Genomic DNA, 57671 nt, shown 5'->3' on the forward strand with positions numbered 1-57671 from the left:
TTGAGCGCAACGACCACTGTACTTAGTGACATCAAGACTGCTCCCACTGCTGGGCTTAAAATAAGTCCGATCGGTGCTAAGATTCCTGCTGCTAAAGGAATAGCAATAATATTATAACCAGCGCCCCACCAAAGATTTTGGATCATTTTTCTTCTCGTTTCTTTTGCTAATTCTAAGAAATGCAAGATATCTTTGGGGTCACTGTTCGTTAAGACAACATCTGCAGAATCAATCGCAATATCAGTTCCTGCTCCGATTGCCATACCTATCGTCGCCCGTGCTAAGCTTGGCGCATCATTGATGCCGTCACCAACCATGATCACTTTTTTTCCTTGATCAAGATATCTTTGAACGATCGCCTCTTTGTCATCTGGCAGTAGACCGCCGTAATATTCATTGATTCCAAGATATTCCGCTACTGCTTGGGCTGCTTTGGGGTTATCCCCAGTCAACATGACTGGGATAATATTTTTTTCTTTGATCGCTTGGATAAACTCTTTTGCTTCTGGTTTAATGACATCTCCTAGAGCAATCACAGCCACTAATTTATCTGAAACTACTAAAAAGCTGACAGTGTTTCCTTGAGCTTCATAGTTTTTTAATCGTTCAGGGTCGATTTTTAGTCCTAAACGTTTTGCTTCTTTTTCATTAATAATTTTAACATCTTTGTCTTCCACAGTTGCTTCTAAACCAACACCTGCTAAATTTTTTTGTTCCTGTGCTTGATAAGGAGTAATCTTTTTTTCTTTTAAATAATTCATTATCCCAATCGCTAAAGGATGATTTGCATGTGCTTCTAAAGCACCAATATATTTCAAGATTTCTTCTTCTTGATAAGCTTCATCTAAAATCTCAATACCAGTTACAGTAAATTTTCCTTGGGTCAACGTGCCTGTTTTATCTAACATGATCACATCTAGATCATTGGCTTGTTCCATCGCATTCCGATTTTTCAAAAGCAACCCATTTTTAGCTGCGATCGAAGTCGAACGAGCAACGACTAATGGAATCGCAAGTCCCAGTGCATGCGGACAAGCAATGATGAACACGGTGACCATTCGTTCTAGTGCATCTGGTAGATTTGCTAGGAAGAGCCAAGCAATAAAGGCGATGATCCCAACTACTAAAGCCACATAAAATAACCATTTTGCTACTTTATCTGATAGAAACTCTAATTTAGATTTTTCTCCTTGGGCTTTTCGTACCATCTCCATTACTTTTGCAAGGTAACCATTTTCGCCAGTACCTGTTACAGTAATTTCAATTGTTCCGTCGCCATTAATTGATCCACCAATGACCGAATCGCCCACTTGCTTTTTAACCCCTTTGGATTCACCCGTAACAGCAGATTCATCAACAATGGTATGTCCTTTGTCGATCGTCCCATCCGTTGGCATCTTGTCTCCAGCACGAACAATTAGACGATCACCTTCATGGACTTCTTTTAAAGAGACGGTTTCTTCAGTCCCGTCTTTTTTCAATCGTTTTACCGATTCAGGTAATAATTCTGCTAATTTTTGTAAAGCATCGCTGGCATTAGAGACTGCATTCATTTCGATCCAATGTCCCAATAACATGATTACGATTAACGTTGCTAATTCCCAGAAAAAATCCATGACATGTGTATGGGGGTTGATGAGGTTGGCTATAAAAGAATACACACTATAAACATATGCGACGGTAATCCCCATAGCAATCAGTGTCATCATTGCTGGACTTTTTTGTTTCAATTCCATTTTGGCTCCGCTTAAGAATGGTTGTCCGCCATAAATAAATAAAATCGTTGCCAGAACCAACACCACCCAATTAGAACTAGGAAACGTTACTTGAAAAGGAAAGGACATCCCCATCATCGGTGAAAAAAGAATAATCGGAATCGCTAAAATCAGAGAAAGCCAAAATTTTTGCTTAAAGTTCCCCATGTGCATAGAATGATCCATTCCACCCATATTTTCATGACCCATGTGGCTATGATTCATTCCACTCATATCTTCATGATCCATATGGCTATGATCCATTCCGCTCATGTGTCCATGGTCCATCTGTTGGTGCCGTTCCATGTGTCCATGCGTATGGTGTTGATCCATATTTTCCATTTTTCCATGTTCCTGTAAATTATTCTTGGTATTCGTTTGTTCTACAGTTATTTTTTCCTCAGGATTCTTTCCAATAGCGCCCTTTTTATTTGTTTCATTCTCAGGATCTATTCCATTATTCATCTTTTTCCTTCCTTTCCTCTGAAACGATTTATTTGATCGTTTTTCGATTTAAGCTTAAAGAATTCAATAATACACTGATTGAACTAAAGGCCATTGCGCCACCAGCAATGATTGGGTTTAAAAAACCAAAGGCAGCAAAAGGAATCCCGATCGTATTATAAATGAATGCCCAAAACAAATTTTGTTTGATTTTTTTTAATGTGGCAGCTGATAAAGAAATCATTTGATTGATAGAAGCTAAATGACTATTCATTAATGTCACATCGGCTGTTTCCATCGCAATATCGGTTCCACTTCCCATTGCAATTCCAACATCTGCTAAAGCTAGCGCTGGGGCATCATTGATTCCATCACCGACCATGCCAACTTTCTTTCCAGCTTTCTGTAGTTTTTCTACATAGTTGGCTTTTTCTTCAGGTAAAACTTCTGCAAAGATATGGTCAGAATCGATTCCTACTTGTTTGCCGATTGCTTGAGCGGCTCGTTGATTATCTCCCGTAACCATAAACACATCTACACCTTTTTGTTGTAGTTGCTCGATTGCTTGTTTTGCATCTTCTTTGATTTGATCAGCAACGGCAATCATTCCAAGAACCTGTTCTTCGTTGGCTAAAAACATCACTGTTTTCCCTGCCTGTTCTAATTCTAACGCCTGTTCTTGAAATTCATCAAATGAAAGGTTCATTTCAGCTAGTCTCTTTCTAGTCCCAGCAAAATAATGAACACCGTTGATCGTTCCACTGATTCCTGCACCAGGATGAGCAACAAAATCAGTGATTGGCTGAGTTTTTGCACCGACTTTTGCACCATAAGCAACAATAGCTTTTCCTAAAGGATGTTCAGAAGCATGTTCAAGGGAATAGAAAAGGGAAATGATCTCTTTGGGACCGATGACATCTGTTACTTCTGGTCGGCCTTGTGTAATCGTTCCAGTTTTATCCAAAATAATACTATTTAGATGAGCGGCTCCTTCTAACGCTTCGCCACCTTTGATCAATATCCCATTATGAGCACCGACTCCTGTTCCTACCATGATGGCAGTTGGTGTTGCTAAACCAAGCGCACAGGGGCAAGCAATGACCAAAACGGACACACTATGAAGTAATGCTAACTGCCAATCCTTTGTGAGCCATCCTGTAACTAATAGTGTCACCAATGCTAAAAACAAAACGATCGGTACGAAAATTCCTGAAATCTTGTCAGCAATTTGTTGGATCGGTGCTTTACTTCCTTGAGCATCTTCCACCATTTGGATGATTTGTGCCAACACCGTATCTTTTCCTATCTGAGAAACTTGTATTTGGATCAATCCATTGGTATTGATCGTTCCACCAAAAACCATATCTTTTTCTTTTTTCTCAACAGGTACACTTTCTCCTGTCAACATGCTTTCATCCAATGCACTAGCACCAGCAATGATCCGTCCATCTGTAGGTACTTGTTCACCAGGACGAATCACTAAGATGTCATCGATCATGACCTCATCAATTGCAATCGTCTCTTCTTTGCCATCTCTTAAAACTTGTGCTGTTTTTGTCTGAAGGGACATCAACTGTTTGATGGCATCGCCTGTTTTACTTTTTGCTGTATGTTCTAAATACTTTCCAAGTAAAATCAAGGTAATGATCATACTGCTACTTTCAAAATAAAGATCATGGGAATGGCTAGGGAAAAAACCATTATAAATGCTTAATGCGAAGGCTGCAGATGTTCCAATCGCAACTAAGACATCCATATTCGGCGCCTTAGTTTTTAATGCATGATAGGCTCCTTTATAAAAGCGCCAACCTACATAAAATTGCACAGGCAAAGCAAAGAGCAACTGCACAAGAGGCAGATGGAAGAACGACACAATTGGTCCATGACTTCCAAGCATCATGGCAATCATTGCTAACATCAAGGGTAAAGTCAAGATCGCACTAAAGATAAGATCAAACTTCATTTTTCTTAAATAGGTTTGTTTCTCCTCAGCAATTTTTTGTTTATGCGCTTCGTCATATAAAATTGCCCCATAGCCGATATTTTCGACACTTTTGATCAATCTTTCTGTAGTAGTGTCGGTATATTTCACACTTGCCTTTTCAGTGGCTAAATTGACAGTAGCAGACATGACACCAGGTTGTTCATTTAGTTCTTTTTCGATTCGAGCAGAACAATTCGCACATGTCATTCCAGTAATGACAAATGTGTCCATTTTGGTATTCGTTGCCATCAAATCACCTCTGCTTGATAGCCTAATTCATTGATTGCTTGACAAATCTCTGTCGCTTGAACATTTGCTTCATCAAATTTCACAACGGCTTTTTCTTTTTTCAGCTGAACTTTTACTTTTTTGACACCACTGATTCTTCCGACCGCTTCTTCAATCCGAGCCACACAATGGTTGCAACTCATCCCTTTAACTGAAAATTCTTGTTTCATTCTTGTTTCCTCCTTATTACTGTTTCTTACATTCACATTGGCCAGGTATACAATTACATTCAATCGTTTCGACTGGCTCTTTTTTATTGAGTTGTTTCATGATCTGCTGAATATCTTCTTGGGTCAATGTCGCTTCTTCAACCAAATCAGCAATCGTCGCACCGACTCTTTTTGCACAAATATGTGAAAAGAGATTTTCAGTAGCACTTCGAACGGTTTCCATCTCGGAAACAGCTGGATGATAAATAAATTTCTTTCCCTCTTGTTCAGTCCAAAGCGCTTCTTTTTTCACCAAACGCCCTAGAAGGGTTTTAACAGTTGCTACTTTCCAATCCATCGAATCAGCTAATATCTGAGTGATTTGTTGGGCATTTGCTTGACCTAAAGTCCAGATAACTCGCATGACTTCCCATTCAGAATCACTGATTTTAATTAATACTCTCTTTTCTTCCATTAGTTTTTCACCTCCATCGATTACATTTGTAAACTTAACTTCGATAATAGATTACAACTGTAATCGAAAATTGTCAAACAATGGGCTTATTTTTTTTCAACTGGTCAATATACTTTTGTCGATCACGTTTATTATCTAAAATGAGTAACTTATTTTTTACTTGCAATGTATCGATCAGTTGGAAGATTCGAGGTTCATTCTTTCGCTTAAAACGCCAAACAAAACACAAAAAATCCAAGTATTCTTTATCCAACTTTTCAGTAAAGTCATTAGGCATGTCAGGTCTGGTCGCACGATCTCGCTTTCTTTTTAAAGTTCGTTTGATGACACGAGCCATTGCAAGATACGTTGGCACTCGTAATAAGATGATTTGATCTGCTTCTTGCAGTCTCTTCCTAGCAGTAGCAAGATAGTTTCCTTCGATGATCCAGTTCTCATGTTTAGCCATAAAGTTTTCTTGCTCTAGTTGAAACCAAACTTGTGCCTTTTCACTATAATCTGTACCATGCCATAAAAAATCTAAGGGTAAAAGAGGAATCTTTGCCGTTTCTTGAATAGTTCTTGCCAGTGTCGATTTTCCAGAGCCACTTTGTCCTAAAATTACTATCTTCATCTTATTCCTACTCCACTCAAAACTTTTTCTTTTTTTATTTATGATAACATGAGGCACAAAAAAAGAGAGAAACGATCGTTTCTCTCTCAACTCATTATGTTTCAATCAATGTTTCTTTTACATTTTTATTTTTATCACGACGGGCAATCGCTGGTAAGATCATTCCCAACATGATCAAAATAATTGGTGTAACGACATTTGAGATCAACTGGAACCACCAAGCTTTAGGATCAGCCGCATACTCGACTTTGGGAACCATTCCCAGAATACAAGCAAAAGCGGTAAAGGCAAAACACCAAGCACCGAAAATAAAACCAACCTTTGGATTCTTCACGAATTTATACTCAGAAGTAAATTTCTTGTAAGCTTTATTCAACATCATATACGCTAAGAATACCCATAAATAACGCATAGGCATTACTACTGAATTTAGATTAGTCAACCATTTCACTAATTCGTTCATGTCTTTGATTCCAAAAATGGGTAGTAAAATGATGATGCTAACTAAAATCCCAGTCAATAAATAGCCATTGACGAGTGTTCCTTTATTGCTTCGTTTACGTAACCATGAAGGAACAAATTCTGGATCTGCATCTGCTAATAAAATTTTCAGTGGTGCATCGATTGAGAAGGCTAATGCGGAAATTTGACCAACCATATTTGTCAAAGCATAGATGATCATCAACGAATTACCAATGCCATAATAGTTGCCTAGGATTTGGAAAGCACTGTACGCACCATTTGCCATTAAGTCTTTCGGAATATTGTCACTCGCAAATAACATTCCCATTGCTACAGAACCTAAAACCGCACAAACACCAACCATCGCAGCCAAGAAAATCATTCCTTTTGGAAATTCTTTGGCTGGATTTCTTGTGGAATTAACATAAGGAGAGATTTTTTCTGCCCCACCTACTGCAAATACAAGCATCGAAACGGTCGTAAAATAGCTAAAGTCAAATGTCGGGATGTATGTTTTGACCTGATTCATTCCTGTAGTAGCAAATTCCATATCAGTAGTAATAAATGGAGCTGTTACTGCCATCAAAATAAATAAAAGTGACATGACAAACATCGCAGTTCCTGCTAATCCACCAATGACCTTCAATGTGGATAATCCTTTTGTAGAAAGATACAAGAAGGCTAAGAAAATTACTAAGGAAATCACTGCTACCATTTGAACAGTCATTGTGTTAACAATATTTCCATTTCCTTGAACTGCCCATCCAGCAGCAATCAAAATTGCCTGAGGTTTTTGTGCAAGATAAGGAATGTGGACGACCCAATAAGTCCATGCAGCATAGTATGCCAACCGTTTATTTGATGTCGTATTTTCGACCCAAGAGCTGACGCCACCTTTACTGTCTTTAAATGCGGAACCAAGTTGCCCTACGATCAAGGCATAAGGGATAAAATAAATAGCAAGAATCAATAGCCAAGAAGTAACAACTGAAATTCCTTGTTGCGCATAGTTGTTTACTACATTCCCCATGCCCCAAACCATGTTGAAAGCAATGAGTGCTACGGTAAACCAACGTAGTTGTTTATCGTTCATCTGTTTTCTCCTTTTAAATTTTTTTAAATAAAATATTTATCTATTCATAATCATAAACAAATTCTTATCTATTTACAATAGTTCGTTATTTTATGTGTGTATATTTTTAATTTTCCCACACTGTTTTTCCATCTTTTTATCATTTAACACAAGATAACACCTTGTATAAATTAGTTAATCCCTTTCAAACTGAAGGATGTAAAAGAATTTTCAAAAAATTAGATCAAACAGTTATTTTAATATGCTTACTTTCTAATCAAAAAACAACAATAGGTAGTACAATTCAAAAATCGTCGCTTTTACATAAAAAAAGAAATTCCCCTTTCATCCGAACAGTCATCAAGCTGACGAATAAAGGAAAATTTCTTTTCTATTGATCAATAACAAACAAAATACACCTATAGAACTTCATTTTAAACACGCATATAAATAGTTTGGTTAAAGATTTTCACTTATTTTCTGATAATCCTACTCCGTAGGCAAGAAAAGTTCACTTTAACGATGCTTGTGTTTAGATCAACAGTCGATCTTTAGAGTTTTAAACATCTCATTGCGTTTAAGACTGCTAGTACAGTGACACCTACATCAGCAAATACGGCATCTCCCATTGTGGCAATCCCGAATGCGCCTAAAATTAAGACAACACTTTTGATCCCGATCGCAAAGATAATATTTTGTTTAACGATTTTCAACGTTTTTCTTGATAAGCGAATAGCATCTGCGATTTTTCCAGGTTCATCATTCATGATCACTACATCAGCCGCTTCGATTGCTGCATCACTTCCAAGACCTCCCATCGCTATTCCGACATCAGCTCTAGCTAACACAGGTGCATCATTGATTCCGTCACCAACAAACGCAGTCTTTTGCGATGCGTTCGTGAGGATTTGCTCTAATTTAGCCACTTTGTCTTGCGGTAAGAGCTCGCTATAGACCGTGTCGATTCCTAATTCATTTCCAATATGTGTCGCAATTGCTTGTGCGTCCCCGGTAAGCATCACAGTTTGTTTAACTCCAAGTTTTTTTAGTTTTTGTAAAGCTGCTTTTGCATCTTCTTTGATGGAATCTGCAATCACTATGCTTCCAACATACTGTTGATCAATTGCCACATATACTAAGGTACCAACTGCTTGATTGACTGGAAAGGCTATATTGTATCGAGTGAAAAGTTTATGATTTCCTACTAAGACTACTTTCCCATCCACAACTGCCTTGATTCCTTCGCCTAAAACTTCTTCCATTTGATCCGTGGGTAATAATGCTCCTTCATAATCAGCTAAAATCGCTTGTGCAATCGGATGTGTCGAATATTGTTCTACACTTGCAACATATTGCATGAATAAAGGTTCAACCATAGTAGTTTCAATTGATTGAACAGAAAAATCACCTTTTGTCAGAGTTCCTGTTTTGTCAAAAACCATGGTGTCTGTATGAGCTAATAATTCAAGGTAATTACTACCCTTCACTAATACACCCATTTTACTAGCTCCACCAATCCCTCCAAAAAAGCTTAAAGGTACCGAAATTACTAAAGCACAAGGACACGAAATCACTAAGAACGTCAAAGCTCGGTAAATCCATTCATCAAATCCTGTATTTGGTAACACAAGTGGTGGTAAAATGGCTAATAAAACAGCTAATACTACTACCACTGGCGTGTAGTAACGAGCAAATTTAGTGATGAAATTTTCTGCTGGTGCCTTTTTACTACTTGCATTTTCTACTAATTCGAGCAATTTACTAATGGTTGAGTTTTGATAATTTTTTTCTACTTCAACAACTAATGGTTGATTGATATTGATAAAACCACTTAATACTGACTCTCCTTCAAAAACTTCTTTTGGAACCGATTCTCCCGTTAATGCAGAAGTGTCAACTAATGACTGCCCACTGATGACTTTCCCATCTAATGGTACTCGTTCTCCTGGTTTGACAAAAACATGCTCCCCAATCATTACTCTTTCTGGCTGGGTTGTCACCAATCCAGCTTCTGTTTCAACATGAGCCACTTCTGGTCGAATCTCCATCAATGCACGTATCGATTTTCTTGATTGGTTGACTGCAAAGCCTTGGAAATATTCACCTACTTGATAAAACAACATGACCGCTACTGCCTCTGGATATTCACCAATCAACATCGCACCGATCGTTGCGATTGCCATCAAAAAATTTTCATCAAACAATTGACCTCTCGTAATGTTTAATGCAGCTTGTTTAATAACATCAAAACCAATAAATAAATAGACAAGTAAAAATCCAATAAAACGAATCGGTTCAGCTGGAGCCCAAATAAACAAGCCTAATAAGCCAACAGCTGATAGGACAATACGAATCAGATCCTTTTTTTCTTCATTTAATATCGAAGTCACTTCTTCCATCTCTTTTACCTCAACTTCTGGTTCTAATTCCTTGATCACTTTTCTAGTTTCAGTTTCGATTTCACCTATCTTATCCTGATCTGCGTCAATCGTTAATTTACCTACAGCAAAGTTAACATTTGCTTGCTTTACCCCATTGATTTCGTTGATTCTTTTTTCGATTTTCATTGCACAGTTTGCGCAATCCAATCCTTCTAATCGATAGCTTTTCATGCTCTGACCTCCTCACTTTAAACATGAACGTTTATTCATGTATAATTATATATGAGTGGTCACTCATTTGTCAAACTAATACTTCTTCTATTTTTTATCAATCAAAAAAGCATTACGTTTACAATAAAAAAAGCGACTCATAAAGTGAAAACCATATCATCCATTGTAAGAGTACAGGAGTGTCACAAATAAAAAAGAACTGAACAACGGAATCTACACTTGTCCTTACCCGAACTAATCCATACCTAATAGCTATCTTATCAGCAATAAAAAAAATAAGCATTTCTCCTATTTGATTAAAACTCCCCCACTAGCCAAACGAGTGAGGGAGTTTTTTTATTGTTGTCGTATCTCTTCATCCTAAGCGATATCTATTTTACTGGGATTATTCCACTTCTATAGTCGCTAGTAGTTGTTGGAAACTATTCGTAGTACTTGTTCCTGGTCGATTACCTACTAATTTAACTGAAATGATATCGCCAGCAACCACGCCTTTACTGTAAGTCACCCGAACAGTCTCATTCATTTTTTTGACTGATGAATAGTAAACTTTTCCTTTATAAGTTTCCGCGATATATGCATCATTTTTATAAAGTACGATTCGATTGTCTTGCTCAAATATTTCTCGATCAATATCCATCACTACTTTATTTCCAACTACTTGAATATCTTTCACGATCTGATCATATTCAGTCGCTGCTGATTCCAATTTTTTCTCGACTACATAGGTTTCTAACAATACTTTACCTGCAGAGCTTTGACCAGGTGATCCAGGTGCTAAATAAACTTCAATTTTTTCACCTTTGTTGCCTTCAAACCCACGACGTATCTTTACTAGTTCGTCTGTTATATCTTTATAAGAATAGTATGCTTTACCATTATACGTTTCAAAATAATAGTTACCATCCAAATAAACCATCAGGCGTTGTTTGCTATTAAATTGTTCTGGCGTTAAGTTTAAGTAGATATATGGTTGGTGACTTTCTACTCCAACAGATAACAAAGTATTTTGGGATATGTCATCTTCTGATTGGATATCGATATTTTTAAAAGTTGCCCAACCATTTCCCGTAGAAGAAAAACGGATAATATATGTATTGTCTTTTTCTGGTGTCGTAAAAGTAAACGAATGTCTTTCCCATTGTTCATTATTATGTGCCGATTCTTGTAAAGAAACAAATTCTTCTCCGTGATTCAATGTACCAAACTCGACTTTACCCGGAAAATTTTTACTTCCCGCAGCGTCATAAGAAAATGTGTAGGTCGTGTTGGGTTGTAATTTCACATATTGATGGATATTTTCGCCCAACATTGCTTTCACATAAGAAACCCCATTTTCAGTTACCAGTGTTGGATTGTTCGATTCTGGGTTTGACACGATCCAATGATCCAAACCAGCGCTAAAATCCCCGTTACTGATAATCGAGTCCTCAACCACTTCTTTCAAGTTATCACTGATAGTAATAGCTTCCTTACCTATGGTTGTTGCATGTACGCCTATAGAAGTTCCTAAAGACAGACAGGCAATGCTTGCGACAAACAGCTTGTTCATGTTATTTTTCATTCTATTTTCCCCCACTAATTGATTTCTGCTGTTACGATTAGGTAACGAGACTCATTCTATATTATCTCTGGAGATACTCTTTTATTTGCCTTGAATTTTCATGAACATTTTATTTTAAAGATCCTTTTTTACACAAAAAAAGAAATAAATCGCCAAATCCCCATTTTTCATCTCTCTATTTAGCAATCCTGCTAATGTTTACTAATTTTTTGGAATTGTCCATAATTTTTTTTTCCAAAAAAAGAAATTATCATTGCCGATAGCAGCTATTTCATTAGTACAATCCTTATAACGAGTAAGGAGGTTCCAACCAAGATGAAAGCGATATTATCCAAAAAACATTATATCCAATTAATTATTTTAGAAACATATTTAGCAAATGGACAAGTGACCGTTCAACAACTAGAAGAAACAACCCAAGCAACCAAGCAAACGATTCTTAAACAATTGAATGAGCTGGAAAATCGTGGCTTTTTTCAAGTGGAAAAGAAAAAAGATCATTTATTGCTGAGAAAAAATAAACCAATCAGCTATAGTGAAGTATACAGTTATATTTATCAAGATTCTGTACAGATTCAATTTATTTCTCTGGTTTTTTCTTGTCCGTTTATAACAACTTCGGAAATTTTAAAAAAACTAAAAATCAGTAAATCTCAATTTCGCCGTATCAAAAAACAAGTAGCTGATTTTTTGAACTGCCATGATATTTGTCTGACTGACTCTCCTTTCTACTTTACAGGAGATTCATCTAAACTACATCAGTTTTTTTATGTCTTTTTTTCAGAAAAATATCACGCTAATACTCAATATATTCTTCCGAAAGAACAATTAATTCTTGATCAACTGTTGCAAGGATTTACCGAATTGCCCAACTTCTCTACTTCTCGAGAACAACAACGATTAAGTAGCTGGATCTGGGTGATTATTAAGCTTAGTGTCCATATCCAAAAATCAACGACTTATTATAAATCAGCGGATAAAAATGCAATATCCTCAGCAACTTTACCATTTGATGATTCACGAATCGTCATTGATTATGCACACTTCAAAGAAGTATTCAAGCTTTCATATACGGGTGATGTCCAATCAAATCTCTTAACATTTCAGTCAATGATGAAAGAACCAAAGCTTTCACTAGAAATGCAAGGGAAAAAGCAATCCTTGATTCAGTTGACAACTGAACTCTACCAGCTATTTGGAGAAAATAAAGAAATTGAGCTCCATTATTCGATCGATCAATCACTAACTTTGTCTGGAAAAATCAAATATTTGTTAAATGATCAAAAAAAAAGATTTGTGATTGAATTTTTTAAGCAAAATGGGCGCTTTTCTGCCCATACTGCTAACCGACTGTTACAAAAATTGATCACTTTCAGAAATGAAATAAATGATGATCCTTTATTTTATGAATGGCTCTATCTTACAATTATCTATGATAAACACTTAAAGGAACTTATTAGAAAAAATCAACAGAAGAAAAAAATTGGTCTTGCTTTTACCTACGACCAAGTACATAGTGAATTACTGATTACGCTTCTTAAAACGAAATTGAATGAGTACGCAGTTTTTGAAATCATTGATGTCCAAGATTCTGTAATGAACGATCAAAATGCAGATTCCATCGATTACTGGATTTCTAATATTCCAATAGCTCCTCAGAAAAACTGGCTACTTTTAGACAATTATCCTTCGCTAAAAGAGATTCGTACCTTAGAATTGCTTCTTCAGCAATCAACGATCCAACCATTAATCGAAGCTTTAAAAAAGCCATTACCAACTGACTAAGTTATAAAAAAACTGCAGAAAGTTAACCTCCTAAGAGGCCACTTTCTGCAGTTTTTTGTGGTTGAACCAGCTATTTCATTTTTATGGATAGATACGGTTCAACAAACGTGGGAATGGAATTGCTTCACGCACATGGTCGATACCTGCGATCCAAGTAACTGTTCGCTCTAAGCCCAATCCAAATCCAGAATGTGGCACTGAACCATATTTACGCAAATCAAGATACCAAGAATATTCATTTTCGTCTAAACCATGATTTTTGATCTGTTCTAATAAGAATTCATAATCCGTTGCCCGTTCACTACCACCAATGATCTCACCGTATCCTTCTGGTGCGATCATATCGGCACAGATCACTACATCTTCACGAGTTGGATGTGGTTTCATATAGAAAGGTTTGATTGCTTTTGGATAATTCAAGATAAATACGGGTTGTTCAAATGAATTGGCAATGAATGTCTCATGCGGAGAACCAAAATCATCGCCCCACTCAATATCATCAAACCCATTTTTCTTCAATAATTCAATCGCATCATCATAAGAGATACGTGGGAATGGTAACTTCGTATAAGTTTTCAATACTTCTTTGTCTCGTTCCAAGACATCTAATGCGTAATCACAGTGATCCAATACATTTTGTACTAAGAAAGCAACATATTGTTCTTGGACCTCTAGACTTTCTTCTTGATGTGTAAATGCCATCTCAGGTTCAATCATCCAAAATTCGATCAAATGACGACGTGTTTTTGATTTTTCTGCACGGAATGTTGGACCAAAGGAGAATACTTTACCAAAAGCCATCGCTGCAGCTTCCATATATAATTGACCACTTTGTGATAAGTACGCTTTTTGGTCAAAATAGTTCGTTTCAAATAAGTCAGTCGTTCCTTCTGGTGCAGAACCAGTTAAAATTGGAGGATCGATTTTGACAAAGTTATGGTTATTAAAGAACTCATATGTTGCACGAATAATTTCATTTCTGATTTGCATGATTGCATGTTGTCTGGAAGAACGTAACCATAAATGACGGTGATCCATCAAAAAATCAGTTCCATGTTCTTTAGGTGTGATGGGATAATCATGACTTTCACTGACAACTTCGATTGTCTTAATCCCGATTTCGTAGCCAAATTTTGAACGGCTATCTTCACGGATTTCTCCGGTCAAGATGATTGATGTTTCTTGGTGAAGATTTTTCGCTAATTGAAATACTTCTTCTGGAACTTCACTTTTCACAACTACTCCTTGAAAATAAGCTGTTCCATCTCTTAGTTGTAGAAAAGCAATTTTTCCGCTTGAACGTTTATTTGCTACCCAAGCGCCAATCTTTACTGTTTCTCCTACATGATTTTTCGAATCAATGATTTGAATTGTTTCCACTTATGACTCTCCTTCGCTCTACCTTAATTATTAGGATTATATTTGACTTTTACTCTCAATAAATTGCGCAATACGTCGGACTGCTTCTTCCAAAGTTCCAAGATCCGTTGCATAACTTAATCGCACATTTTCTGGCGCACCAAACCCTTCACCAGTTACTAAAGCAACACCCGTTTCCTCTAATAGATCTTCTACCCACTTCGTGACATTCTCATAACCGCACATAGCCAACGTTTCTTTTACATTCGGAAACAAATAAAAAGCACCTTGTGGTTTATTAAGTGTCACTCCAGGTAAGTTTGAAACAAGTGGATATAAGATATTTAGGCGTTCTTCAAATGCCAGGCGCATTTCTTCCACTGGATCTTGCTCACCAGTCAACGCTTCAATCGCAGCATATTGGCTGACTGCTGTTGAATTACTTGTTGATTGAGAAGCAATTGCAATCATCCCATCGATGATTTCTTGGTTCCCCAAAGCATAGCCGATTCTCCATCCCGTCATTGCATAAGTTTTTGAGACCCCATTGATGATGATCGTTTGCTTACGAATAGCTTCAGAGATTGTTGCAATTGGAGTAAACTCATTGCCATTATAAACTAAACGTCCATAAATATCATCTGCAACTATCAAAATATCATGTTTGACAGCCCACTCTCCGATTGCTTGCAGCTCTTTTTGATCATAGATCATTCCTGTCGGATTCGAAGGAGAATTGATGATCAATGCTTTCGTTTTAGGGGTTCGTGATGCTTCTAGCTGGGAAACAGTTATTTTAAATCCATTGTTTTCCTCGCCTTTAACAAATACTGGTCGACCTTCTGCTAATTTTACTTGCTCTCCATAACTTACCCAATAAGGTACTGGGATGATCACTTCATCTTCAGGATCTAAAATCGTCTGAAAAAGGGCATATAACGCAAATTTTGCACCATCCGTTACAATTGTTTGAGAAGGTTCATAGGTGATCCCATAGTACTCCTTGATATAATCGACAATTGCTTGGCGTAGTTCAGGAATCCCTGCGCTCGGCGTATAGTAACTTGCTTTGCCGTTTCTAATTGCCTGAACCGCCACTTCTTGGATATTTTCGGGCGTTGCAAAGTCAGGTTCTCCGACCGTTAGACTTAAGATATCTTTTCCTTGTGCTTTCAAAGCTTTTGCTTTTGCTGCTGCAGCAAGCGTCACAGAAGGTTCTAATTGTTGTACTCTTTTTGACAGCTTCATCCTACTCATCCTTTACAAATTATATTCCAGTGATAGTTTTTATTTCTTTCCCTGACTCGAAAGAAAGCAAATAATAATTGAATTGATCCTTTGAATTTTTTCCAACAACTTCCCAGACAGCTTGATTATCGTACATTCCTAGTGAAGCTTTTTCGATTTTGATTTCTGGATGAGCTTGAGCAATTTTTTCTTTTGCTTCTTGTTCAGTTATCCCATCTTTTTGAGCTAATACTTTGACCTTTTCGCCCGATTTAGGAATAATGACCGCAATTTCTTGCCCTTTATCGTTTTTACCAGTCAAAGAAAAGTAAGTATGATTCCGAGTAAACCAATAAAAGTGATCTGCTTCTTCAAGTCCTGCGTATTTTTTAGCAATCTCAATTGCTTCTTGTTTGGCTTGCATCCTTGGGCGGCTCGCACGTAAATAAAAAATCGAACTAAATACGATGATCGCTAATAAAGCGATAATCAACCCTAGTAATACATGATTAATTGTTTTTTCTTTCGGAGATTCTTGCTTTTGTTTTGATTGTTTCTTCAAGGATCGTCGCTCCTTTTATATTCGCTAAGTTTTATTATAGCAGATTTTTCATGCGAAAATAGATTGTCTGAAGAAGTTTATTCTTCGTTTTTCTTTAAGAATTTTGGGATATCTTTGCAAATATCGTCCAATGTTTCTTCTTTGATCGTAATATTCTTCGGTAAGGCCTGCAAGATCCGATTACTGTATTTCGCAGACAGTAATCGACGATCCAGAATCAATAAAACGCCTCGATCTTCTTCACCACGAATCAATCTTCCTAAGGCTTGTCTCAATTTTAAAGCAGCTTTAGGGATCGATTCTTGATAGAATGGGTTGATTCCTTCTGATTCAAGGTAGGTATTCCTTGCCTTCACCATCGGTCGTAACGGATTGTCAAAAGGTAAGCGGGTAACCACGACAATCTGTAAAGCATCCCCCGGTAAATCCACACCTTCCCAAAAACTATCAGCTCCAAATAAAACACTCATTTCAGACAGCATGAATCGTTTCAACAATTTCTGTCGGCTACCGCCGATCCCTTGGGCTAAGATTTCCCGTCCTTGCTCTAACATGGATAAATGAATCGTCTGATAAACTTTTTGTAAAATATCATGTGACGTAAACAAAACCAAGATTGGCCGCTTTTCTTGTAAGATCAATTGAGACAACGTCTGAGACAAATAGTCCACGTATTGTTGCTGATCAACTTGACTAATTGACGGTGCTTCTTTGGGTACATAGATACGGGCTTGTTTTTCGTAATCATAAGGAGATGCGATCACTTTCAATGGTGTACCTTCAATTCCTAAACGTTTCGCAAGATACTGGCGATTCGGTCCCACTTTAAGCGTGCCGCCAATATATAAAATATGCGTGTAGCGCGGATACCAAACTGTTCTTTTCAGTGAGGCTGCCTTGAAATCGTGAAGATGAAAAATCGTTTGTTGCGCCGTTTTGTTGGGAACAAACCAATGGATCAAATTTTCATGCCAATCTTCCAGCCACTGTTCCATCAAAGTTGCTTGCTTTTCCATTTGATCGAATAATTGATAAAGAGTGGCTAAATCAATGCGCATTTGTTTCGTCCAGCTTTCTTGAATGATTGTCAAACTTAAGCGCATTTGGTCTTGTAGTTGTTTGATTTCACGATAAAACACATGGAGATGGTCAATTGCAAGGCTCGACTCAAATGGTAACTGCGAAAGCATTTCTTGAGTAATCATCATTTCTTCTGGATACTGACCGTTTGTTTGCTTTGCCGCAAATTGATTCAGTCCTTCTGCCAGAAAAATTTGCGCTTCGTTAAGTGCGTTTAACTCCTCTTGGTAAATCTCTAACCAACGTTGAACTTCGTGGTTTTCTGGTAAATACGCTTTGATCCGGTCAAACAAATGATCCGATTCGTTAAACTGTTGGATTTGTTTGAAAAAATACGCAATACTTAAGCGGCGATCATTGACTTTCTCTGCAATATCAGGCAAATGATGCGCCTCATCGATCAATAAATATGGACTCTCTGGTAACAATGGTCGCTTTCTTTGGGTTTCTTGGACTAAAAAAGCATGATTCACAATCAAAAAATTGCTTTGCTGGATCTTTCTCTCTAAAAAACGAACAAAATCTTGTGCATAAAACGGTTGATTTTTAGCTAAAAATGAAGTCCCCCGATGGGCAATCTCACTAAAGAGAAGATGATTCAAGTTTGTCAAATGCAATTCGTCTAAATCACCGGTTTTCGTTTGAGTCAACCAAACAAGGATTGCCATTTGGTAAAGTAAATATTGTTTTTGTTCTTTTGGCGCTTCAAGGGTCGCTTTGAACCTTTGCAAATCGATATAATGGCGATAACTTTTAATCACTGTTGCTTGAATCGGTTGATCCAACAATTGATTTAACAATGGGATATCTTTCTCCAAGATCTGCTGCTGGAGTACCAGTGAGACAGTACTGATGATCGCCGGCTTTTCAGGAGTGGCTAAATAACTGAGTGGGAGTAGATACCCGATTGTTTTTCCCATTCCAGTAGCGGCTTCAATCATCAAATCTTTGGACTCATCTTTGGTAAAATGGTCGTATACTGCATTCATCAAGCGATTTTGTTCCTTACGATACATCAATGTTTTCCCAAATATTTTTTCTTTAGCTTGTTTCTTTCTAGGATAAACTTGCTCGTTGTAATGAATGCTGGTATAAAGATCTACTTCTTTTTTTTGCAAAGCTAACCCATCGATTATCTCTAATTCTTCGTTTAACGGCTGAGGTTGTTCTCTCATCTCTTCCATCACACTTTGAATAAATCGACTTGTATCCATTCCAGTTTGCCCACTTAATGCATAAATGGCTTCTAATGTGACTAACGGTAAACGGCGCATCCGTTCTTCAATCAATAGAAGAAGTTGGGCAGTCACTTCGGCATCACTATCAGCTTGGTGTGGGTTTTCATGAATAAAGCCTAGACTCTCTGACAGATCAGCCAATCGAAAGCTTGGCTCACTTGGCAAGAAGATTTGAGCTAATTCAACAGTATCGATGCCAGGAATCTTTAATCCCGGTGTTTGGCACCTTAATAGCTCCTGATTAAGAAAGTTATAATCAAAATAAATATTATGAGCAACAAAAATCGTATCCGCCAACAGATTATAGATGGTTGCGGCCACATCTTCAAAATAAGGTGCTTGTTGGACACGACGATTGGTAATTCCTGTCAGATGTTGGATTTGTTTGGAAATCTTGCGTCCGGGATTAATATCAATCGAAAAACGAGAAGTGATTCGACCACCTTCAATCATGACACATCCAAATTGGATAATGCGATCTTCTTTTGGATTTGTCCCAGTCGTTTCAATATCGACAACTGCATAAGTTTTTGATTTCAAATTTACTTCCTCTTCTCTTGCCTTTAAATGTTCTCTTGCGATTATACTACAATCACCAGAAAATTTCTTAATCTCTCTTTCCATTTGTGAAAAAAACCTTTATATTATTGGTTCACTTTCTAAATCATCTGATCACCTTACCTACCGGCTGATTACTCAACTACCTATTGATGCAGAATCAATTCCACTTATCTGAAGAACGTATTTAACTTTGTGATTGATCCAAAACAAAAAAGCTCGACAACTACAAAGTAGTTATCGAGCTTTTATTCAAATCAATTAATTAAGCTTTAACAACGTTAGTTGCTTGAGGGCCACGTTGACCTTCTTCAACGTCAAAGTTTACTGTTTGACCTTCTTCAAGAGTTTTGAATCCGTCGCCTTGGATAGCTGAGAAATGAACGAATACATCGTTACCGTTTTCTGCTGTAATGAATCCAAAACCTTTTTCTGAGTTAAACCATTTTACTGTACCTGTTTCCATAATAAAAATCCTCCTTGTGTTTCAACACATATTTTGCAATTACTTGAATGGTGTATATCTGGAAGATGTTTATTTGAAACATGCCACAGATTACCGAACAAAAACTACACTCTTAATATATCATATCGGTTACAAAATAGCCACTATTTTCCCTTCTTTTTTTCCTTTTCATCTGGTGTTTCCTGACAAAAACGAGAAAAAGAGTGATATCTCTGTATTCCGTCCTAACAAATATGGAATCGTTTCCTTATAATTCAGACTTTCTCTAACGATTTTTTTTGATAAGATTCCCCATAAGAACGATAGTTGATAGTAAAATAACACCGGTTGAATTAATTTTTTCTACTTTTTATTTTTTTACTATAAAAAAAAACTGAGGAAAAAAAATTTCCCCAGTCTTGTTCTATCATTTCTTTATTCAACATTCAAAAACTCATGGCACTCTATTAGTAACGAAGGATTGCTACTAAACTTTTCTCATCTGGTGCCTCTTTTTGTTCAAGAATGACTACTTGTCCTCCGTTCATGATGACATTATCTGCCAATTCATTTAAAACTTGACGGCGATCATACTCTGTTTCTGGATCTTCTCCAAATCCATCCACTAAGTTAGACGTAGCAATAAACAAGTGAGAAATTTTCCCTTCTTTAGCAGCTGGAACGATATCCACTAGTTGATCGATAAATTTTTTATCTAACAAACGATTATACCCTTCTGCTTCTTTCGCAGCTAATTCCTCAGAGAGTTTTTTAGCTCCTGCTTCGATTTCTTTTAACGATAATTGTGCAGGTGAGGCAGAGATCGCCACATCAGAACAATAGTACGGATTTTTAGCAATTTTTTTGAACATCGTTTGGTTTTCCGGTAATGCAAAGAGATAAATTGGGCGTTTTTCAGGATTGTCAAAGGTATCCTTAAGATAATCATCAACTGCTTGATAATAATTGACCCAGTCGATCTCTACTTCCTCATCTTTTGGATTGACACCATGAAACGTAGCTCCCTCACTACCATTTGAAGTATAGTTTAATCCGCCACCTGTTAACTCCGAACCTAAAGCTGTTACTACATCTTTCGGTGCATCTTCCGGTAATTTTACTTCAGTTACCTGCTTATTGTTTACTTCGTACAACTTCATTGAATCACGATTCAATCCTAGTAGATAATAAGCGTAGTTAAAGTGACTATTTTTGATAATCGCTAGAAGATATGGCAGATCACTCACATAATATTGGTCATCTACAGGAATACCTAAGCGATGGATATACGTATGTTCTGGAGATAAGATGACAGCCACGCTTGTTGTAGCGCTTCGCCAAAATGAAGCATCTTCTAACAAACTAGTGATTTTTTCTTGGAACAAGGACCAGTCATGTTCAGCATATTTTTTTTCAAACCGTTTTTTTGCTTCTTTCGCAAAATTTTTGAACTTGATTTGATCTTTTTCTACATCTTGATGTGCGACATGGGTGTTCAACATAATCGTGACGAATGGGCCTGTAGCACCTTCTGAAGTCAGCTGTGACAATAATTCTTTCGCCATTTTTGTCATAATCGTATCCCTCCTAAAAAAAGTCATTCCTTTACTATAAGTAAAGTCTACCACAACAAATTTTTTCGAGATAATAAAACGAATTTTAATAAAACGACTTATTTCTATTTTTGTTTTATTTAATTAATTTCATAATTATTTCATACTTTACTCAATCATTCCTTTCATTTCTTAAAAAGAAATTCAATTCTTTTTGCTACACTAAGAGAAAATAAATGAATGAATGAGGTGATCACATGCACATATTCATGATCTTCAGTTTATTAACCCTAACTGCTGTTACTATTTTTGTTGCTTCTCGATTGAATGAGCCAGAAGTGCAACCGGTAAAAATTCGTAGTAAAGATCAAGAGAAGTAACCACTTTTCTCCTTTTTCTATAAATATCTTTTATTATGTTTTTATCAGAAATATTGAAACTACTCTATCTCTTTGATAAAATTTTAATTTATAGGAAAACTATTAGAAAACAAGGAGAAAAAAATGCCTCAAAAAAAATTACGATTGTTCATGTTATTAACAAGTTTGATCTTGTGCCTCACTGCGATTTTACCAATCACAGCAGTTCACGCTGACGAATCATTCAAAGTCAATGCAAAAGCCGCTTTTGCTGTTGATGCAGAAAGTGGTAAGATCCTTTATGATCAAGATGGAGAAAAACCAATGGGAATTGCTTCAATCACCAAAATAATTGGTCTTTATATCGTTCTTGATCAAGTAAAAGAAGGAAAACTGACTTGGGATGAAAAAGTGCCAATTTCAGATTATGCTGAAAAATTGAGCGTTGTTCCTGACTTGTCAAACGTACCTTTGCACAAAGAGAACAGCTATACGGTCAAAGAACTTTTTGATTCAGCCTTTATTCAATCTGCTAACGCCTCAATGGTAGCTTTAGCCGAAAAAATAGCTGGCAGTGAAACAAAGTTTCTTGAATTGATGAAAAAACAATTAAAAGATTGGGGTATTAACGACGCAACGATTGTGAACGCCTCTGGATTAAATAATTCCTATCTCGGTGAGAATCGTCCTGAAGGTACCTCGGAAACAGAAGAAAACCAAATGTCAGCCAAAGATGTTGCGATTGTTGCCAGACACTTGATCTTAGATTTCCCTGAGGTATTAAAAGTGACAAATACTACTAATGAAACATTCGGCGAAGGGACTCAGTCACCTGTCGAAATGGTGAATTGGAATTGGATGCTTTCTGGGTTTGTTAACTACAAAGAAGGCGTAGATGGTTTAAAAACTGGTACAACTGAATTTGCTGGTGCTTGTTTTGTTGGAACGATCAATAAAGAGGGTAGACGAGTCATTACGGTTGTTTTAAATGCCGATGACCATGCTACAAATCCAAGTGCCCGCTTCAACGAAACCGGACGTTTAATGGATTACTGCTATGATAATTGGTCAATTAAAGAACTTGGAAAGTCCAATGCAAGTATTCCAGATTTAAAAAACTTAGCAGTGAAAGATGGCAAAGAAACTTCAGTAGCTGTTGCCTTAAAAAATCCTGTAAAAGTTTGGGTAAGAAATGGTATGGATACTGGTAAATTAAAAATTACTCCTACCCTTGATAAAAAAGTCGTAACGAATGATCAAGTAGCAGCCCCCGTCAATAAAGGTATGAAGGTAGGGACAGCAACGATTACCTTAGCCGATGATTCACTGGGCTATTTGGAAGACAATAAAGAACCAACCACAGATATTATTACTGCTAAATCAGTTGAAAAAGCAAATATCTTTGTGATTGGTTGGCGACATGTTACTGATTTTTTTAGTAATTTGTTCTAATCCAGCTAAAATACCAACAAGTAGAACGTAGAATTTTAAGTACACCTCTTAAGTCAGAATGTCATTGTCTAACTTAGGAGGTGTACTTTTATCTAACAATCCCTGCTACATGCCTCAAGTTTTCCTTTTTTTAGTTTTTAATTTTTCAGAACAGCTTTTTTCTCTAATTTTAGCTATAATAGTAAAGGTTGTGTCAATTTTATTGATTTTATCTTTCAATCAATCGTTTTTGCGTAAATTGGTATCAACCTAAACAAAACACGTTTTATTTCGTGTTCATTAAACGAAAGGAGTTAATTCTATGAATTTGACAAGAGACCTGACTTTCTTGGTTCTCTATGTTTTAGGGTTTACCGGTATTCTTTATTGGCGCCGTCGTCAAAGTGATCCTGCTCTGTTCTTTTATTGTGGATCTTGGACATTTATGATGATGGTCACTTACTTCATTGTTTTGGAAATTTTTTATTCCACCTTTTACTTTTTGATCCCACTTGTTTTTTTCAGTATTTTTGCATTCTCCTATTTTACTGAAAAACGCAAACTATTGAACGGGGTATTGTTCAATTTCTTTTTAATTAGTTTTGGCGGCTACTTAGTCACCTTGCTGCTTGAAACACAAAATATTTTTATTGGTGGTTTATTTGCAATAATTGCTATCCCCGTTTTGTTGATCTTGTTATTTGGCGTTTACATTTTGATCGTCTTTTTATTTTGGAACGGGTTATTAGTTTTAAAAAGAGAATCTCGCTCATTAGCCAATCTCTTAACTTTATTATTAGCAATCTTTTTGACGTTATATACTATATTTCAAATCTTCTTTATCCAATATTTCCCACAATGGTTCAATGTATTATTCACGGCTGTCCCATTGATTCTGTTTTATCTTTTTGTGGTTTTCTATAACTTTATAACCGTTTCTTTTTTGTATCAGTTCAACCGTCCACGATACAACCAAAATTACATTATCGTTTTAGGGGCTGGTCTACTAAATGGCGAAACGGTATCTCCTCTTTTAGCAAAAAGAATCGACAAAGCGATCGCCTTTTATTGGGCACAAAGTAAAGCAACCTTGAACCCGCCTATTCTATTGATGTCTGGTGGTCAAGGATCAGATGAAAAAGTGCCGGAAGCAATTGCGATGAAGCAATATGCTTTAGCTAAAGGCATTCCTGAGAGAGATATCTTGGTGGAAGCCAATTCAAAGACAACTTTAGAAAATATGCGTTTTTCTAAAGAACTCATGGATCAACAAACTGGTGGGCCATATCGAGCGATTTTCACTTCTAATAATTACCACATCTTCCGTGCAGGTCTTTATGCAAAGCAAGCTGGTTTAAAAGCGGATGGAATCGGAGCGAAAACTGCCTTTTACTACTTGCCGAATGCATTTTTGCGAGAATATATCGCCATCTTGGTTCTGCACAAAAAAAGACACTTGATCGTTGGTGGCTTAATCGTGCTATTTACCGTATTATTCGCAGCTTTGAGCATCTTTATTTAAATAAGGCATTTGGGTGCCCCCCAAATGCCTTTTACTTTTTGTAATCTTTCCTTTTGCAACAACTATTTTCGTGTTTTCGTTCTCCCCTTAGATCGCTCAGACTGTTTCTGACTTCCCATCATTGGCAGGAAAAGAATTCCCTTTTTCACTACTACTTTTTGTGCTGAATAAATTCCACTATTACCAGAACACATGAAGCTCACCAGACAGATCATAAAGAAATAACTGGCTGCTTGTCCACCGAACAATTCGATTCCCATAACAAAACAAGCAATGGGTGTATTTGTTGCTCCTGAAAAGACGCCAATGAATCCCAAGGCTGCTAAAAAAGGAATGGATACATGTAAGATTGGTGCTAGAGCAGCACCTAATGTCGCTCCGATTTCAAATAAAGGAGTTACCTCTCCACCTTGATAACCAGCACCTAAAGACAAGACAGTAAATCCAAGCTTTCCAAGAAAATCATAGAAATGGGCGGTACCATTAAAGGCATCAGTTAACAAAGGCAAACTGAGCCCCAAATATCTTTGGGTTTGCAATAAGAGCGCTGCGATGACGACCACAGCTCCGCCAATAAAATTACGTAGAACTGGACTAGCCATTCTTTTGGCATACCAAGTTTTCAAAAAAACAATCGAACGACTAAATACCCAACCAATAAGACCAAAAGCAATGCCTGCAACGAATAATTTAAAGAAAAGAGATACATCCCAACTTGGAATCGTCCCCATAGGGTAATGGATATGTTTCACCCCAAAGCTTTCAGTCACAAAGTTAGCAAACAGTGCTGCAAAAAAACTTGGAAATAAGGCTTCTGTTCTAACTTTTCCAATTGCTAAAACTTCTAACCCAAATAGTGTTCCAGCCAGAGGCGTACCAAAAACGGAACTAAAACCAGCACTGATCCCGCTGATCACCAATAACTCCCGTTCCACTTTATTTAACCGAAAGAGACGAGCTAAATTTTCTGCTAAAGCGCCTCCCATTTGCACAGCTGTTCCTTCTCGTCCGACAGAACCACCAAATAAATGGGTGGTAATCGTTCCAAATAACGTTAAAGGAATCAGGCGTAAAGGAATTTTTTCTTCCCCACCATTTCCTTGATCAATCACTAAGTTATTTCCTCTACCAGAATTTCCTCCGTACTTACTATATAAAAAAGCAAAAATTCCACCACTTACTGGTAAAAGAAACAACAACCAGGGTGAAGCAAGGCGTATATTAGTAACCCATGTTAAACTATTGAGAAAAAAGGCTGATAAACTCCCCATAAAGATTCCCAATAACAATGTGATTAATAGCCACTTGACCATGTATACGACGACCCTAATTGGATCAGGTAATCGATTTTCCATCTCTTTTCCTCCTCAAAAAAACGCCTACTAAAAAAAGGGGTATCCCGATTCTTAGTAGGCGTCATTAGTTATCTTAAGATTAACGTTTAAAGGCGAACACCATCACCTATTCACTTCATCAATTAAAATAGCATATATTTATGAAAAATACAATGAAATTATCCTTATTTTTTTACAATCTCAGTAAATTCATAAAAAGGAGTCAATTGGACTAAATTGTGGTTACAATGCTCACTATCATGGCAAATATAGTTTCCTTTTTTCGTATAGGTGCCATCTGAATTCGATTTTGTTGTTGCTAAAAAGAGTGACACACTCGAAGTTTTTTTACAAATCGTACAAATCCCTTTCGTAATGGTCGGGGACAAAGTCCCACGAATACCGTTTAACTTCCCTGATTCATCATAATAAACAAGAAATTTTTTCTGGGTACCAGGATCATTCCATCCAATATAGGTGTGTTCTCTTAAATCCAAATGATTCCAATCAGGTTGTTTTAGCTTTTTCACTTTTCGGAATAATTTTTCGATTTGAGCTTTCGAAGGTTGCTCAAAAGGTTGAACTGATTCTTTTAATTCTTCTAATAAGCGTTCAGCAGTTTCTTTGGTCAAAGAAGTATCTAAGATGTTTTCTAAGAAAAGGTTCATCCTTTGTGAGGGTTCTACTAGTTCCTCTATTCTCTCCACAGCTAATGCTTGGACCGTTTCGATCGTTTTAGAATCGTTTACTGAATGATAGACTGATATTAATTGTTCGACTTCTCTTTTAATAAAATAATATTGATAAGGTTTAATTGTTTTTTCCATGACTTTGAGTCCTTTCTTCTTTCAAGTGAATGTACTTTGAAGAAAAGAACTTCAACAAAGTACGTTAGTTAAAGCTTTTCCACTCTTTTAAATAAGATCCATATGGCATCTTATCATCACCCCCTTTAATTTTGTTTCAACAACTTGTTCTTGATACAAAGTAAACAGTAAAAATCATGGTTCGTCAATAAAAAAAAACCTGAGAAATTTTATGAAATTTCTCAGGAAGAATTCTTAATTACATCGTATTAAATCGATTGTTCTTTGCCGAAATATCTTTGCCATTTTTGTTTCATCGAAGCAGTCATTGGCTGCGCTGCTTCTTTCACAGCACAATATTTGTCGACAAACGTCACAATATAGCTTTCTTTATACTTAGGCGGTGCGATCGTAGCGCCCCACATATGTTTTAAGATGATATCACGCTCTAAATCGGATAGGTCAGTAATTTTTTCTGCATTTTTCACTGCGATCCTTGGATGGATATAAGCATGCGTTCCTTCATCAAATTTTGTTGTACGCCAATCATAGTAGAAAAGATCATGCAAAAGACCTGCACGTGCGGTCGCTTTTGCATTACCGCCCCATTTTTTGGCTAATTTATAACTATAGTAAGAAACACTAAGAGAATGCTCTAATCGAGTGGAGTGGACATGTTGTGTATAATTGGCTAATTTCTTCACTGCATCTGTTGCTAATAGATCTTCTACATAAGACATATATTCTTCGTCTTCACGCCATTTTTCTGTCATAATTATTGATCTGCCACCTTTTTTGAATTTCATTTTCCTTTGAAATTGATCCTAGTATACCATTAGTGTTCGGAATATTCTAGTGAGGTTCCATCAAAATGTAGAAAGCTTAATAGTTCCTTAATCATAAAGAGAAATGGTAAAGTACGATGCCTGCTGCCACTCCTACATTTAATGATTCAGCATTTCCGCGAATCGGAATATAGATATTTTTATCCGTCAAGGAAAGAATTTCGGGCCGCACGCCTTGCCCTTCATTCCCCATGACAATTGCATACTTCTCAGGAACAGTTACCTGTTCTAATGAACGAGCATCCTCGTTCAATTCCGTTCCATAGATATTAAAATTGTGTTCCTTTAAAAGCGGGATCATTTGCTCAAGGTCTGTTTGAAGTATTGGTAGATGGTAATTGCTCCCCTGCATACTTCTTAACACTTTTGTACTATAAATGTCAGCTGATCCTTTTCCTAAAACGACACCAGATAGTCCAAAAGCATCTGCCGTACGAATCATTGTTCCAACATTCCCAGGATCTTGGACATTATCTAACAATAACCATCCTCCAGTTAATTCGGGCATGTTTACTTTTTCGTAGAGCATAACGGCTAAGATACCTTGGGGTGTTGGCAAATCTGATACCACAGCCATGACTTCATTCGTTACCAAGGTACAAGGGATGTCTAAATGGTTTTTAAGCCACTCCTCCCACTCTTCTAACCCTTTTTCTGTGATTAAGATTTCTTTTACTTTGGCATGAGAAGCAACTGCCTCTTCAACCAAATGGAATCCTTCGAGTAGATACTCGCCTGTTTCTTCCCGGTATTTTTTCTTATGTAGTTTTTTCAATTCTTTGATTCTTGGATTTTTTGCTGATTGGATTTCTTTCACATTTTTCACCTCACTTAATTATAGCATGAATTCGAACCTTGAACTTGTTACAACATCAAAAAATCGGTATCATTAATTTAAAAAGCAAGGAAAGAAAGGTGGATATGATGAAAAAAATCAAGATGAACGTTCAAGGACGTGTCCAAGGTGTTGGCTTTCGTTATATGACAAAAATCGTTGCCGATCAATTAGGGATCACAGGCACAGTTAAAAACGAAGAAGATGGTTCGGTGACAATCGAAGCATGTGGCGATGAGGAAACGATCAAAAGATTCATTGAAGAAGTAAAGGATTCTCCAAGTCCTAGTGGTCGCGTACAATACGTTGACTTGCAAGATAATCCGATGATGGAAGAACGAAAAAAATTTGATGTGATCGGCTAATTTACTGATTCTGAATGGACGAAACACGCAAAAGGTAGTTCTATTTACACTATGAGAAGGCTCACATGACTTTAAGAAAGTTTGACGATAAAGGACTTTTTTAAAGAAACAACGTGCCTTCTCTCTTCTAATCGTCCCTCACTCGTTTGATCGTTTTTGCTTCTGTTTAACCGATGGCTTTTCTCCCTTTCCTTTTTGTGGTTTGACAAATAACTTTTTTATTTTTTTAAGACCATATAAGTAGGAATCTATGAATTTTCTATAAAGTAGATTGAATTGTGTGTGCTTTTTTAGTATAGTTAATTTTGTGTAAAAATTATAAAAGAGGAAGTATTTTATGAATAAATGGAAAAATTGGGTATTGGGTTCTGGCCTTGTCACAGTCATGCTTTTCTTATCTGGTTGTGTTCGTCTGGATTCAAATGGTAACCCTGACACATCAGGTATCGTGTACCGAGTATTAGTCCATCCAATGGGACAAGCGATTACATATTTAGTGGAGAACTTCAACTGGTCCTATGGTTGGGCTGTTATTTTAATGACAGTCATCGTTCGTATCATCATTTTGCCATTAGGTATTAGTCAATCGAAAAAGACAATGATCCAATCTGAAAAAATGCAAGCATTGAAGCCGCAAGTCGAAGCCGCTCAACAAAAACTAAAAACGGCGACTACTCGTGAAGAACAAATGGCTGCACAAGCTGAAATGCAACAAGTTTATCGTGAAAATGGGTTAAGTATGACTGGCGGGATTGGCTGCTTGCCTCTCTTGATCCAAATGCCGATCTTTTCAGCCCTTTATTTCACAGCTCGTTATACAGAAGGCATTCGTGAATCCTCTTTCTATGGGATCGACTTAGGACACCCTAGTTTTGTATTAGTTGCGATTGCTGGTGCTGCTTATTTACTTCAAGGATATATTTCAACAATCGGTATCCCTGAAGAACAAAAGAAAACAATGCGTACGATGCTTATTGTTTCGCCTGCGATGATCGTTTTCATGTCGATCAGTGCGCCAGCTGGAGTCACACTTTATTGGGTAGTTGGTGGTATCTTTAGTTGTTTGCAAACCTTCATTACAAATGTCATCATGAAGCCTAAATTAAAAGCTCAAGTGGCAGAAGAGTTAAAACAAAATCCACCGAAGCAAGTCGTAACACCTCGTAAAGACGTGACACCTGCGGATAGCGAACAACCAGTGAAGAAACAAGTCAAAGCACCTAAAAACCAAACAGGTCGAAACGCTGGAAAACAACAAAAACGGAAATAACTAAGCATTTCGTTTATTTCTCAAAATAGCTAAAATAAAAAAGGAAGAGAGAACGCCTCTCCTCCTTTTTTATTTTGTCCTCTGATCATTGACTATTCTTCGCTATATTGCCGAATCAATGGTTCGGATTGAATGAAAATCAGTGTAAACATTTTTCTTTTCACTAGCAGCAACCACTTTCAAGGTCTTTGACCTGTTGTTTGTCATCATTAGATTTTCTTTTTGATCCTCAATAAATCAACTAGTGGATTGACTTTGGTTATCGTTGTGATTGCGAGATAGATCGGACAAGCAATGACGAATTGGATCAGATTGGTTCGGATATTACTCGTTAAATGACCTGTTAAAAACCTGGTGATCAAACACATGATCAATCCAGCAATTATAAACATCCCGATTTTTCTGAGAGAAAAGGTAAACGTCGTCTGTTTCAGAAAAGCTCTTGTTCTTACAACTGTAACAAAACTTTCGGCGAGAATAGTTGAAAATACGACGCCCAAAAAGCCAATAGACGGCAATAGTATGAGATTTGCCACAAGATTGATGATAGCTCCAATGATTACTGAACGATTATACTCTTTAACCTGACCGATTGGCATTAGATATTGTCTAGAAATCGCCATGCCTAAAGGAACGATCACAATCAAAACCGTAAAATAAGGAATAATTTGAGTGATGTAGCTAAATTTTTCGCCAAAAAACCAAGGAACGAGCTTGTCATAAACTGTCAACATCCCAAACATGATTGGAATCGAAAAAAACAATTGTAAATGAATCGTTTTTTCCATCGTGCGAACGATTTTCTCCATATTTTTTTTTGCAAAAAAACTTGTCATATGGGGAAGTAAGACGATGTCTAAGGTAGTTATGATCGTGATGAATACGGTATTCAATTGCAGAGAATTGGTAAAATAGCCCACTGCAACACTTCCTAATGTGAAACCTAAAAGTGTCTTATTCAAATTGGTATACAACATGATCGCAATTTGAGGAATAAAATAATCAAAAGAGCCCTTAAAATGACTAAGACTTTTCTTTAAATCAACTTTCGTCAAATGAATGTATTTAGGAATAAAGAACCAGACACTCACTTGTGAACAAACTAAACCTAGTCCTTGAATCAAGGTATACTTTAACGTGTCGTCTTCGTTTTTAATCAAGAAAAGAATGAGAAAAAACGTGACTAGTTGGACTACTAAATTAGCTATACTAGTTTTCTTAAAATCTTCAATTCCCATAAAAAACCAAGATACGTCAAATAATACGGCAAAAATCGCCAAGGATTGGACAAACAAATACGAACGATTATTTAATAAAGAGGCAACAATAAAGTAAGCGACTATGACAATTAAGCTCGCTAATGCCTTAAAAAGCAGAATTTCCCAAAAAACTTCTGATAACGCTTCTTTCTTACGGTTGTAAGTCAAAGTTATTTCCCGGTTCCCGTACATCGTTACCCCTAGCCCCGCAAACAAAACAAAATATTGGACAATTGAAAACGTATAATTATAAAGACCGATCCCACTTGGCCCTAAAGCATTAGAAACGATTGGAATGGTAATAATCGGAAGAATGATTTTCGTCAGTTGAAACAAGCTCTGATAAAAAAAATTTTTGGCTATATTTTTCATTTATTCATCCCGTCTAAAAATATCTCTCGTATAGACTTTTTCGATCACATCTTTTAATTGATGGTCCATCCGATTTGAGACGATCACATCCGATAGTTGTTTGAATCGCGCAAGATCCGAAACGACAGGCGCATGATGAAATTCTTCAACAGGTAACGTTGGCTCATAGACAACCACCGAAACTCCTTGTTCCTGGATTCGTTTCATGACTCCTTGAATCGATGAATAACGGAAATTGTCTGAATCGGCTTTCATCGTTAACCGATAGATTCCCACAGTCTTAGGCTTTTGGGCTAAAATTTGTTCTGCAATAAAATCTTTTCTGGTTGTATTTGCTTCAACGATCGCTTGGATAAGATTGTTAGGCACATCGGTATAATTTGCTTTCAACTGTTTCGTATCTTTTGGCAAACAATACCCTCCATAACCAAATGATGGATTATTGTAATGAGAGCCGATACGTGGGTCCAGTCCGACGCCTTCAATGATTTGTTTCGTATTTAAGCCTCGTATCTCCGCATAACTATCCAATTCATTGAAGTAAGCCACACGCAACGCCAGATACGTATTTGAGAATAACTTGATTGCTTCCGCTTCTGTTGAATGAGTCAATAAAACTGGGACATTTTCTGCTTGCGTATTCTTTTTGAACATATTCGCAATCTCTGTCCCTCTATCTGAACATTCTCCTACAACAATGCGGGAAGGATAAAGATTATCGTACAATGCTTTACCTTCACGTAAAAATTCTGGTGAAAAAACAATATTTTCTGTTTGATATTTTTTCTTTAATTCGGCCGTATACCCTACTGGTACCGTGGACTTAATGATAAATTTTGCTTCTGGACGAATGGCGAGAGCTTGTTCAATGATGCTCTCAATCGATGAGGTATTAAAATAATTTTTCTTTTCATCGTAATCAGTGGGTGTGGCAATAATCAAATAATCACCAAAAAGAACCGCTTCTCGGAAATCCTTAATAAATTCGATTGCTAGGTCTTCTCTTTGAAGAAAATTATGTACTTCACGGTCTTCAATTGGTGACTCCTTCTTTTGTAGTCGTTCGATCTTTTCTGCTACGATGTCATAAGCTTTGACATTCTCATGCTGGCTAAGTAATAACGCATTGGCTAGCCCTACATAGCCTAGGCCGAAAATTGATACGTTCAATTGGTTTCACCTCTATAATTAGTTTTATTAACATAAAAAACACAAACTAGAACGTTATTGGTCGTTCTTCGTTTCATTCGCTTTATAAAAAACAAAGCCATTTACTTTTCCTTTGAACCCAGGCTCATTTCGTCAGTCACTCTTACAAATAATCAAAACATTCTTGAGGTTAAGAGCTTTTCACCTCATTTTCCCTGTTTAAGTGCTTTTTTTATTTTGTGAAATTCCTTTAGTTATAAAGTTTCATAAAGTTCTGCTACTTGATTGAGGATTACATTTTCGCTGAATTGTTGGATATGAGCAGCAGCGTTCTCGGAATATTTTGTAACAGGTAACGTTCCAGAAAAAAAATCTTGAAGAATATTCACTAGTTCTTCTGACTCTTTGACATCAAACAATTTTCCTGTGTTCTCATCATAGATCAGATCTTTATTGCCTCGTATATTTGAAGCGACTACCGGTAAACCAACGCTCATAGCCTCCATGATCGATACGGGCAATCCTTCTCTTAAAGAAGGAAAGAGAAATAGATCACTCATTTTCATGATCTCAATAATATCCTTACGATATCCGAGTAAACTGACTTTCTTTTCCAAACCTAAAAATTTAATTTTTTGTTCCAGCGTTTGTTTTAAAGGCCCCGTTCCACAAATAAAATAGTGGAAATCTTGATCTTTAAATGAAGCGAGTGCATGAATCACCAGTTCGTGGTTTTTGTTTTTATTCAATTCACCGACTGAAAGGAGTACTTTGGTTGTTGGCTGAGCTAGTGAAAGTACCTTACTTTTTAGCCGTTTATCAACCAAGGTTTTCTCGAACTTTTCGACTTGGATTCCAACCCCCTGAATCAAATGAGTTTGTGTTGCTTTAAATTTTTGTGAAGCAAGCAAATAATCTTCCTGATTAATGGTAATAAGCTTACTTGTATAACGAGATAAGTATTTTTCAACTGGGTAATAGACGAACCAATTAAGCATTGGAGCTCCTTGATAAAAGTGAAACCCGTGTGCCGTATAGTAGATAGGAATATTGATCCGCTTGCAAGCAAGTCTTGTCACCATCGAAGCAACTGGCGTATGCGTATGTACGATATCGATATTCTCTTCTTTGATCAGCTGTTTGATTTTCTTATAGGCTAAAAGATTGCTTTTAGCTAATGGATTCCTATTGAATGGTATTTGAAACACAGGTATTTTTTTATCAGAAAAATAAGATGCCAACGGTTGTTCAAGCGCACATGCCACACTCACTTCATGTCCATTTTTGATTAGTTGATCAATATGTGGGATTAAAAAAGCATTGAGTGTATTGGAGATCGTCGTCACATATAAAATTTTCAGTATGGTTCATTCCCTTCAAATTTTTCACTTGTTGGTCCAAAATTTGAGCTAATCCCTTCTTGTTTGAACACTTTAAGGACTGTTTGTAACAAGATCCAAACATCTTTGCCAAACGAATAACTTTCAACGTACAAACAATCATACGTAAACTTTTCTTCCCAACTGATCGCATTTCTACCACTGACTTGGGCCAATCCGGTCAAACCTGGGCGAATGTTGTGGCGTTTTCGTTGCTCTTCATTATAAAGTGTCAAATATTCTACCAATAATGGACGAGGACCAACAAAAGACATTTCGCCTTTAAAGATATTCCAAAGCTCTGGCAGCTCGTCAAGGCTAGTCGCTCTAAGTAGTTTGCCGAATTTTGTTAGACGAACTTCATCTGGAAGATACGCGCCATGTTGATCTTTCTCGTCTGTCATCGTGCGAAACTTGTACATAAAAAATAATCGTTCATTCTTCCCTGGTCTTGTTTGCTTAAAAATAACCGGTGAACCTAGTTTAAATCGAACACACCCTGCAAGTATGAGCATCAGTGGTGCAAGCAAAAGCAATAAAAGACCTGAGAAAAAAAGATCGAACCCACGCTTTCCAAAAAGTCGATAAAAGGTTGGTTTACTCATAACGCATCACTCGCTTGATCGTTGCAACGACTCTATTTAACTCTTCATCCGTCATTTTAGTATCTGAGGGAAGACAAACTCCAGAAGAAAAAAGCGATTCTGCAACTTCGTCGCCAATAAAATCAAAAGAGTCAAAAACAGGCTGTAAGTGCATCGGTTTCCAGACAGGACGTGCTTCGATCTGTTCTTTTTCCAATTCTTCAATCAAATAAGATGGATCTATTCCTTCTAAGCGAATGACACTCAACCAATAGTTAGGTTCGTTCCAAGAGTTTTCCGGCATAAATTGTATATTAGGAAACTCGGACAATTCTTCTTGATAAAATTGATAGATGGCACGCTTCTTTTGGATTCTTTCATTTAATACTTTTAATTGACCACGTCCGATTCCTGCTAATATATTGCTCATACGATAGTTATAACCGATTTCTAAATGTTGATAATAACGTTCATTTTCACGAGATTGAGTGGCCCAAAATTTGACTTTTTCGATTTTTGATTGATCGTCAGAGATTAATGCTCCCCCACCTGAAGTTGTGATGATCTTATTTCCATTGAAGGAATAAATCCCATAGTCTCCAAACGTTCCTGTATATTTACCTTGGTAAGTCGTTCCTAATGATTCGGCAGCATCTTCAATCAACGTCACTTGATATTCTTGACAGATCTGCATGATTTCAGCTAAGTTTGCAGCTAATCCATATAAGTGAACGACGATCACCGCTTTCGCTTTTGGATATTTTTCTAAAGCTGCGCGTAAATGAACAGGACTCATATTCCAAGTTTCGGCATCACTATCCACAAAAATTGGGACGGCTCCTTGATAAAGAATCGGGTTGACCGTAGCTGCAAAAGTCAAGGATTGACAAATCACTTGATCTCCTTTCGTGACACCTGCTGCCTTTAATGCTAAATGAATCGCTGCCGTACCTGAAGAAAGCGCAGCAACATGCTTGGCTCCCACATGATCTGCCAGTTCTTGCTCAAAACCATCGACGTTGGCACCTAAAGGAGCAATCCAATTCGTATCAAAGGCTTCTTTGACAAACGCTTGTTCATAGCCTGCTTCACTCATATGGGGCGAAGCTAATAATATTCGCTTTTTTCTCACATCAACTCCACCTTTCAATTATCTTTGCTGGTACCCCCCACCCATTTTGAATGATGAGGGATATCTCTGATGACAACACTGCCAGCCCCAATAATGTTGCCATCACCAATCGAACATTCTTGAATAATCTTTGTACCGACACCTAGTTCATTTTTATCTCCTAAAGTGACTGCTCCCGAAATATTGACATTAGGAAAAATGGCATTGTAACTACCTATAATGGAGTCATGACCGATTGTTGAACCAATATTGATCATATTGAAGTCACCGATTGAAATATCTGCAGTATAGGTCGTGTAAGGCATCAATATGTTCCCAATGCCCAGTTGAACATTTAAGCCAATCAATGCGCTAGGGGCAAACAAATTTGGAAAAAGCAAGTGAGGGTTTTGTCGTAACTGTTCATAGATGTTTTCTTTGACCGTCGGAGCCGCAATCCCAAGAAAAACTGCCATTGGTGTTTTGACTTGAAGCAAGTCAGCAATTTTGCCAATCACAGGTTTTCCTAGAACATCGCTTTGCTCACTTTTACGATCATCGACAAAACCGACCCACTGATACTCATTTTGTTGTTGGAGCAAAAAAGCAATTTCTTTACCAAACCCACCTGCTCCTACTATTATTGCATCCACTCGCTTTCTCCTCTCGTTTCTTTTTTTGATGGTCAAACGTTTTTTTACATGCGATTTGAATAACGTATCCCTATGCAATTTTTGATCGCAGGAATCGTATAATCCAGCACATAAAGCAATGATTTTACTACTTTACTAATAGTACGTTCAGCTTAAAACAGCTAGTTTCTATTGATTAGAAGCATTGGCAAAACGAATCACTTCTCTTGCTAATTGTTTCTCATCTTTTGGCAAATGACGGATAAAATCCATCACTTTTTGATTTGAATAACCTTTGATGTTTCCGACAAAAATTTTTTCATAGACAGCTTCATCGTTTCTCTCTTTATCCAACAGTAGTTCTTCATATAGTTTTTCCCCAGGACGGATACCCGTTTCAAGAATCTCAATTTCGTCTTCACGATAGCCACTCAGGCGAATCATATTTTTGGCAAGGTTGACGATTTTGACTGGTTCACCCATATCTAAAATAAAAATCTCTCCACCTTTAGCCAAGACTCCTGATTGAATGACCAATCGACTTGCTTCAGGAATTGTCATAAAGTAACGTGTCATCCGAAAATCAGTAATCGTGACTGGTCCACCTTGCGCAATTTGTTCACGAAAGACAGGAATCACACTTCCTCGTGAACCTAATACATTTCCAAAGCGAACAGCGGAAAATGTTGTTCCATTTTTTTCGTTCAATCCTGTTACAATCATTTCTGCAATCCGCTTTGTCGCTCCCATCACATTAGGTGGATGATTCGCTTTATCTGTTGAGACCATCACAAAATTTTTGACTTTCGCTTGTTTGGCTGCTTCCGCAACATTTTTTGTTCCAAGAATATTATTTTTTACTGCTTCTTTGGGATTTACTTCCATGAGAGGAACATGCTTATGTGCTGCAGCATGATAAACGATATCTGGGCGATAGTTTTGCATGATCTCATTGATTTTGTCACGATCTTGAATATCTGCAATGAGCGGGACGATTTTTGTCTGCTGATTTTGCTGATTCATGCGGAGTTCCCGATCGATCAAATAAATCGAATTTTCCCCATGTCCTACTAGTAATAATTGTGCTGGGGAAAACTGGATAATCTGCCGACAAATCTCTGAGCCGATCGAGCCACCCGCACCAGTCACAAGAATGGTTTTCCCTGTCAAATGACCTTTGATCGATTCAATGTCCAATTCAACTTCATCTCTTTCTAGTAAATCAACTACGTCAATTTTTTTTAATTTTGTGACACTGACTTTTCCAGAAGCGATTTCTTCCATTGAAGGCATCGTGTTTACTTTGACATGCAAGGATTCTACCATTTGAAAGATATTCCTGATTTTTGTTTTGGATAAGGAAGGAATGGCGATGGTAACGATTTGTACATCATGTTTCTTGATTAGTGCAGGGAGGTCTTTGATCATACCGATCACTTTTTTTCCTGAAAGATATGTATTTTGCTTATTAGGATCATCATCAACAAAACCAATGACATAGGTGTCACTTGCTGTTTTTGATCCAAGTAAGATATTTGCCAAAATTCTACCGCCTTCACCAGCACCTACGATGATCGTCTTCTTGGCAGTGGCTCTAGGTTGTAGCTTTGTCTGCTTTTTCTCAATGTAAAGACGCCACTCCAGACGGCTTCCCATGATTAAAAGCAAAGACAAAATATAGGTAAAGATCGTTAGACGTAACATATACTGATGATTGATAAAAAACAAGACAAAAAGATTTGAAATCATAGTGATCGACAAAGAAACAAAAATCGCCCTGATTTCTTCTAAATTCATATAGCGATTGATCCTTGTAAAGACTTTAAATAAACTCCCATAAAACAAATAGAAACCTATTGAAACGCCTGTAGAGATGAACATAAAATCCGTTGATACTTCTGCGAATGGCTTCATGAATCTAATTGTAGCAATGTTTGCCAAAAACAACAATAAGCTATCAACTCCTATCAAAATAGCAATCTTTCTTTTTCTTGTGACTTCAAACACCTTTACTCCCCCTAAAATAACCCAAACTTCTTCTTTTTTATCGCTTGATAAGTTGGATAATGAATCTGCTCCCCATTGATTAAATCTTTGGCGACTTGTTTCATTTGCTCAACTTTTTCGTTATTGAAGTCTTTAGCGATTTGTTCATAACATTCTTTTAAACAAAAAGAACGTCGCTCAACACCGTGAGCATCCGAAGCAATCATTTGTACAAGATTGTACTTGACCATTTTTTTTGCTGTTTTTTGGATTTCTTTGCCAAAGCGCCCCAGATAACTTGGCGCTGTCAGCTGTGTCAAACACCCCATTTCTAGATAAGGCAACAAACGATTCGGATCTTTTGCAAAATAAGTATTACGCTCAGGATGCACGATTACTGGTATTTTTCCTAGTTTCAACAGTTCAAAAAAAAGGTTCTTTGCATATAACGGTACTTCTAATGTAGGAAATTCAATCAACAGATAAGTATCATTTAAATCTGTAAAAAGAAGTTCATCTCGGTGAAGCGCTTCAAGCAATTCTCCAGTAATACGAACTTCTTGACCTTCTAATAACACCAACGGTAAATTTCTTTTATCCAGCTCTTTTTGTAAAGTGGCGACTAGGGGAATGACTTTTTTCTTTTGATTACAATACTTGCCATTGTTATGGTGCGGTGTACATAAAATATGAGTAATCCCTTGTTCAACCGCTTTTTCAGCCATTGCCAGGCTTTCTTCCAGGTTTTGCGCACCATCGTCAACTGCTGGTAATAGATGACAATGTAAATCGATCATTCCCTTTACCTCCTCTTTATCATTCATAATAATAACTTGTATCTTTGCTTTGTTCGACTCCGTTATAAACAATTCCCAGTACCTTTGCCTGAGCCATCTCTAATAATTTTTTGGCTTTCACAACTGCTTCTTTTCGTGAAGTCTTTTCACGTACTACCAGAAGCGTACCATCTGCCTTTGATGACAAGATTTGAGCATCTGTCACAGTTACAATCGGAGGCAAATCAAACATCACGATATCATAGAGCTGACTTGCTTCTACCATTAGTTGATCCATTCTTTTCGAGCTTAACAGCTCTGATGGATTAGGAGGAATCGGTCCACTTGGTAATACCGATAATTCCTTGATTGCCGTTTTTTGGATCCCTTTACTGATCGTTTCAGTTGAACTGAGTAGATTACTTAACCCATAATGATTATTTATTTGAAATGCTTTGTAAATAACTGGTTTTCGCATGTCAGCATCAACTAATAACACTTTCTGACCAGCTTTTGCAAAGACAACAGCCAGATTTGCAGCCGTGGTCGATTTCCCTTCACCTGGTCCAGATGACGTGACCACGATCGTTTTGACTTGTTGATCATTGATTGAAACAAATTGGATATTGGTTCGAATCGTTCGGTAGTGCTCAGCCGCTGCTGATGAAGGATTAGTTAAAGTAATCAAACGAATCGGTTGAAGTAGTGTTTCTTTTTGTTTTATGACGCGTCGCATGTTTTCCCTCCTACACTCTCGAACGAGCTCTACGAGAAGCTCTCGCTTGTTCACCAGTTTCATCGTTTATTGTCACCGGTGCGTTGTTGTTTTTGTCATTTCTATTGAAATCTTTGGCAGTCATTTCTGGTACCGTCCCTAAAATTGGAAACCCTATGACCTCCGAAAGATATTTTTCATCTTTCACAGTCTGGTCGAACAATTCCAATAACAGAGCTATCCCCATGCCAATCATCAGACCTAAAATAAGGCCAAGGGCAATATTTATTTTTTTATTTGGTGACACCGATGTTCCGTCCGCAACCGCTTCAGAAATGATCGATATTTTATCGACATTCATCACATCTTTTGCTTTCGTTTGAAACACCTCAGCTGTGGTATTCGCAATTTTCTGAGCATTATCTGGAATCGAACTAATCGCTTGGATAGAAAACATTTGTGAATTTTCGGATTGATTCACTGTGATTGCTTGTTTGATTTCTCCAACCGTCATTGCTAGCTGATCTTGCGTTTCTAATTGATCTTTCACTTCACTTAAAACTAAGTCACTAATGATCATATCTTTGTAGGTGTTAATCATTTGTAAATTCGTATTCACATCATTGACATTCGTAATATTTGACTGAGGCAACGTGACAATCAATTGGGCTTGTGAACTAAACTTGGGTGTTAAAATAAAGAATGTAACGAAACTTGCTACCGCCAAACCAACTAACGTTGAAATAAATAAGGTCAACAAACGCTTACGAAATACTCCGATGATCTCTTTTATACTAATTGTCTCTTCCATTTCTCTCCACTTTCCTGTTACTTTCCTAAATTCATTTTTCTTTTAACACATGACATCCTGCTGATGTTACTTGTTCTCATAAAATATACTCATTTCAGTGAAGCTTCGTGAGACTTTCATCCTATGAACATACTTAGATAAACCCGTGGTGCTAGTTAATTTTTTCCTAGAGGAAAATGTCTAAACGTGTTGGTAAATCAACAAAAAAACGCATATAGTAGTCTCAAAACTCCCAAGAAATGAGGACTACATATGCGTTCATCAAAATATACTGAACATTATACAGATACTTTTATAACATTCAAGGAAATTATGAGAACTGTTTCTAACATATACCACAATTGTGTACCAGATAAGATTAAAAACCGAAGAAATACTGATCAACTGAAGCAACGCGATACAGTGATTATTGCTTGTGTTATATGGGGCATAATTAATGGCTATACTAGCCAAAGAGCCACGTATAGAGCGGTTTGTTCCGTCTTATTTCCTAATGGTGACTTTCCTAGTAGGAGTCGATTCACTCGCTTAAGTTCAAACTTAGCTTACACTATCAAGATTATTCGATACTTTTTTATCAAGAAGCTCACCAAAGGTGAACTAGTCGGAATTATAGATAGTTTTCCTAGTCCATTATGTAAACCAGTTAGAAATAGACAAGCAAAACTATTGAATCAAATAGCCAAAGTTGGCTATAACTCAACAAAAAAATCTTATTTTTATGGTCTTAAAATTCATATGATCGTTACTAAGACTGGCTTTCCGATTACTTACTCAATCACGAATCCAGGTGTCCATGACGTGAAAGTGTTAGAGACTTTATCGGAAGAAGCGAATCTTCCCAATATCCTAGGGGACAAAGGATATATTAGCCATAAAATCCATGAAAAGCTTGCCCTTAAGGGCATTACTATATCCGTTCCTCCACGTAAAAACATGGATAAATCAGAAAAACTAGACCACAGCTTACTTGGAAAACAAAGAAAAACAGTTGAGACTGTTTTTTCTTCCTTAGAAAAATTAGGTTGTCAAAATTTCAACTCACGTTCTGTTAAAGGGCTAGAGAGTAGATTTGAAAGCATATTACTGGCTTACAGTGTTCTATTAAGTCGAGCACAACGACGTTTTGGAGGAACTTTGAGATATTCTTTAGGATATTAAAATTAACTAGCACCACGGGTTTAGATAATAAAATGACATCGATTTCTAAAAAAATTTTTAGTTTATCATTCAGATGATAATTATTATCATCTAGAGTAAGATACTGGATCCCATCGTTTTAAAAACTTTTTATTCCCAAAAAAATAAATCGTTACTTTATCTAATCGCTTCCAAATCACGGGAAATTTTCTAATTTCATTAGACAAGTAAAGAATTTCTACCTGAGACCCTATTTACTATTATCCCATTCATAACAAGCTTTTCTTGTTATGAATAACAATTTTTCTATATTAATTATACCTAACTTTCATTTTTAAATAAAGGATGATTTAAAAATAACAAAAACTATGCATTTCACTCAATAGCACTGACCGATTGTTCTCTTTTTACCAAAAAATGTCATATTGTTCTGATTCGTGAAAGAAAAGTCGCTTATTGCTAGATAGCATGAATAAAAACGATATACACTACATAAAAAGAGTCTGAGGTATTAAGACCTTAAGCTTACTTTTTACACTAAAATGAGTAATTGCTATGAAAGCATCCACTCTGATACTTTCACAATCTTATCGACGGCGTTCAAAGATCTGCACTTCGGTAATCAGTCAAAAAATAAGCCGAAGCATTTAAAAATAGAAGAAACTATTTTCGGATGCTTCGGCTTATATCTCAGAGCTAGACTTGTCATAACGCTTGTTTCAAATCAAGTTGGCAAAGGGCTACCTGATTTATTTAGTGATAATCTGATCTAAGCTTGCTATTGATAGTGCCATTTCAGCAATTTGTTTCAGCTGTGCCAAACGATTGTTACGGACAGCAGGATCGTCTACCATGACCATGGTTTGGTCAAAATACGTTTCGATCAATGGACGTAAAGCAACAAGTTGATCATAATCTTCTTTCAGCGTTTGTGTACCAAATTGTTTTTTCATTTCTGCTACCGCTTGATAAAGTGCTGTTTCAGCTTCATTTTCAAATAACGCAGGATTAATCTCTGTTGTCGTTGTTTCTTGCGCTTTCTTCGCTAAATTAACCACTCGAGTCAATGCTTCCATCGATGGCTTAAACTCTTCCTCATCTAAACGTTCTTTAAACAGTTGAGCTGCTGCAAAAACTTTTGTCAAATCGCTTTGTTTTGCATTTAAAACTGCATCAATCACATCGTGTCGGATTTGTTTTGTAGTTAGTAACTGACGGAAACGTCCTTTGATAAAATCAATGACTGCCTGTTGTCCATCCGATAACTGGACGCCAAAACGTTCTTGATCTTCATTGATTGCCTGGTCGATTTCACGTTGTAAACGAACCAATGGAAATGCCCAATTTTTTGCTTCGATGATGCGGACAATCCCATACGCTTGACGACGAAGAGCATACGGATCATTTGACCCACTTGGGATCATTCCAACTGTAAAGAAAGAGAAGATACTATCTAATTTGTCTGCAATCGCTAATACTGCACCAATTTTGGTTTCTGGTAAGTCACCTTCACTTGAAATTGGCAGATAGTGTTCCTTGATAGCTGTTGCTACAGCTGATGTTTCGCCGTGTAATCGCGCATATTTTTCACCCATGATCCCTTGAAGCTCTGGAAACTCACCTACCATGTTGGTCACTAAATCAAATTTATAGATTTCAGCAGCACGTTGTAAATCCGTTAACTCTTCTGGTGATAAGCCGACAGATTTACCTAAAATACGAGCAATAACTTGTACTCGTTGCATTTTTTCGTAGATGCTTCCAATTTTTTCATGGAAAGTCACTGATTTTAATTTATCAACAAAAGTATCGATTTCAATCTTTTTATCTTCATTGTAGAAAAACTCTGCATCTTCTAAACGAGCAGTCAATACTTTTTGATTTCCACGGATCACGTTTTCTAGTTTGACACGATCCCCATTTCGAGCAGAAATAAAATGTGGCAAGAGTAATCCTTGGTCATTTCTTACTTCAAAATAACGTTGGTGCTCCTTCATTGAAGTAACCAATACTTCTTCAGGGACAGACAGATATTTTTCTTCAAAATCGCCAGCAAAAACTGTGGGATATTCGACTAAATTATTCACTTCTTCTAATAACTTTTCGTCTAAATCGATCGTCCAATGGTTTTTCTCTGCTAATTCTGTTGCTTGTTGGACAATCATTTCTTTTCTTTTATGTGGCGCAGCTATCACGAATTGTTCTTGTAATTTTTCTTCATACTCATTGGCATGAGCGAAACGAACTGTTTCTCCTAAGAAACGATGACCACGTGATGTGCGATCTGTTGTAACATCTAAAATCTCGAAAGGAATCACTTCATCATCTAGTAAAGCAACAATCCAATGAATAGGACGAATATATTCGAAGTCAAAATTTGCCCAATGCATCGTAACAGGAAATGTCAAACTTTTGATGACATCTGCAAGTCCAGTCAATACTTCTTTCGCTGGTTGTCCATGTGTATATTTGGTTACGTACACATACTCTACACCCTTCAGCTCTTTAAAGGTAATATCGTCAGTCGTCAAACCTTGACCACGTACAAACCCTTCTGCGGCTTTCGTCCAATTTCCATCTGAATCCAATGCGATTTTTTTAGCCGGACCCTTTAATTCTTCTTCGCTATCTGCTTGACGTTCTGGGATATTGGTTACTTTGATCGCTAAACGTCTTGGCGTTGAAAAAGTTTCGATTGTATCATAAGACAATTGGTGTTCATCTAAAAACTTTGCTGTTTTTTGTTCCAGTTGTTTCATGCTTGGTGTAACTACATGGGCAGGCATTTCTTCCAACCCGATTTCTAAAAGTAACTCTTTTGCCATGTTATTCAGCCTCCTTAACCGTTTCTGGATTTGCTGTGTTTTTATTCAATAAAGGAAATCCTAATTTTTCACGCTCTGCCACAAAAATCTTTGCAACAGATTTTGCCATATTTCTGATACGTGACAGATAACCAGCACGTTCTGTGACAGAAACTGCCCCACGAGCATCTAATAGATTGAATGTATGGCTGCATTTTAAAATGTAATCATAGGCAGGATGAACTAAGTTTTCATCAATGCATCGTTTGGCTTCTTTTTCAAAACGATCAAAATTACTTAATAATAGTTTTTGATCACTGACTTCAAATGAATACTTGGAGTGTTCGTATTCAGGCTGTTTGAAAATCTCCCCATATTTTACGCCATCTGACCATTCAAGATCATAGACACTTTCTACTTCTTGGATGTAGGATGCCAAGCGCTCCAAACCATAAGTAATTTCAGATGTCACTGGTTTACATGGCAGACCGCCGACTTGTTGGAAATACGTGAATTGTGTAATTTCCATTCCATCGAGCCAAACTTCCCAACCAACACCGGCACAGCCCATCGAAGGGTTTTCCCAGTTATCTTCGACAAACCGAATGTCGTGTTCCAAAGGATCGATCCCCAATAAACGTAAACTTTCTAAATAAAGTTCTTGGATATTTTCAGGTGATGGTTTCATCACTACTTGGAACTGATGATGTTGATACAGACGGTTCGGATTTTCCCCATAACGACCGTCGGCTGGGCGACGAGAAGGCTCTACGTATGCTGCATTCCAAGGCTCTGGTCCAATTGCTCGTAAAAAGGTATATGGGCTCATTGTACCTGCCCCCTTTTCTGTATCATAGGCTTGCATCAACATGCACCCATTTGATGACCAAAATTTTTGTAACGTCAAGATCATGTCTTGTACAGATAATTTTTTGCTCATTTAAAATGACTCCTTCCACTTCTAAATAGTTTGCTGAGAATTTGAAACAACAAAAAGTCCCTATGCTTGTCTAAACAAACATAGGGACGAATAACTTCGCGGTTCCACCCTACTTCCGAAAATTTCGGCAGCTTCATTGTCAGTACTCCCAAGTGCCTCTTCAAAAACCGACAGCATTCGGCTCACACCCTCCCGAACTCGCTTTTGCTACGTATTTTTTACTGATCTTGTTCAACGTACTTTATTCTTTTATTTAGCCAATCAATTTTTTGTACAAAACTCTCATTTATCTAGGTTCCATAATAGACGTATAGTTAGGCTTTTGTCAAATAGTTTTGAATGTTGGTTGAACATTCTACTCATTTTTTTGGTTTTCAGAAGCACTTTCTCCTTCCGGATCAGGTTTTTTTAGGACATGTTCCCATGATTTCATTTGATCAATGAACTTTTTACTTTTTAGATGAATCCCTACGTATTCTTCGTATAACTGGTCAATCAGTTGCCTGATCGTTGCTTTAGTTTCGTCTTTTAAATTGATCCCTGTGATCTTATCATAAGAAATAGCAGAGAACATACGCACGAAATAAACAGCTCTTGGATCTGCATGATAACGACGGTGATCCATTGACCAATGTTCTTCGCACAGCACGCCTCCATATTTGGAAGAATAATCAAATTTACCTTGCGTTTTGCCACACACCACACAATGTGTCCAAATCGGTGCAATCCCAAAGCGTTGCAATAATTGTACCTCAAAGATGTTAGTGATGATTTCCGCGTCGTCCCCCTGATCCATCCGTTGCAATGCTGCTTGTGTAAATTGAAAAAGATGGGGATCATATTGATGGTCTTCGATCGCTGCATCCACTAAGTTTAACAAATACGTGCCGTAACCACTTAAAAAAATGTCTTCTTGAATTTTTCTAAAGGAGTGAACATCTTTTACGCTGGTTATAAACGAAAGTCCTTCACTTTTAAACGTACCAATGTAGATTCCTTCAGTAAAAGGGAGCAGTGCAGGGGCTAATGGTTGGTTTTGCCGGTGAATTCCTTTGACATAAAACATCAGTTTCCCCGCAGACTCAGTAAAAATTTTCACTAATTTGTCTTTTTCTTTATAATTTCGACTGGACAATATGATCCCTTTTGATTCAGCTAGCTGGCTCATTTTTTTCGCCCCCCTTTTAGAAAAAGAATAAGGAAAAGAAAAATCATTCACTGAATCATTTTCCTTTCCCACTTATTCTACTCATTTTCTTGTCTTCTGACTTTTACACGCGGTTTCGTCTATCGAATAATCACGTTCAACTCATTTTTATCTACTTAAAGTTAATATTCCTCTTTGCGGTAACCAAAATCTTGTAAATAAACTCTTTTATCGCGCCAATCTTTTTGAACTTTAACCCATAGTTCTAGAAATACTTTGTCACCAAGCAAATTTTCAATATCTTTTCTTGCTTTCGTCCCAATTTCTTTTAGCATTTTACCACCTTTACCGATGATAATCCCTTTTTGACTATCACGTTCAACGATAATGGTTGCTTGAATTTGGATTTTATCATTTTCATTGCGTTTCATTGAGTCAACAACAACAGCCACTGAATGTGGGACTTCATCTCTAGTCAAAAACAGGACTTTTTCACGAATCAATTCCGAAACGATAAAGTATTCTGGATGATCCGTTACTTGATCATCCGGGAAGTATTGAGGACCTTCTGGCATCTCAGCGATCAACACTTCCATTAGACGGTCCACATTGTTCCCTTCGGTAGCCGAAATCGGTACAACTTGTGCAAAAGGCATTTGTGCCGAATAATCTTCGATGATTCCTAATAATTCATCTGGATGAACTTTATCGATTTTATTGATAATCAAATAAACAGGTGATTGAACATTTTTTAATCGTTCAATAATAAAATCATCCCCACGTCCACGTTTTTGATCCGCACTGATCATAAATAAGACAGCATCCACTTCTCTTAGTGCACTGTAGGCTGATTCTACCATAAAATCACCCAAACGATGTTTTGGTTTATGGATTCCCGGAGTGTCGATAAAAATCAACTGTGCTTCTGGTGTCGTATAAACGCCTTGGATCTTATTTCTGGTCGTTTGTGCCTTGTCACTCATGATAGCAATTTTTTGCCCAACGATTCGATTTAATAGTGTTGATTTGCCAACATTTGGTCGTCCCACAATAGCGACAAAACCTGATTTATGTTCTAACATATTATTCTCCTTTTAATTAAAAAACATTTGATAGATTTTAGGTACAAATAAAATGAGACCGACGATCACTGCAAAACAAGCGGTGACTAACACTGCTCCTGCCGCCATATCTTTGATTTTTTTCCCAATTGGATGGAAATGAAAATCGGTAAACATATCCACTACATTCTCAAAAACAGTATTTAAAATCTCAACGATCCACACTAGAAAAACTGCTAAAACTAACCACAGCCATTCTAGTTGATTCAGTTGAAATACAACTCCCATAAAAAACGCCAGCAACCCAAAACCTACATGTTTTTTCATATTACGTTCCTCATCAAAGACTGTTTTAACCCCTTGAAGAGCAAATTCTACTGACATAGCGAAGTGCTTATTTTTCTCAACCTTTTTCTCGCACTCTTTATCTTTTAAGTCCATAAGCATCTAAAATCTCTTTCTGTAAACCAAACATCTCTGCTTCATCTTCGGGTGTCATGTGATCATAACCATTGATGTGCAAAAAGCCATGCACTGCCAAAAATCCCAACTCTCGATCATACGAATGACCATATTCTTCCGCTTGTTCCTGGGCACGCTCAATTGAGATCATGATATCTCCTAATACTCGTGGTAAAGGATTATCGCCTTCTTCAAAAATCACGGGAATTTCGTCTTCCCCTTCGTCTTCTAATGCAAAACTAATCACATCTGTTGGGGCATCTTTGCCACGGTAGACACGGTTGATTTCTTGGATTGCTGCATTGTCCATAAAAGTAACAGACATTTCTGTTTCCTCGGATAATTTCAAATGAGCCGCTGCAAATTGCAGAAGGTCCTCGATCTCCTTGATTTTTTCTGTTGAAACTTTCTGTGTTTCATCCATAAATGTGATGTCCATATTTATCGCTTCTTTCTTACTTATTGCTGATATTTTTTGTTTTAGCCGTTTTCTTTTTCTACTTTCATCGTTTCCGCTTCCGATTTCATTTTAGGATATTTGATCCGTGAATGGAAGGTACTACTTAACCCACTGATTAAAGATTTTTCCACTTTGCGAATTTCTTTTAATGTTAAACCACTATCATCAAGTTGACCATCAGAGATTCGTTCTTCAATCAAATTATGGACAAATTTTTCGATTTTTTCACCTGTTGGATGATCCATTGCCCGTACTGCCGCTTCACAACTATCTGCAATATTCACGATGCCGGCTTCTCGGGTCTGTGGTTTGGGACCAGGATAACGAAATTGTTCTTCGGTGACTTCAGGATTTCTTTCTTTTGCCTTGATATAGAAATACTTCATCAATGTTGTTCCATGATGCTGTCGGCAAATATCGATTACCATTTGCGGCATGCCATATTCCTCTAAAATTTTCGCTCCATCGGTCACATGACCAAAAATGATCTGTTTACTATCTTCAGGTAATAAGAAATTATGTGGATTTTCAGCACCAGAAGGCAAGTTTTCTACAAAAAAGCTAGCATGTTTGATTTTACCAATATCGTGGTAGTAACAAGCTACACGTGTCAATAATGACCGCCCATTGATCTCAGCCACAGCGTTTGCGCTTAAATTGGCGACCATCATACTGTGATGATAAGTTCCTGGTGCTTCTTCCAATAGCTGTTTTAACAATGGATGGTTAGGATTACTTAACTCATTCAAGACGATCACACTATCATCGTTGACCATCAATTCGATATACGGATGTAATCCCATCGTTAACAGATACGACAGCAAAGCCCCCATAAAGCCACAAATCAGTGTTAACCAAGTTGTTCCATTACTAAAGCTCATACCTTGATAAACGATCAACACAACATCCATCATCAACGGAAAAATAATGACCCACATCATAGCTGAAAACCATTGTTCTGACACTCGTTGGCGTTTTAAAACCGTCGCTAATAAACCTGAAAAAAGATAAGCCATCAAGATAACGGTCAAAAAGTTGGTCCCAATCGAGCCATAAAAAATAAACAATGCAGATACGGCTTGGAACAAGGCAGCCATGATTCCTGCCCTCCGGTTCAAAAAGAAATTTAAAACTAAAGGAACAAAAGCTGCAGGATAAAACAGCGGGATAAAAGCTGCTTGTTCCGTTTGGAATAGTTGGAAAAATTTCATTAATAACACACTGATGGACATAGCCGTAACGTAAAAGAGAACATACTCTGTTCGTTTTCCGGCTTCATGGTACTGCATTGAGTTGTAAACTAAAACAGCAATTTGCAATAAGACTGCTAAGATCATTGCTACTAAAGGAAAAATTGACGTTGTTTGACTGGTCAATCCTAATAATTCAAGCTTTTTCATTGCATCTGCATCGATTTGATTTCCTTCACGAACAATGATTTCGCCTTGATAGATCATGACCGGTTGAACCGCACTCCTTGCTGATTGTTTCAATTCCTCTGTTTTCTTTTCATTTAAGACATCATTTACGACGATTCCTTGATCGACAAGATAATGGATCGTTTGTTGTTGGTCAGGTGTCACGTTCAAATATTGGATCTGTTCTTCCGCCTGTTGCTTGAAGGTTTCTAAATCACTTTCTCGAACTTGTTTTTTCATTTGTTCATTGATCAATCGAAGACTTTCATCTCGGACTGTCGCAATTTGACTATCTGACATACTAAAGATTTTTGTGTAAAAATTAGTCGGTAATTTTTGATAAAATGCCACGTTTTCAGCATTGGCATTTTCAAAACTTTTCTTTAAAGCTGCAATTCGTTCGTCGATAGTTGGCTTAGGAACATTTTCATCTTCTTTTGCTTTATCTACTTTTTCTTTATACGCTTTATTGATCGAATCATTTGTTTTATTGATCAATTCAAAAAGCTGCTTGATGCGACTACTTTGTTCACTAGCTAAATCTTGTTGATACGTATATTCTGGCGTAACAGCTTCCGCTGCTAATTTTCTTTTTTGTTCGGTTTCTTCTGTATTCTCAATCGTTTTATTCGCACGGATACTTTCTTCTGCCACTTGTCCTTCTCTGAAGTCATTGGCTTTTTGCTTGACACTACTAAACGTGACGCCACAAACGATCACAAAAAACAAAAGCAATAAGAAAGGCATTGCCGCCTTTCCTAATTTTGCTTGCAGTTGTTGGAGTATTTTATTCAACATTGCTTATCCCCCTAAGCCTTACTCTTGATGAAGATCTGCCTTTTCATAAGCTTTGATGATTTCGGCTACAACAGGATGACGAACGACGTCACTTGCTTCAAAATTGACAAAAGCAATTTTTTTGATTTGTTTCAATGTACGTTCTGCATGGATCAAACCACTCATCGTCCCTTTAGGTAAGTCAATCTGACTTGTATCGCCGTTTACGATCATTTTTGATTGATACCCCAAACGAGTCAAGAACATTTTCATCTGTGCCACTGTTGTATTTTGAGCTTCATCTAGTATTACAAAAGCATCGTCAAGTGTTCGCCCACGCATATAAGCTAATGGCGCAATTTCGATGATCCCACGCTCCATCAAACGATTGGTATGATCTAAACCAAATATTTGATACAGTGCATCATACACTGGACGTAAATAAGGATCAACCTTTTCTTTCAGATCACCCGGTAAGAAACCAAGATTTTCTCCTGCTTCCACCGCTGGACGAGTCAAAATGATTTTTTGGACTTCGCCTTTTTTCAACGCAGCAATTGCTAAAACGACAGCTAGAAATGTTTTACCTGTTCCAGCAGGACCGACACCAAATACGATGTCATGTTTAGCAACTGCCTCGACATATTGTTTTTGTCCACTATTTTTCACTCGAATCGGTTTACCATTGCGGTCTTTGACGATTTCTTCTTCATACATTTCAATGAAGTAATCCAATGTCCCTTTTTGCCCCATTTTTAAGGCAGTAACAACATCAGGTGTACTGACATGTATCCCCCGCTTGATCAATTCTTGTAAGGTACGTATCACCGATTGTGCTAACGAAAGCCCCGGCTCTTCTCCAATAATCTGGATCATTTCGCCTCTCGTATGAATCGTTGTTTCAGTCATTTCTTCAATTAATTTTACATGTTTGTCATGCGAGCCTAACAACATACTGATATCGTCAGCAGCTGTTAATCTAATTTCTAAAGAACTGGATGCTTCTGTCAAAAATAGACATCTCCTTTACTTCAATTCATTCCTTCCTATTTTACCATATTCATAAAAAACTATATAGCAAATAAAAAAGGTTGTCTCACTCCTTATTCGTTTCATTCATTTTAACCTAAAATTACTTTGCTGAACTTCCATGATTTACTTTATGTTATTCCATGATTGAGAGATTCCTGCCTATCAATAAATAGCTTTTACTTAATAGATAAGGCAAAGAACCAATCTAACCAAGCCTAGATCTATCGAGTGAGGAAGAGAGATAGAAGAGGGATATGTATGATTGCATGGGTAACAAGGCGTACCGATTGATGTTGCCTTGGCGCTCACCTTGAGGAAATTGGGACATGCATGAAAAAAAATCTAAAAAAAATAAGTCTGATTTTGACGTTGTGGATCAAAATCAGGCTTATTTTCTTTTTAAGAGAGGGCGGTTGTCCCAAACTCTTTAAATGATAAGTTTAAGATTGTAATAGCTCTTTCACAATCGCATTCACTTGGTTCCCATCTGCTTTTCCTTTGACTTTCGGCATGATCGCACCCATGACTTTGCCAAATTCTTTGACAGAAGAAGCTCCAGTTTGTGTAATCGCTTCTTGAACAAGTTGACGAATATCATCCTCAGAAAGTTGTTCTGGCATGTATTTTTCAACAATTACTATTTCACTTTTCACTTTTTCAGCTAAATCGTCACGTCCAGCTTCTTCGAACTCATGTAAAGAATCACGCCGTTGTTTCATTTCACGAGACAACACTGTTAATTCTTCATCTTCAGTCAAGTCGTGACCTTCTTTGATTTGCTCGTTTTGAATGGATGACTTAATCATACGTATGACTTGTAAAGATTCTTTATCTTTTGCTTTCATCGCTGTTTTCATGTCATCGTTCAATCTACTTAGTAGTGACACACTACCAACTCCAATTCATAAAGGAACTAGTTTTTTTGCGTTTTTTTGCGTTTTTTCGCTGCTTTTCTAGCTGCTTCAGATTTTTTCTTACGTTTTACGCTTGGTTTTTCGTAGAATTCACGTTTACGAGATTCTTGTAAAGTACCCGCTTTTGACACGGAACGTTTGAAGCGACGAAGAGCATCGTCAATTGATTCGTTTTTACGAATGACTGTTTTTGACATGTTAATTCCCTCCCTCCGAGCTTAAAAAGTAACCGTAATTGTTATTGAAATTATAATCCAAAAAACAAGACTGTTCTATAAAACATTATATCTAATGCTGATTTGACCGTCAAGGGAATCTTTGGATTTTTTAAAATAATGATATGTTATTTTATTATAAAACAACTACTGACAGTTTTCACATCGACCGAAAATTTCAAACCGATGCCCTTCGATCGTACAACCTGATAATTGATTTTCAAAATAGTCCATTGGACACATATGGATTTCTTTTGTCATCCCACAAACGGTACAAATAAAATGATGATGGTGACCGATCTCTCCCTGGCAACAATGAAAGCGAAACTTCATTTCGCCATTCAAATCGGTTTCTTCTAATAAGTCTAACTCAGAGAAATCATGGAGATTACGATAAATCGTATCATAACTCACTCCTTTAAATTCCTCATTCATAAAATCAAATACTTCTTTTGCTGACACATAACGATTTCTTTTGACCAAATAAGTCAATAATGCTTCTCGCTTTTTCGTGTATTTAAATCCGTTATTTTTCAAAATTTCTAACGATTGTTCGATTAATGTTTGGTTTTTCAAGTCTTCCCCTCCAAATCAAAATGATTACGAAGTACATATTCCACAGTATGGTATACTAAAGATAAAAAAAATGCAAGTGAGGTTTTTTATTTATGGCTTTTGATTCTACTGAGATCGTTACTTTTTTTGTCATTTCTGATTCAGCTGGTGAAACAGCAACAAAACTCGCACAGGCAACCATGGCACAATATCCTACAGTTGAATTTAATTTATTTCGTCGAACGTTTGTCACTGACCAAGACACCCTCGAACAAGCCTTACAAGATGCGTTAGCAGAAAAAGCGTTAGTTCTTCATACCTTGATCAACCAAGAGCTGATTGATTATACCCGAAGTTTTTGCGAAGAAAACAACTTATTTAGTTTTGACGTGATGACTCCACCGATCGAAGAAATCCAACGATTAACAGGAATTCAACCCACTCGTCAACCTGGAGCCCTACATTTATTGAATGAAAATTATTTTAAACGAATCAAGGCAATGGAATTTGCTGTAAAATACGATGATGGGAAAGATCCAAGAGGCTTCTTAGAAGCAGACGTGGTGTTGCTAGGAGTTTCCAGAACGTCAAAGACACCATTAAGTCTTTTTTTAGCGAATAAAAACTTAAAAGTGGCGAATCTTCCACTCATTCCTCAAGCCCATATCCCAAAACAACTTTGGGAGATCGATCCTAAAAAAATTGTTGGTTTAACCAATAATCCCGATATTTTAAATAATATTCGAAAAGAACGGATGCGTTCCTATGGATTAAATCCTGATACGGCTTATTCTGATATCGAAAAAATACGAGCAGAATTAGATTTTGCTAATGATTTGTATGAAAAATTAGGTTGCGTTGTGATCAATGTTGCTTCTCTCTCAATTGAAGAAACGGCTTCGTTGATCCTAAATGCCTTAGATTTAGAGGACCACAGTTATTATGGCACGGATACTTCAGGAGAAAAATAAAGAACAAATAATTGTATCCAGTAAGCAGCTATAACAAACAACCAGAACCAAACGCATAACTAGTTGAAAAAAAGCCAGCTGAAACGTGTCTGCTGGCTTTTTTTCAGTATAATCTATTTACATTCCCTTAGAAATGCCTCATTCTTATTTTACTGATGTTCCACATGTTTCAAGGTTTGTTCCAAGATATCCAACACGTGAAAATCATCTAAACTATATAAGATTGCTTTGCCTTCACGATGCGATTTTACCACATGGTTTTCCCTTAATAAACGTAGTTGGTGGGAAACAGCGGATTGTTCCATTTCCACCGCTTGGCTGATGGCCGTCACATTTTGTTCTCCATCTTTTAAATACATCAATATTTTCAATCGGGTAGGATCACTTAAGACTTTAAATAATTGACTCACTTTTTCTATTTCGTTTTTTGGTGTGTCTGTCAACCGATTCACCTCCATAAAAAAAGACTGACTTCTAAAGTTTACCACTTTTTCCATCAGTCTCAATTATTTTATTCTTCTGTCATTGATTTGATGATTGCTTCATAGGTATCGATCTTTTCTTGTGCCTCTTGTGCGGAATTGCCTTTTACACCGATATAGAATTTGATTTTTGGCTCTGTTCCTGAAGGACGGATCGCTACCCAACCATGTTCTTCTAATACATATTTTAATACGTCAGATGGAGGTGTCGTTAATTTTTCCACTCGTCCAGCTGAATCTGTTTTCGTTAATTCTTTGAAATCTTCTGTTTGAAGAACTTTTGCTCCAGCAAATTCTGATGGGGCATGGTCACGGAATTTCTTCATCAAAGCAGCGATTTTGGCTGAACCTTCTTGACCACTCATCGTGACTGAGATTGTTTTTTCAGCAAAATAACCATATTTTTCAAAAATCATTTGTAAGCCGTCATAAAGTGTCTTCCCTTGTTTTTTATAAAAAGCAGCCACTTCGGCTAACAATAAGAGTGCTTGGATTGCATCTTTATCACGTACAAATGGTTTGACCAAGTAACCATAGCTTTCTTCAAAACCAAACATAAATGTATGAGAATGATCTTTTTCAAATTGATGGATTTTTTCTGCAATAAATTTAAAGCCTGTTAAGACATTGATCATCGTAGCGCCATAGCTTTCAGCGATGGCTGCAGGAAGTTCACTTGATACGATTGACTTAAGTACGGCTGCATTTTCAGGTAAAGTCCCTCGTGATTGATGTGCTTCTAAAATATATTGAATCATTAACGCACCGATTTGATTACCGGTCAAAACTTTATAAGAGCCATCAGGTTGGCGAACTGCTGCTCCTAAGCGATCCGCATCAGGATCAGTTGCAATCAATAAATCAGCGCCTTCTTTTTCACCTAAACGAATCGCATACTCAAATGCTGAATGTTCTTCAGGGTTTGGTGATTGAACCGTTGTAAAGTCAGGATCAGCTACAGCTTGTTCAGGTACAAGCATAAATTGTTCGAAACCAGCTTGTTGTAATGCTCTTTCTCCTAGCATTTTTCCTGTACCATGAAGGGGTGTAAACACCAATTTTAAGTCTTTCCCCATTGTTTGGACTAATTCTTGATCAATCGTGACTGCTTTGATTTCTTCCAAATATGCTTTATCGACTTCTTCACCAATGATCGTAATCAATCCACTAGTTTCTACTTCGTCATCAGCTAAAACAGCGACTTTTAAAGGATTACTTACTTCACGTACATATTTTGTCAATGCATCCGCATCAGCGGGTGGCATTTGTCCGCCATCTTCTCCGTAAACTTTATAGCCATTGTAAGCTGCTGGGTTATGAGAAGCTGTCACCATGATTCCCGCAAACGTATTCAAATGACGAACAGCGAAAGAAAGCTCAGGTGTTGGACGTAGACTCTCAAAGACAAAAGAAGGAATATCGTGTTGTGCCAAAGTCTTCGCTGCTTCCATCGCAAATTCAGGCGATTGATGGCGTGAATCATAAGCAATCGCTACGCCGCGACGTTTTGTTTCTTCTCCTTGTGTATCCATAAAACGTGCCAGCCCTTCTGTTGCTTGTCTGACCGTATAAATATTCATTCGATTGATCCCAGGACCTAAAATTCCCCGCATTCCTGCTGTTCCAAATTCTAAAGGAGCATAAAAAGCATCTTCCAGCTTTTCAGGGTCCTGACTAAGATCAGTTAATTGTTTTTTTAAATTTTCTTCTAAATTTTCTTCATTGGCCCATTGTTGGTATACTTGTTCCCAAGACATGAAGCGAACACCTCTTTCTAAAATATCTACCTCTTTCAGTATAGCATTCTCTTTTTAGATAGAAAAGTCAGAAGGAAAAATAAGCGCAGATGGGTTCTTCTTTTCTTTCACCAAGATCAAGATTATTCCTACTGTTCTTACAATATCAAACAAGATTTTTCTTGTTTCTGAAATTGCACTGAACCGTTACGATTATCTGGTTGAGTTTTTTTATTTTTTAGAATATCAAATAATTTTCTTTTTTTATTTGTTTGCTCTTCTTTCTTTTGCAAAGTTCCAAGATTATTCCAACTCTTCGGCTGATATGTTTGCCAAACTTCTGGTTCCTGTTCCCAAGGTGCTTTTACCCTCTGTCCTCCTTTCATAAAAATAACTTTCTTGCTCAATTCCTTCCTATTGCGATAAACGTAGCGAAGCTCAGTTGATGTTTTCTTTTTGCCGTTGCAATTGTCTTTAGATAAAACCTCACTCATATTTAACCCATCTAAACAAAAATGGATCTTTAAATTTGGATTTAGTTTTGCACTATTCAAGCCAATTTTGCATCCTCTACGTATATGCCTTATGGAGAGGAAAGTGCGCATAACAGAAAAAATAAGTTCGATTTTGACAATAAACATCAAAATCGAACTTATTTTCTTTTTGAGAAAGAACTATTGTCCCACTCTCTCTTTAGTAGTATAAAAATGAATAGTATTCAAGAAGCTCTTCATCTCTTTTGATCACTTTACGCTTGTGTTGTTTCTTCTAATGCTTCTAAATATTTATAAA

The 57671-nt window shown here is 37.1% G+C and carries 50 protein-coding genes, 1 pseudogene and 1 riboswitch (2 of these 52 only partly in view); of the genes and pseudogenes, 8 read left to right on the plus strand and 43 right to left on the minus strand.

The window, feature by feature from the left end; genetic code table 11:
* From copB to IGJ32_RS08870, 8 genes are all read right to left on the minus strand, one after another.
* Positions 1-2219, minus strand: the 5' portion of a protein-coding gene (gene copB / locus IGJ32_RS08835) for a copper/silver-translocating P-type ATPase CopB (protein ID WP_373169221.1). 19 nt of this gene lie to the left of the window's left edge; only the first 2219 of its 2238 coding nucleotides appear in the window; the start codon lies at positions 2217-2219; the stop codon falls past the left edge of the window.
* Between the two features lie 28 nt (positions 2220-2247).
* Positions 2248-4431 carry a copper-translocating P-type ATPase CopA gene (gene copA, locus IGJ32_RS08840; RefSeq protein ID WP_342081826.1) on the minus strand — a complete coding sequence of 728 codons (2184 nt, stop codon included), beginning with the start codon at positions 4429-4431 and terminating at the stop codon, positions 2248-2250.
* Complete coding sequence (copZ, locus tag IGJ32_RS08845) at positions 4431-4640, minus strand: copper chaperone CopZ (RefSeq protein WP_010718490.1); 210 nt, start codon at positions 4638-4640, stop codon at positions 4431-4433. Before copZ ends, copA begins: the two co-directional genes overlap by 1 nt.
* Before the next feature lie 16 nt (positions 4641-4656).
* On the minus strand, positions 4657-5094 hold the full coding sequence (locus IGJ32_RS08850) for a CopY/TcrY family copper transport repressor (RefSeq protein WP_010718491.1): 438 nt from the start codon (positions 5092-5094) through the stop codon (positions 4657-4659).
* 73 nt (positions 5095-5167) lie between these two features.
* Positions 5168-5707, minus strand: a complete 540-nt coding sequence (locus tag IGJ32_RS08855; protein WP_342081827.1) for a topology modulation protein — start codon at positions 5705-5707, stop codon at positions 5168-5170.
* Positions 5708-5801: 94 nt separating this feature from the next.
* On the minus strand, positions 5802-7262 hold the full coding sequence (locus tag IGJ32_RS08860; protein WP_010718493.1) for an APC family permease: 1461 nt from the start codon (positions 7260-7262) through the stop codon (positions 5802-5804).
* 530 nt (positions 7263-7792) lie between these two features.
* Positions 7793-9853 (minus strand): heavy metal translocating P-type ATPase, encoded by a 2061-nt coding sequence (locus tag IGJ32_RS08865; RefSeq protein WP_342081828.1) that lies wholly within the window; start codon positions 9851-9853, stop codon positions 7793-7795.
* 385 nt (positions 9854-10238) lie between these two features.
* On the minus strand, positions 10239-11417 hold the full coding sequence (locus tag IGJ32_RS08870) for a carbohydrate binding domain-containing protein (RefSeq protein WP_342081829.1): 1179 nt from the start codon (positions 11415-11417) through the stop codon (positions 10239-10241).
* Positions 11418-11732: 315 nt separating this feature from the next.
* Between IGJ32_RS08870 and IGJ32_RS08875 the strand changes: the two genes are divergently transcribed.
* Positions 11733-13202, plus strand: a complete 1470-nt coding sequence (locus IGJ32_RS08875; RefSeq protein ID WP_342081830.1) for a MarR family transcriptional regulator — start codon at positions 11733-11735, stop codon at positions 13200-13202.
* A gap of 81 nt (positions 13203-13283) precedes the next feature.
* Here IGJ32_RS08875 and asnS read toward each other — a convergent pair whose 3' ends face one another.
* The 6 genes from asnS to IGJ32_RS08905 form a co-directional block, all read right to left on the minus strand.
* Positions 13284-14582 carry an asparagine--tRNA ligase gene (gene asnS / locus IGJ32_RS08880; protein ID WP_010718497.1) on the minus strand — a complete coding sequence of 433 codons (1299 nt, stop codon included), beginning with the start codon at positions 14580-14582 and terminating at the stop codon, positions 13284-13286.
* Between the two features lie 36 nt (positions 14583-14618).
* Positions 14619-15809 carry a pyridoxal phosphate-dependent aminotransferase gene (locus IGJ32_RS08885; protein ID WP_053766602.1) on the minus strand — a complete coding sequence of 397 codons (1191 nt, stop codon included), beginning with the start codon at positions 15807-15809 and terminating at the stop codon, positions 14619-14621.
* A 19-nt stretch (positions 15810-15828) separates the two neighbouring features.
* The gene (locus tag IGJ32_RS08890) at positions 15829-16350 is read right to left on the minus strand and encodes a DUF5590 domain-containing protein (protein ID WP_373169222.1); all 522 of its coding nucleotides are present in this window, start codon (positions 16348-16350) and stop codon (positions 15829-15831) included.
* Between the two features lie 77 nt (positions 16351-16427).
* Complete coding sequence (locus tag IGJ32_RS08895; protein WP_342081832.1) at positions 16428-19208, minus strand: helicase C-terminal domain-containing protein; 2781 nt, start codon at positions 19206-19208, stop codon at positions 16428-16430.
* Between the two features lie 283 nt (positions 19209-19491).
* A complete protein-coding gene (locus IGJ32_RS08900) occupies positions 19492-19692 on the minus strand; it encodes a cold-shock protein (protein ID WP_005875554.1) in 201 nt (66 codons plus the stop codon).
* A 446-nt stretch (positions 19693-20138) separates the two neighbouring features.
* Positions 20139-21245 carry a hypothetical protein gene (locus IGJ32_RS08905; protein ID WP_010737935.1) on the minus strand — a complete coding sequence of 369 codons (1107 nt, stop codon included), beginning with the start codon at positions 21243-21245 and terminating at the stop codon, positions 20139-20141.
* A gap of 236 nt (positions 21246-21481) precedes the next feature.
* On the opposite strand from IGJ32_RS08905, the gene IGJ32_RS08910 reads away from it, so the two are divergent.
* From IGJ32_RS08910 to IGJ32_RS08920, 3 genes are all read left to right on the plus strand, one after another.
* Positions 21482-21604 carry a hypothetical protein gene (locus tag IGJ32_RS08910; RefSeq protein ID WP_010718502.1) on the plus strand — a complete coding sequence of 41 codons (123 nt, stop codon included), beginning with the start codon at positions 21482-21484 and terminating at the stop codon, positions 21602-21604.
* A gap of 123 nt (positions 21605-21727) precedes the next feature.
* Entirely contained in the window at positions 21728-23035 is a 1308-nt protein-coding gene (locus tag IGJ32_RS08915) for a serine hydrolase (protein ID WP_081128019.1), read from the plus strand.
* A 301-nt stretch (positions 23036-23336) separates the two neighbouring features.
* Positions 23337-24536, plus strand: a complete 1200-nt coding sequence (locus IGJ32_RS08920; protein WP_010718504.1) for a YdcF family protein — start codon at positions 23337-23339, stop codon at positions 24534-24536.
* A gap of 62 nt (positions 24537-24598) precedes the next feature.
* On the opposite strand, the gene IGJ32_RS08925 is transcribed toward IGJ32_RS08920, so the two are convergent.
* From IGJ32_RS08925 to IGJ32_RS08940, 4 genes are all read right to left on the minus strand, one after another.
* Entirely contained in the window at positions 24599-25891 is a 1293-nt protein-coding gene (locus IGJ32_RS08925) for a voltage-gated chloride channel family protein (protein WP_010718505.1), read from the minus strand.
* Positions 25892-25939: 48 nt separating this feature from the next.
* Positions 25940-26007, minus strand: a riboswitch (Fluoride riboswitch).
* A 48-nt stretch (positions 26008-26055) separates the two neighbouring features.
* Positions 26056-26697: a FusB/FusC family EF-G-binding protein gene (locus tag IGJ32_RS08930; protein ID WP_342081833.1), complete on the minus strand. Its 642-nt coding sequence runs from the start codon at positions 26695-26697 to the stop codon at positions 26056-26058.
* A 248-nt stretch (positions 26698-26945) separates the two neighbouring features.
* A complete protein-coding gene (locus IGJ32_RS08935) occupies positions 26946-27449 on the minus strand; it encodes an HD domain-containing protein (RefSeq protein WP_010737939.1) in 504 nt (167 codons plus the stop codon).
* Positions 27450-27573: 124 nt separating this feature from the next.
* The gene (locus tag IGJ32_RS08940) at positions 27574-28338 is read right to left on the minus strand and encodes a TrmH family RNA methyltransferase (RefSeq protein ID WP_034700883.1); all 765 of its coding nucleotides are present in this window, start codon (positions 28336-28338) and stop codon (positions 27574-27576) included.
* A 107-nt stretch (positions 28339-28445) separates the two neighbouring features.
* On the opposite strand from IGJ32_RS08940, the gene IGJ32_RS08945 reads away from it, so the two are divergent.
* Together IGJ32_RS08945 and yidC are read left to right on the plus strand one after the other, a co-directional pair.
* Positions 28446-28721 (plus strand): acylphosphatase, encoded by a 276-nt coding sequence (locus tag IGJ32_RS08945; RefSeq protein ID WP_010718509.1) that lies wholly within the window; start codon positions 28446-28448, stop codon positions 28719-28721.
* A gap of 337 nt (positions 28722-29058) precedes the next feature.
* Entirely contained in the window at positions 29059-29991 is a 933-nt protein-coding gene (yidC, locus tag IGJ32_RS08950; RefSeq protein WP_010718510.1) for a membrane protein insertase YidC, read from the plus strand.
* Between the two features lie 209 nt (positions 29992-30200).
* On the opposite strand, the gene IGJ32_RS08955 is transcribed toward yidC, so the two are convergent.
* From IGJ32_RS08955 to IGJ32_RS09000, 10 genes and pseudogenes are all read right to left on the minus strand, one after another.
* Positions 30201-31622, minus strand: a complete 1422-nt coding sequence (locus IGJ32_RS08955; protein ID WP_342081834.1) for an oligosaccharide flippase family protein — start codon at positions 31620-31622, stop codon at positions 30201-30203.
* Positions 31623-32792 (minus strand): nucleotide sugar dehydrogenase, encoded by a 1170-nt coding sequence (locus tag IGJ32_RS08960; protein ID WP_342081835.1) that lies wholly within the window; start codon positions 32790-32792, stop codon positions 31623-31625.
* 233 nt (positions 32793-33025) lie between these two features.
* Positions 33026-34117, minus strand: coding sequence for a glycosyltransferase family 4 protein (locus tag IGJ32_RS08965; RefSeq protein WP_342081836.1), 1092 nt, complete (start codon positions 34115-34117; stop codon positions 33026-33028).
* Positions 34118-34128: 11 nt separating this feature from the next.
* Complete coding sequence (locus IGJ32_RS08970) at positions 34129-34755, minus strand: sugar transferase (protein ID WP_160231545.1); 627 nt, start codon at positions 34753-34755, stop codon at positions 34129-34131.
* Positions 34748-35866 (minus strand): DegT/DnrJ/EryC1/StrS family aminotransferase, encoded by a 1119-nt coding sequence (locus IGJ32_RS08975; protein ID WP_342081837.1) that lies wholly within the window; start codon positions 35864-35866, stop codon positions 34748-34750. Before IGJ32_RS08975 ends, IGJ32_RS08970 begins: the two co-directional genes overlap by 8 nt.
* A gap of 1 nt (position 35867) precedes the next feature.
* Positions 35868-36498: pseudogene (locus IGJ32_RS08980) on the minus strand (acetyltransferase).
* 168 nt (positions 36499-36666) lie between these two features.
* Positions 36667-38484 carry a polysaccharide biosynthesis protein gene (locus IGJ32_RS08985; protein WP_010718517.1) on the minus strand — a complete coding sequence of 606 codons (1818 nt, stop codon included), beginning with the start codon at positions 38482-38484 and terminating at the stop codon, positions 36667-36669.
* A gap of 11 nt (positions 38485-38495) precedes the next feature.
* Positions 38496-39260, minus strand: a complete 765-nt coding sequence (locus IGJ32_RS08990) for a tyrosine-protein phosphatase (RefSeq protein ID WP_010737946.1) — start codon at positions 39258-39260, stop codon at positions 38496-38498.
* Positions 39261-39279: 19 nt separating this feature from the next.
* Positions 39280-39975, minus strand: a complete 696-nt coding sequence (locus IGJ32_RS08995; protein WP_010718519.1) for a CpsD/CapB family tyrosine-protein kinase — start codon at positions 39973-39975, stop codon at positions 39280-39282.
* A 10-nt stretch (positions 39976-39985) separates the two neighbouring features.
* Entirely contained in the window at positions 39986-40765 is a 780-nt protein-coding gene (locus IGJ32_RS09000) for a YveK family protein (RefSeq protein ID WP_010737948.1), read from the minus strand.
* 252 nt (positions 40766-41017) lie between these two features.
* Here IGJ32_RS09000 and IGJ32_RS09005 point away from each other — a divergent pair, with 252 nt between their 5' ends.
* A complete protein-coding gene (locus tag IGJ32_RS09005; RefSeq protein ID WP_002324522.1) occupies positions 41018-41926 on the plus strand; it encodes an IS982-like element ISEfm1 family transposase in 909 nt (302 codons plus the stop codon).
* Positions 41927-42654: 728 nt separating this feature from the next.
* On the opposite strand, the gene glyS is transcribed toward IGJ32_RS09005, so the two are convergent.
* The 11 genes from glyS to IGJ32_RS09060 all read right to left on the minus strand — a co-directional run bounded on the left by glyS (position 42655) and on the right by IGJ32_RS09060 (position 53711).
* A complete protein-coding gene (gene glyS / locus IGJ32_RS09010) occupies positions 42655-44730 on the minus strand; it encodes a glycine--tRNA ligase subunit beta (protein WP_096708865.1) in 2076 nt (691 codons plus the stop codon).
* 1 nt (position 44731) lies between these two features.
* Positions 44732-45649 (minus strand): glycine--tRNA ligase subunit alpha, encoded by a 918-nt coding sequence (glyQ, locus tag IGJ32_RS09015; protein WP_342081838.1) that lies wholly within the window; start codon positions 45647-45649, stop codon positions 44732-44734.
* A 355-nt stretch (positions 45650-46004) separates the two neighbouring features.
* The gene (recO, locus tag IGJ32_RS09020; RefSeq protein WP_010718523.1) at positions 46005-46817 is read right to left on the minus strand and encodes a DNA repair protein RecO; all 813 of its coding nucleotides are present in this window, start codon (positions 46815-46817) and stop codon (positions 46005-46007) included.
* Between the two features lie 161 nt (positions 46818-46978).
* Complete coding sequence (era, locus tag IGJ32_RS09025) at positions 46979-47878, minus strand: GTPase Era (RefSeq protein WP_010718524.1); 900 nt, start codon at positions 47876-47878, stop codon at positions 46979-46981.
* 12 nt (positions 47879-47890) lie between these two features.
* Positions 47891-48298: a diacylglycerol kinase family protein gene (locus IGJ32_RS09030; RefSeq protein ID WP_025480126.1), complete on the minus strand. Its 408-nt coding sequence runs from the start codon at positions 48296-48298 to the stop codon at positions 47891-47893.
* Positions 48282-48758 carry an rRNA maturation RNase YbeY gene (gene ybeY, locus IGJ32_RS09035; protein WP_025480127.1) on the minus strand — a complete coding sequence of 159 codons (477 nt, stop codon included), beginning with the start codon at positions 48756-48758 and terminating at the stop codon, positions 48282-48284. Before ybeY ends, IGJ32_RS09030 begins: the two co-directional genes overlap by 17 nt.
* 41 nt (positions 48759-48799) lie before the next feature.
* On the minus strand, positions 48800-50995 hold the full coding sequence (locus IGJ32_RS09040) for an HD family phosphohydrolase (protein ID WP_010718527.1): 2196 nt from the start codon (positions 50993-50995) through the stop codon (positions 48800-48802).
* Positions 50996-51013: 18 nt separating this feature from the next.
* Entirely contained in the window at positions 51014-51985 is a 972-nt protein-coding gene (locus IGJ32_RS09045; protein WP_010718528.1) for a PhoH family protein, read from the minus strand.
* Between the two features lie 461 nt (positions 51986-52446).
* A complete protein-coding gene (locus IGJ32_RS09050) occupies positions 52447-52893 on the minus strand; it encodes a GatB/YqeY domain-containing protein (RefSeq protein WP_010718529.1) in 447 nt (148 codons plus the stop codon).
* Positions 52894-52919: 26 nt separating this feature from the next.
* Positions 52920-53117: a 30S ribosomal protein S21 gene (gene rpsU / locus IGJ32_RS09055; RefSeq protein WP_010718530.1), complete on the minus strand. Its 198-nt coding sequence runs from the start codon at positions 53115-53117 to the stop codon at positions 52920-52922.
* A gap of 165 nt (positions 53118-53282) precedes the next feature.
* Positions 53283-53711, minus strand: coding sequence for a Fur family transcriptional regulator (locus IGJ32_RS09060; RefSeq protein WP_010718531.1), 429 nt, complete (start codon positions 53709-53711; stop codon positions 53283-53285).
* A gap of 92 nt (positions 53712-53803) precedes the next feature.
* Here IGJ32_RS09060 and IGJ32_RS09065 point away from each other — a divergent pair, with 92 nt between their 5' ends.
* Positions 53804-54661: a pyruvate, water dikinase regulatory protein gene (locus IGJ32_RS09065; RefSeq protein ID WP_010718532.1), complete on the plus strand. Its 858-nt coding sequence runs from the start codon at positions 53804-53806 to the stop codon at positions 54659-54661.
* A 149-nt stretch (positions 54662-54810) separates the two neighbouring features.
* On the opposite strand, the gene IGJ32_RS09070 is transcribed toward IGJ32_RS09065, so the two are convergent.
* From IGJ32_RS09070 to trxB, 4 genes are all read right to left on the minus strand, one after another.
* Positions 54811-55158, minus strand: coding sequence for an ArsR/SmtB family transcription factor (locus IGJ32_RS09070; RefSeq protein ID WP_342081850.1), 348 nt, complete (start codon positions 55156-55158; stop codon positions 54811-54813).
* A gap of 14 nt (positions 55159-55172) precedes the next feature.
* Positions 55173-56900, minus strand: a complete 1728-nt coding sequence (locus IGJ32_RS09075; RefSeq protein ID WP_010737954.1) for a phospho-sugar mutase — start codon at positions 56898-56900, stop codon at positions 55173-55175.
* Between the two features lie 137 nt (positions 56901-57037).
* A complete protein-coding gene (locus tag IGJ32_RS09080; RefSeq protein WP_342081840.1) occupies positions 57038-57433 on the minus strand; it encodes a hypothetical protein in 396 nt (131 codons plus the stop codon).
* Between the two features lie 194 nt (positions 57434-57627).
* On the minus strand, positions 57628-57671 hold the 3' end of the coding sequence (gene trxB / locus IGJ32_RS09085; protein WP_081128033.1) for a thioredoxin-disulfide reductase. 886 nt of this gene lie beyond the right edge of the window; only the last 44 of its 930 coding nucleotides appear in the window; the start codon falls outside the window, past its right edge; it ends in the stop codon at positions 57628-57630.

The sequence above is a fragment of the Enterococcus sp. DIV1639a genome, from assembly GCF_050530445.1.
In the GTDB taxonomy this organism is placed as follows: Bacteria; Bacillota; Bacilli; order Lactobacillales; family Enterococcaceae; genus Enterococcus_B; species Enterococcus_B hirae.

Bases quoted from the DNA above. Each gene is read 5' to 3' on its own strand.
- copA (WP_342081826.1), bottom strand. From the start codon at position 4,431: ATGGCAACGAATACCAAAATGGACACATTTGTCATTACTGGAATGACA.
- copZ (WP_010718490.1), bottom strand. From the start codon at position 4,640: ATGAAACAAGAATTTTCAGTTAAAGGGATGAGTTGCAACCATTGTGTG.
- IGJ32_RS08850 (WP_010718491.1), bottom strand. From the start codon at position 5,094: ATGGAAGAAAAGAGAGTATTAATTAAAATCAGTGATTCTGAATGGGAA.
- IGJ32_RS08855 (WP_342081827.1), bottom strand. From the start codon at position 5,707: ATGAAGATAGTAATTTTAGGACAAAGTGGCTCTGGAAAATCGACACTG.
- IGJ32_RS08860 (WP_010718493.1), bottom strand. From the start codon at position 7,262: ATGAACGATAAACAACTACGTTGGTTTACCGTAGCACTCATTGCTTTC.
- IGJ32_RS08865 (WP_342081828.1), bottom strand. From the start codon at position 9,853: ATGAAAAGCTATCGATTAGAAGGATTGGATTGCGCAAACTGTGCAATG.
- IGJ32_RS08870 (WP_342081829.1), bottom strand. From the start codon at position 11,417: ATGAAAAATAACATGAACAAGCTGTTTGTCGCAAGCATTGCCTGTCTG.
- IGJ32_RS08875 (WP_342081830.1), top strand. From the start codon at position 11,733: ATGAAAGCGATATTATCCAAAAAACATTATATCCAATTAATTATTTTA.
- IGJ32_RS08885 (WP_053766602.1), bottom strand. From the start codon at position 15,809: ATGAAGCTGTCAAAAAGAGTACAACAATTAGAACCTTCTGTGACGCTT.
- IGJ32_RS08900 (WP_005875554.1), bottom strand. From the start codon at position 19,692: ATGGAAACAGGTACAGTAAAATGGTTTAACTCAGAAAAAGGTTTTGGA.
- IGJ32_RS08905 (WP_010737935.1), bottom strand. From the start codon at position 21,245: ATGACAAAAATGGCGAAAGAATTATTGTCACAGCTGACTTCAGAAGGT.
- IGJ32_RS08910 (WP_010718502.1), top strand. From the start codon at position 21,482: ATGCACATATTCATGATCTTCAGTTTATTAACCCTAACTGCTGTTACT.
- IGJ32_RS08915 (WP_081128019.1), top strand. From the start codon at position 21,728: ATGCCTCAAAAAAAATTACGATTGTTCATGTTATTAACAAGTTTGATC.
- IGJ32_RS08920 (WP_010718504.1), top strand. From the start codon at position 23,337: ATGAATTTGACAAGAGACCTGACTTTCTTGGTTCTCTATGTTTTAGGG.
- IGJ32_RS08925 (WP_010718505.1), bottom strand. From the start codon at position 25,891: ATGGAAAATCGATTACCTGATCCAATTAGGGTCGTCGTATACATGGTC.
- IGJ32_RS08930 (WP_342081833.1), bottom strand. From the start codon at position 26,697: ATGGAAAAAACAATTAAACCTTATCAATATTATTTTATTAAAAGAGAA.
- IGJ32_RS08935 (WP_010737939.1), bottom strand. From the start codon at position 27,449: ATGACAGAAAAATGGCGTGAAGACGAAGAATATATGTCTTATGTAGAA.
- IGJ32_RS08945 (WP_010718509.1), top strand. From the start codon at position 28,446: ATGAAAAAAATCAAGATGAACGTTCAAGGACGTGTCCAAGGTGTTGGC.
- yidC (WP_010718510.1), top strand. From the start codon at position 29,059: ATGAATAAATGGAAAAATTGGGTATTGGGTTCTGGCCTTGTCACAGTC.
- IGJ32_RS08955 (WP_342081834.1), bottom strand. From the start codon at position 31,622: ATGAAAAATATAGCCAAAAATTTTTTTTATCAGAGCTTGTTTCAACTG.
- IGJ32_RS08970 (WP_160231545.1), bottom strand. From the start codon at position 34,755: ATGAGTAAACCAACCTTTTATCGACTTTTTGGAAAGCGTGGGTTCGAT.
- IGJ32_RS08990 (WP_010737946.1), bottom strand. From the start codon at position 39,260: ATGATCGATTTACATTGTCATCTATTACCAGCAGTTGACGATGGTGCG.
- IGJ32_RS08995 (WP_010718519.1), bottom strand. From the start codon at position 39,975: ATGCGACGCGTCATAAAACAAAAAGAAACACTACTTCAACCGATTCGT.
- IGJ32_RS09000 (WP_010737948.1), bottom strand. From the start codon at position 40,765: ATGGAAGAGACAATTAGTATAAAAGAGATCATCGGAGTATTTCGTAAG.
- IGJ32_RS09005 (WP_002324522.1), top strand. From the start codon at position 41,018: ATGCGTTCATCAAAATATACTGAACATTATACAGATACTTTTATAACA.
- glyS (WP_096708865.1), bottom strand. From the start codon at position 44,730: ATGGCAAAAGAGTTACTTTTAGAAATCGGGTTGGAAGAAATGCCTGCC.
- glyQ (WP_342081838.1), bottom strand. From the start codon at position 45,649: ATGAGCAAAAAATTATCTGTACAAGACATGATCTTGACGTTACAAAAA.
- recO (WP_010718523.1), bottom strand. From the start codon at position 46,817: ATGAGCCAGCTAGCTGAATCAAAAGGGATCATATTGTCCAGTCGAAAT.
- era (WP_010718524.1), bottom strand. From the start codon at position 47,878: ATGTTAGAACATAAATCAGGTTTTGTCGCTATTGTGGGACGACCAAAT.
- IGJ32_RS09030 (WP_025480126.1), bottom strand. From the start codon at position 48,298: ATGGACTTAAAAGATAAAGAGTGCGAGAAAAAGGTTGAGAAAAATAAG.
- ybeY (WP_025480127.1), bottom strand. From the start codon at position 48,758: ATGGACATCACATTTATGGATGAAACACAGAAAGTTTCAACAGAAAAA.
- IGJ32_RS09040 (WP_010718527.1), bottom strand. From the start codon at position 50,995: ATGTTGAATAAAATACTCCAACAACTGCAAGCAAAATTAGGAAAGGCG.
- rpsU (WP_010718530.1), bottom strand. From the start codon at position 53,117: ATGTCAAAAACAGTCATTCGTAAAAACGAATCAATTGACGATGCTCTT.
- IGJ32_RS09065 (WP_010718532.1), top strand. From the start codon at position 53,804: ATGGCTTTTGATTCTACTGAGATCGTTACTTTTTTTGTCATTTCTGAT.
- IGJ32_RS09070 (WP_342081850.1), bottom strand. From the start codon at position 55,158: ATGGAAAAAGTGGTAAACTTTAGAAGTCAGTCTTTTTTTATGGAGGTG.
- IGJ32_RS09075 (WP_010737954.1), bottom strand. From the start codon at position 56,900: ATGTCTTGGGAACAAGTATACCAACAATGGGCCAATGAAGAAAATTTA.